Source organism: Delftia deserti (assembly GCF_042653485.1).
GTDB lineage: Bacteria > Pseudomonadota > Gammaproteobacteria > Burkholderiales > Burkholderiaceae_C > Comamonas > Comamonas acidovorans.
The window spans coordinates 4,045,014-4,099,662 of record NZ_JBHSIH010000001.1 but is presented as its reverse complement, the minus strand read 5'-3'; the positions used below and the strand labels follow the sequence as shown (position 1 = coordinate 4,099,662).

The 54,649-nt window shown below is 67.3% G+C and carries 51 protein-coding genes, 1 pseudogene and 1 riboswitch (2 of these 53 only partly in view); of the genes and pseudogenes, 30 read left to right on the top strand and 22 right to left on the bottom strand.

What is annotated here, in order from left to right:
- From ACFPFG_RS19640 to ACFPFG_RS19630, 3 genes are all read left to right on the top strand, one after another.
- On the top strand, positions 1-647 hold the 3' portion of the coding sequence (locus ACFPFG_RS19640) for a LysR family transcriptional regulator (protein WP_046984421.1). The gene continues 247 nt to the left of window position 1, outside the view; the window shows 647 of its 894 coding nt (coding positions 248-894); its start codon lies beyond the left edge, outside the window; the stop codon is at positions 645-647.
- A 94-nt stretch (positions 648-741) separates the two neighbouring features.
- Positions 742-1,464, top strand: a complete 723-nt coding sequence (locus ACFPFG_RS19635; RefSeq protein WP_183021219.1) for a DsbA family oxidoreductase — start codon at positions 742-744, stop codon at positions 1,462-1,464.
- Between the two features lie 93 nt (positions 1,465-1,557).
- On the top strand, positions 1,558-2,589 hold the full coding sequence (locus tag ACFPFG_RS19630) for a cyclase family protein (protein ID WP_220808847.1): 1,032 nt from the start codon (positions 1,558-1,560) through the stop codon (positions 2,587-2,589).
- A gap of 174 nt (positions 2,590-2,763) precedes the next feature.
- Here ACFPFG_RS19630 and argE read toward each other — a convergent pair whose 3' ends face one another.
- On the bottom strand, positions 2,764-3,927 hold the full coding sequence (argE, locus tag ACFPFG_RS19625; RefSeq protein WP_380107898.1) for an acetylornithine deacetylase: 1,164 nt from the start codon (positions 3,925-3,927) through the stop codon (positions 2,764-2,766).
- 165 nt (positions 3,928-4,092) lie between these two features.
- Here argE and ACFPFG_RS19620 point away from each other — a divergent pair, with 165 nt between their 5' ends.
- The 5 genes from ACFPFG_RS19620 (at position 4,093) to ACFPFG_RS19600 (ending at position 9,726) form a co-directional block, all read left to right on the top strand.
- Positions 4,093-5,406 (top strand): MFS transporter, encoded by a 1,314-nt coding sequence (locus tag ACFPFG_RS19620; protein WP_071953865.1) that lies wholly within the window; start codon positions 4,093-4,095, stop codon positions 5,404-5,406.
- A 309-nt stretch (positions 5,407-5,715) separates the two neighbouring features.
- Positions 5,716-7,059 carry a C4-dicarboxylate transporter DctA gene (locus tag ACFPFG_RS19615; RefSeq protein WP_312373771.1) on the top strand — a complete coding sequence of 448 codons (1,344 nt, stop codon included), beginning with the start codon at positions 5,716-5,718 and terminating at the stop codon, positions 7,057-7,059.
- On the top strand, positions 7,056-7,742 hold the full coding sequence (locus ACFPFG_RS19610) for a GntR family transcriptional regulator (RefSeq protein WP_183021217.1): 687 nt from the start codon (positions 7,056-7,058) through the stop codon (positions 7,740-7,742). Before ACFPFG_RS19615 ends, ACFPFG_RS19610 begins: the two co-directional genes overlap by 4 nt.
- Positions 7,743-7,913: 171 nt before the next feature.
- On the top strand, positions 7,914-9,257 hold the full coding sequence (locus tag ACFPFG_RS19605) for a glycerophosphodiester phosphodiesterase family protein (protein WP_197957488.1): 1,344 nt from the start codon (positions 7,914-7,916) through the stop codon (positions 9,255-9,257).
- Positions 9,258-9,354: 97 nt separating this feature from the next.
- Positions 9,355-9,726, top strand: a complete 372-nt coding sequence (locus ACFPFG_RS19600) for a DUF2195 family protein (protein WP_183021307.1) — start codon at positions 9,355-9,357, stop codon at positions 9,724-9,726.
- A gap of 30 nt (positions 9,727-9,756) precedes the next feature.
- Here ACFPFG_RS19600 and ACFPFG_RS19595 read toward each other — a convergent pair whose 3' ends face one another.
- Positions 9,757-10,452 carry a GntR family transcriptional regulator gene (locus tag ACFPFG_RS19595; protein WP_061287479.1) on the bottom strand — a complete coding sequence of 232 codons (696 nt, stop codon included), beginning with the start codon at positions 10,450-10,452 and terminating at the stop codon, positions 9,757-9,759.
- Between the two features lie 172 nt (positions 10,453-10,624).
- Between ACFPFG_RS19595 and ACFPFG_RS19590 the strand changes: the two genes are divergently transcribed.
- Genes ACFPFG_RS19590 through ACFPFG_RS19580 form a run of 3 tightly spaced genes read left to right on the top strand, consistent with a single transcriptional unit; the run spans position 10,625 to position 14,009 of the window.
- A complete protein-coding gene (locus tag ACFPFG_RS19590; protein ID WP_183021216.1) occupies positions 10,625-12,058 on the top strand; it encodes an aldehyde dehydrogenase in 1,434 nt (477 codons plus the stop codon).
- A 32-nt stretch (positions 12,059-12,090) separates the two neighbouring features.
- On the top strand, positions 12,091-12,990 hold the full coding sequence (locus ACFPFG_RS19585) for an NAD(P)-dependent oxidoreductase (protein ID WP_380107894.1): 900 nt from the start codon (positions 12,091-12,093) through the stop codon (positions 12,988-12,990).
- A 47-nt stretch (positions 12,991-13,037) separates the two neighbouring features.
- On the top strand, positions 13,038-14,009 hold the full coding sequence (locus ACFPFG_RS19580; RefSeq protein WP_183021214.1) for a tripartite tricarboxylate transporter substrate binding protein: 972 nt from the start codon (positions 13,038-13,040) through the stop codon (positions 14,007-14,009).
- A gap of 12 nt (positions 14,010-14,021) precedes the next feature.
- Here the strand turns inward: ACFPFG_RS19580 and ACFPFG_RS19575 are convergent, their stop codons facing one another.
- The 3 genes from ACFPFG_RS19575 to metH all read right to left on the bottom strand — a co-directional run bounded on the left by ACFPFG_RS19575 (position 14,022) and on the right by metH (position 18,472).
- Positions 14,022-15,284: a type II toxin-antitoxin system HipA family toxin gene (locus tag ACFPFG_RS19575; protein WP_183021213.1), complete on the bottom strand. Its 1,263-nt coding sequence runs from the start codon at positions 15,282-15,284 to the stop codon at positions 14,022-14,024.
- Entirely contained in the window at positions 15,281-15,634 is a 354-nt protein-coding gene (locus ACFPFG_RS19570) for a helix-turn-helix domain-containing protein (protein WP_183021306.1), read from the bottom strand. Before ACFPFG_RS19570 ends, ACFPFG_RS19575 begins: the two co-directional genes overlap by 4 nt.
- 81 nt (positions 15,635-15,715) lie before the next feature.
- Positions 15,716-18,472, bottom strand: coding sequence for a methionine synthase (metH, locus tag ACFPFG_RS19565; protein ID WP_232245691.1), 2,757 nt, complete (start codon positions 18,470-18,472; stop codon positions 15,716-15,718).
- A 27-nt stretch (positions 18,473-18,499) separates the two neighbouring features.
- A riboswitch (S-adenosyl-L-homocysteine riboswitch) is annotated at positions 18,500-18,626 on the bottom strand.
- Between the two features lie 277 nt (positions 18,627-18,903).
- On the opposite strand from metH, the gene ACFPFG_RS19560 reads away from it, so the two are divergent.
- Genes ACFPFG_RS19560 through ACFPFG_RS19540 form a run of 5 tightly spaced genes read left to right on the top strand, consistent with a single transcriptional unit; the run spans position 18,904 to position 22,656 of the window.
- Positions 18,904-19,710, top strand: a complete 807-nt coding sequence (locus ACFPFG_RS19560) for a FadR/GntR family transcriptional regulator (protein ID WP_380107890.1) — start codon at positions 18,904-18,906, stop codon at positions 19,708-19,710.
- A complete protein-coding gene (locus tag ACFPFG_RS19555; protein ID WP_197954438.1) occupies positions 19,707-20,513 on the top strand; it encodes a transporter substrate-binding domain-containing protein in 807 nt (268 codons plus the stop codon). The genes ACFPFG_RS19560 and ACFPFG_RS19555 overlap by 4 nt, the downstream gene beginning before the upstream one ends.
- Before the next feature lie 31 nt (positions 20,514-20,544).
- Positions 20,545-21,273: an amino acid ABC transporter permease gene (locus tag ACFPFG_RS19550; RefSeq protein WP_099732519.1), complete on the top strand. Its 729-nt coding sequence runs from the start codon at positions 20,545-20,547 to the stop codon at positions 21,271-21,273.
- Positions 21,270-21,923, top strand: coding sequence for an amino acid ABC transporter permease (locus tag ACFPFG_RS19545; protein WP_012202167.1), 654 nt, complete (start codon positions 21,270-21,272; stop codon positions 21,921-21,923). Before ACFPFG_RS19550 ends, ACFPFG_RS19545 begins: the two co-directional genes overlap by 4 nt.
- The gene (locus tag ACFPFG_RS19540) at positions 21,910-22,656 is read left to right on the top strand and encodes an amino acid ABC transporter ATP-binding protein (protein ID WP_012202166.1); all 747 of its coding nucleotides are present in this window, start codon (positions 21,910-21,912) and stop codon (positions 22,654-22,656) included. The genes ACFPFG_RS19545 and ACFPFG_RS19540 overlap by 14 nt, the downstream gene beginning before the upstream one ends.
- 71 nt (positions 22,657-22,727) lie before the next feature.
- Here ACFPFG_RS19540 and ACFPFG_RS19535 read toward each other — a convergent pair whose 3' ends face one another.
- The 7 genes from ACFPFG_RS19535 to urtA form a co-directional block, all read right to left on the bottom strand.
- Positions 22,728-23,087, bottom strand: a complete 360-nt coding sequence (locus ACFPFG_RS19535; protein ID WP_380107887.1) for an FmdB family zinc ribbon protein — start codon at positions 23,085-23,087, stop codon at positions 22,728-22,730.
- A 46-nt stretch (positions 23,088-23,133) separates the two neighbouring features.
- A complete protein-coding gene (gene fmdA / locus ACFPFG_RS19530; protein WP_097204649.1) occupies positions 23,134-24,363 on the bottom strand; it encodes a formamidase in 1,230 nt (409 codons plus the stop codon).
- A gap of 181 nt (positions 24,364-24,544) precedes the next feature.
- Positions 24,545-25,234, bottom strand: coding sequence for an urea ABC transporter ATP-binding subunit UrtE (urtE, locus tag ACFPFG_RS19525; RefSeq protein ID WP_197954434.1), 690 nt, complete (start codon positions 25,232-25,234; stop codon positions 24,545-24,547).
- 20 nt (positions 25,235-25,254) lie between these two features.
- Entirely contained in the window at positions 25,255-25,998 is a 744-nt protein-coding gene (urtD, locus tag ACFPFG_RS19520) for an urea ABC transporter ATP-binding protein UrtD (RefSeq protein WP_197954431.1), read from the bottom strand.
- A gap of 19 nt (positions 25,999-26,017) precedes the next feature.
- Positions 26,018-27,208, bottom strand: a complete 1,191-nt coding sequence (gene urtC, locus ACFPFG_RS19515; RefSeq protein ID WP_012202161.1) for an urea ABC transporter permease subunit UrtC — start codon at positions 27,206-27,208, stop codon at positions 26,018-26,020.
- Positions 27,209-27,280: 72 nt separating this feature from the next.
- Positions 27,281-28,195: an urea ABC transporter permease subunit UrtB gene (gene urtB, locus ACFPFG_RS19510; RefSeq protein ID WP_013800106.1), complete on the bottom strand. Its 915-nt coding sequence runs from the start codon at positions 28,193-28,195 to the stop codon at positions 27,281-27,283.
- A 179-nt stretch (positions 28,196-28,374) separates the two neighbouring features.
- Positions 28,375-29,640, bottom strand: a complete 1,266-nt coding sequence (urtA, locus tag ACFPFG_RS19505) for an urea ABC transporter substrate-binding protein (RefSeq protein ID WP_012202159.1) — start codon at positions 29,638-29,640, stop codon at positions 28,375-28,377.
- A 214-nt stretch (positions 29,641-29,854) separates the two neighbouring features.
- Here urtA and ACFPFG_RS19500 point away from each other — a divergent pair, with 214 nt between their 5' ends.
- The gene (locus ACFPFG_RS19500; protein WP_197954421.1) at positions 29,855-33,355 is read left to right on the top strand and encodes a hybrid sensor histidine kinase/response regulator; all 3,501 of its coding nucleotides are present in this window, start codon (positions 29,855-29,857) and stop codon (positions 33,353-33,355) included.
- Between the two features lie 19 nt (positions 33,356-33,374).
- The gene (locus tag ACFPFG_RS19495; RefSeq protein ID WP_380107883.1) at positions 33,375-34,349 is read left to right on the top strand and encodes a response regulator; all 975 of its coding nucleotides are present in this window, start codon (positions 33,375-33,377) and stop codon (positions 34,347-34,349) included.
- Here ACFPFG_RS19495 and ACFPFG_RS19490 read toward each other — a convergent pair.
- Positions 34,322-34,816, bottom strand: coding sequence for a PACE efflux transporter (locus tag ACFPFG_RS19490; RefSeq protein WP_180318523.1), 495 nt, complete (start codon positions 34,814-34,816; stop codon positions 34,322-34,324). The two genes, ACFPFG_RS19495 and ACFPFG_RS19490, sit on opposite strands and share 28 nt — an antisense overlap.
- A 74-nt stretch (positions 34,817-34,890) precedes the next feature.
- Between ACFPFG_RS19490 and ACFPFG_RS19485 the strand changes: the two genes are divergently transcribed.
- The 4 genes from ACFPFG_RS19485 to ACFPFG_RS19470 all read left to right on the top strand — a co-directional run bounded on the left by ACFPFG_RS19485 (position 34,891) and on the right by ACFPFG_RS19470 (position 38,851).
- Positions 34,891-35,823: a LysR family transcriptional regulator gene (locus ACFPFG_RS19485; RefSeq protein ID WP_183021204.1), complete on the top strand. Its 933-nt coding sequence runs from the start codon at positions 34,891-34,893 to the stop codon at positions 35,821-35,823.
- A gap of 67 nt (positions 35,824-35,890) precedes the next feature.
- Positions 35,891-37,537 carry a M30 family zinc metallopeptidase gene (locus ACFPFG_RS19480; RefSeq protein ID WP_183021203.1) on the top strand — a complete coding sequence of 549 codons (1,647 nt, stop codon included), beginning with the start codon at positions 35,891-35,893 and terminating at the stop codon, positions 37,535-37,537.
- 5 nt (positions 37,538-37,542) lie between these two features.
- Positions 37,543-37,944, top strand: a complete 402-nt coding sequence (locus ACFPFG_RS19475; RefSeq protein WP_183021202.1) for a hypothetical protein — start codon at positions 37,543-37,545, stop codon at positions 37,942-37,944.
- A gap of 28 nt (positions 37,945-37,972) precedes the next feature.
- A complete protein-coding gene (locus tag ACFPFG_RS19470) occupies positions 37,973-38,851 on the top strand; it encodes a PPK2 family polyphosphate kinase (protein WP_183021201.1) in 879 nt (292 codons plus the stop codon).
- Between the two features lie 24 nt (positions 38,852-38,875).
- On the opposite strand, the gene ACFPFG_RS19465 is transcribed toward ACFPFG_RS19470, so the two are convergent.
- The gene (locus ACFPFG_RS19465; protein ID WP_183021200.1) at positions 38,876-39,694 is read right to left on the bottom strand and encodes a fumarylacetoacetate hydrolase family protein; all 819 of its coding nucleotides are present in this window, start codon (positions 39,692-39,694) and stop codon (positions 38,876-38,878) included.
- A 176-nt stretch (positions 39,695-39,870) separates the two neighbouring features.
- Between ACFPFG_RS19465 and ACFPFG_RS19460 the strand changes: the two genes are divergently transcribed.
- The 5 genes from ACFPFG_RS19460 (at position 39,871) to ACFPFG_RS19440 (ending at position 45,701) form a co-directional block, all read left to right on the top strand.
- Positions 39,871-41,175: a Glu/Leu/Phe/Val family dehydrogenase gene (locus ACFPFG_RS19460; RefSeq protein ID WP_183021199.1), complete on the top strand. Its 1,305-nt coding sequence runs from the start codon at positions 39,871-39,873 to the stop codon at positions 41,173-41,175.
- A gap of 321 nt (positions 41,176-41,496) precedes the next feature.
- Positions 41,497-42,465: a Bug family tripartite tricarboxylate transporter substrate binding protein gene (locus tag ACFPFG_RS19455; protein WP_141832882.1), complete on the top strand. Its 969-nt coding sequence runs from the start codon at positions 41,497-41,499 to the stop codon at positions 42,463-42,465.
- A gap of 21 nt (positions 42,466-42,486) precedes the next feature.
- The gene (locus ACFPFG_RS19450) at positions 42,487-44,067 is read left to right on the top strand and encodes a class I adenylate-forming enzyme family protein (RefSeq protein ID WP_380107878.1); all 1,581 of its coding nucleotides are present in this window, start codon (positions 42,487-42,489) and stop codon (positions 44,065-44,067) included.
- Positions 44,068-44,093: 26 nt separating this feature from the next.
- The gene (locus tag ACFPFG_RS19445) at positions 44,094-45,083 is read left to right on the top strand and encodes a tripartite tricarboxylate transporter substrate binding protein (protein ID WP_312373583.1); all 990 of its coding nucleotides are present in this window, start codon (positions 44,094-44,096) and stop codon (positions 45,081-45,083) included.
- 165 nt (positions 45,084-45,248) lie between these two features.
- A complete protein-coding gene (locus ACFPFG_RS19440; protein ID WP_380107876.1) occupies positions 45,249-45,701 on the top strand; it encodes a PaaI family thioesterase in 453 nt (150 codons plus the stop codon).
- A gap of 373 nt (positions 45,702-46,074) precedes the next feature.
- Here the strand turns inward: ACFPFG_RS19440 and ACFPFG_RS19435 are convergent, their stop codons facing one another.
- Positions 46,075-46,338, bottom strand: coding sequence for a hypothetical protein (locus tag ACFPFG_RS19435; RefSeq protein ID WP_380107874.1), 264 nt, complete (start codon positions 46,336-46,338; stop codon positions 46,075-46,077).
- Positions 46,245-46,548 (bottom strand): annotated as a pseudogene (locus tag ACFPFG_RS19430) (hypothetical protein); the annotation flags it as partial. The gene ACFPFG_RS19435 and the pseudogene ACFPFG_RS19430, both read right to left, overlap by 94 nt.
- A 293-nt stretch (positions 46,549-46,841) precedes the next feature.
- Between ACFPFG_RS19430 and ACFPFG_RS19425 the strand changes: the two are divergent.
- The 3 genes from ACFPFG_RS19425 (at position 46,842) to ACFPFG_RS19415 (ending at position 48,552) form a co-directional block, all read left to right on the top strand.
- The gene (locus ACFPFG_RS19425) at positions 46,842-47,324 is read left to right on the top strand and encodes an Hcp family type VI secretion system effector (protein ID WP_183021195.1); all 483 of its coding nucleotides are present in this window, start codon (positions 46,842-46,844) and stop codon (positions 47,322-47,324) included.
- 111 nt (positions 47,325-47,435) lie between these two features.
- On the top strand, positions 47,436-47,978 hold the full coding sequence (locus tag ACFPFG_RS19420; protein WP_312373575.1) for a hypothetical protein: 543 nt from the start codon (positions 47,436-47,438) through the stop codon (positions 47,976-47,978).
- Complete coding sequence (locus ACFPFG_RS19415; protein ID WP_380107871.1) at positions 47,968-48,552, top strand: hypothetical protein; 585 nt, start codon at positions 47,968-47,970, stop codon at positions 48,550-48,552. Before ACFPFG_RS19420 ends, ACFPFG_RS19415 begins: the two co-directional genes overlap by 11 nt.
- Positions 48,553-48,629: 77 nt before the next feature.
- Here the strand turns inward: ACFPFG_RS19415 and ACFPFG_RS19410 are convergent, their stop codons facing one another.
- From ACFPFG_RS19410 to ACFPFG_RS19385, 6 genes are all read right to left on the bottom strand, one after another.
- Positions 48,630-49,175 (bottom strand): hypothetical protein, encoded by a 546-nt coding sequence (locus tag ACFPFG_RS19410; protein ID WP_380107868.1) that lies wholly within the window; start codon positions 49,173-49,175, stop codon positions 48,630-48,632.
- A gap of 138 nt (positions 49,176-49,313) precedes the next feature.
- Complete coding sequence (locus tag ACFPFG_RS19405; RefSeq protein WP_197954377.1) at positions 49,314-50,381, bottom strand: Bug family tripartite tricarboxylate transporter substrate binding protein; 1,068 nt, start codon at positions 50,379-50,381, stop codon at positions 49,314-49,316.
- 187 nt (positions 50,382-50,568) lie between these two features.
- Positions 50,569-51,441, bottom strand: a complete 873-nt coding sequence (locus tag ACFPFG_RS19400; protein WP_380107865.1) for an HpcH/HpaI aldolase/citrate lyase family protein — start codon at positions 51,439-51,441, stop codon at positions 50,569-50,571.
- 23 nt (positions 51,442-51,464) lie between these two features.
- Positions 51,465-52,472 carry a tripartite tricarboxylate transporter substrate-binding protein gene (locus ACFPFG_RS19395; RefSeq protein WP_312373567.1) on the bottom strand — a complete coding sequence of 336 codons (1,008 nt, stop codon included), beginning with the start codon at positions 52,470-52,472 and terminating at the stop codon, positions 51,465-51,467.
- A 103-nt stretch (positions 52,473-52,575) separates the two neighbouring features.
- Positions 52,576-53,940: an MmgE/PrpD family protein gene (locus ACFPFG_RS19390; RefSeq protein WP_012202139.1), complete on the bottom strand. Its 1,365-nt coding sequence runs from the start codon at positions 53,938-53,940 to the stop codon at positions 52,576-52,578.
- A gap of 41 nt (positions 53,941-53,981) precedes the next feature.
- On the bottom strand, positions 53,982-54,649 hold the 3' portion of the coding sequence (locus ACFPFG_RS19385; RefSeq protein ID WP_183021189.1) for a CaiB/BaiF CoA transferase family protein. Its footprint extends 547 nt past the window's final position; 668 of the gene's 1,215 nt are visible here — the last part of the coding sequence; its start codon lies off the right edge, out of view; it ends in the stop codon at positions 53,982-53,984.

Here is a 54,649-nt window from a genome sequence, read left to right as displayed (position 1 = left end):
TGCGCGCGCAGTCGCAGCAGGTGGCCGGTCGGCTGCGCGTGAATGCGCCGCTGTCGTTTGCGCTGAGCACGCTGTCGCCGCTGCTGGCGCGCTTCATGCAGCGCCATCCGCAGCTGCAGATCGACCTGTCCATGGAAGACCGGCTGGTGGATGCCGTAGGCCAGGGCTTCGATGTGTCCATCCGCCTGAGCGCGGAGCTGGCGGACTCCTCGCTGATCGCGCGGCGCCTGGCCTCGCTGTCACAGATGCTGTGCGCGGCCCCGTCCTATCTGCAGGCGCATGGCCGCCCGGCCAGTGCCGCCGGGCTGCGCGGCCATGCGCTGCTGAACTACAGCCTGGCGCATGCGCCCCGCGAAGCGGGCGAGAGCCCCCAGGCGCCGTCCGAGGCGCGCGCCAACGTCAACAACAGCCTGATGCTGCGCGACCTGCTGGTGGCGGGCCTGGGCATTGGCGCCCTGCCCTCGTTCCTGGCGCGGCCGGCGATTGCGGCAGGCCAGCTGGTCGCACTGGACCTTGCGGACCAGGCCGCGCAGGCCCGCCATGTCTACGCGGTCTATCCCACGCAGCGCCACCTGCTGCCCAAGGTGCGCGCCTTCGTGGACTTCCTGGCCGAGGAGCTGCCTGCCGCCATGGGCGAGGATTGTTGACGCCGCGTTAAGAGTTCCTCAAGCGCGCGCCCCTTACTGGCGCGAGGCCTGCGGCCTACGCTTGCCGTCCATCACAGCCATGAAGGACACAAGCATGACGCAATGCAATGATTTTTCCTGCGCCCTGCCCGCGCAGGATGCGGCGGCCCCCTCGCCGCAGCAGGCCCTGCAGGCGGCGCCTGCTGCGGCGCCCGCCGTCGCCCCCGCCATCGACTTCTTCCATGACGTGGTCTGCGGCTGGTGCTACGTCATGTCGCCACGCCTGCGCCAGGTGGCGCGCGAGCTGGGCCTGCGCGTGCGCCACCGCAGCTTCGTGCTGCAGGCCTCGCGCGCCGAGATGGTGGCGGCCTTCGGCTCCATGGAGCGCGCCAAGCAGGTCATCCTGGAGCACTGGCAGGCCTGCGCGGAGCATGACGACGAAGACCGCATCGACATCGAGGGCATGCGCCGCGAGGCCTTCGAGTACCCCAGCGGCATGGCCGGCGCACTGGCCTGCCAGGCGGCCCAGATCCTGGGCGGCGATGACGCGCACTGGGATCTGTTCGACGCCATCCAGCACGCCCACATGAGCGAGCACCGCAACATCGGCGACGCCGAAGTGCTGCTGGACATCGCCACGCGCACGGGCTTCGAGCGCAATGCCTTCGCGGGCTGCATGGAAGGCGCCCAGGCGCTGGAGCAGGTGCGCCAGGACCGCGCGCTGGCGCAGCGCATGGGCCTGCGCTCCATTCCCACGCTGATCGCGCCGGGCCTGCCGCCGCTGCAGACCCAGTCGCTGGCTGCGCTGCGCGAACGGCTGCACTTCCTGGCGGCCTGAGCGCCCCCGTCTTTGCTTTTTTCATCGGCGTTTTCCCGCCTTCCCTCGCGCGCGGCATGCGCGCCCTTTTTCAGCAGACCAAGGACTTTTCCCATGACTCTCCAACGCTTCGCTCGCCGCATGGCGCTGCACTCTCTCGTGATCGCCCTGGCCGCCGCCTTCGCAGGCACCGCGGCCCAGGCCCATGGCGGCCACGAGCCGCCGGCCGGCGCACGCCAGGACGTGGGGACCAGCGCCTGGGGGCCGGCCGACGAGATCGGCCGCCTGAACCTGATCACGCCGGCCTCGCGCGCGGCCATCCTGCAGCGCATCACGGGCGGGCAGGTCTATGACCTGGCCACCGAGTACTACGTGGGCATGCCCAGCTGGCAGGACGCGGGCGATCCGCACTACCAGTTCTGGATGACGCACACGCCGCGCGGCACCGTGGTGGACGACCCGATGAACGTGGGCAAGGACATGAACGCCACGCGCAGCTACACGGGCACGGCGTTTTCCATGTACAGCCATACGGGCACGCACATCGATGCGCTCAACCACTTCGGCATACGCGGCAGGATCTGGAACGGCTTCAGCGCCGACCAGCATCTGGGCGACCGGGGCTGGCAGCGCACGGGCATAGAGAAATTCCCGCCGCTGGTGGCGCGCGGCGTGCTGATCGACGTGGCGGCCGCCAAGGGCCTGGAGATGCTGCCCGACCAGTACCGCATCACGCGCCAGGACCTCAAGGATGCGCTGGCACGCCAGAAGGTGACGCTGCAGGAGGGCGACATCGTGCTGGTGCGCACGGGCCGCATGAAGCTCTACGGCCAGCCCCAGGCCTACATGGCCAAGCCGCCGGGCCTGGGCCTGGATGCCGCGCGCTTCCTGGTGGAGGAAGGCGGCGCCATGATCGTGGGCGCCGACAACCTGAGCCTGGAGACGTTCCCGTCCGAGGTGGACGACGACTACGTACCGCTGCACAGCTACCTGCTGGCGCAAAAGGGAGTGCCCATCATGGAGCTGGTGGCGCTGGACGATCTGTCGCGCGACAAGGTCTACGAGTTCGCCTTCATCGGCGGCCCGCTCAAGATCCGCGGCGGCGACGCCGCGCCGCTGCGGCCCATCGCCATCCCGGTGCGCTGAGCGGGGCAAGACGAGATTTCTTGAGTTTGACCTCGAAACTCCCGCGCCCCCAAGGCGAGGGACACCGAGCAAGGGCCTACGCCGGCCGCGCCGCCCCGCAGCAAGGGTGTCGCCGGCTGCCCGTACGCCCCCCTCCGAAGAGAGGGGGAAGGCGCGAAGCGACTCAGGGGGTGATCACAGACTCGTGCCCATTTTGCTGAGGAAGCGCTCGCAGGCGTCGAGCTGGGCCAGCTCGACGAACTCGTCGGGCTTGTGCGCCTGCTCGATGGAGCCGGGGCCGCAGACCACGGTGGGAATGCCGGCGTTGTGGAACAGGCCGGCCTCGGTGCCGTAGGCCACCTTGCGCTTTTCCTGGTCGGCGGTCAGCGCGCGCACCAGCTGGGTGATGGCGGCTTCCTCCGAGGCTTCCAGCGCAGGCGCGCTGGCACCGGTCTCGATCTCGATGCGCGCGTCGGCGAATTCGGCGCGCATGCGCGGCAGCAGTTCGTCGCGCACATAGGACTCGACCTGGGCATGGATGCCATCCACCGACATGCCGGGCAGGTTGCGGAATTCATAGGCGAATTCGCACAGCTCGGGGATGGTGTTGACCGCGATGCCACCCTGGATCTGGTTGGTGGTCATGGTGGTGAAGGGTACGTCGAAGAATTCGTCGTAGGGGCCGTGCGCCTTGAAGTGGTCGGCGATGTCCCGGATGCGACAGATCAGCCGCGCTGCGTATTCGATGGCATTGCTGCCGCGCGGCGTGAGCGACGAGTGCGCGGCCTTGCCGTGCACGCGGCAGCGGTAGAGGTTGATGCCCTTGTGCGCCACCACGACCTGCATGCTGGTGGGCTCGCCGACCACGCAGCCGTCGAAGCGCGCGCCCCCGGCCTTGAGCTGGTTGATCATCACGGGCGCGCCCGCGCAGCCGATTTCCTCGTCGTACGAGAAGGCCAGGTGCACGGGCCTGGCGCGCTGCGTGGCCAGGAATTCGGGCACCAGCGCCAGCGAGGCGGCGATGAAGCCCTTCATGTCGCAGCTGCCGCGCCCATAGAGGCGCCCGCCCTTTTCGGTGAGCGCAAAGGGGTTGGTGCTCCACTGCTGGCCATCGACCGGGACCACATCGGTATGGCCGGACAGCACGATGCCGCCCTGCGTTTCGCCATTGCTGGCCGGCAAAGTGGCGAAGAGATTGGCCTTGGCGCCGTCCGGAGAGTGGAACAATCGGGCACTCACGCCCAGCGTGGCCAACTCATCGCGTACACACTCGATCAGCGCCAGGTTGGAGTTGCGGCTGGTGGTGTCGAATGCGACCAGTGTTTCCAGCCAGTCGCGGGTGTTTTTCCAGGTAGTCATGTGGTTCCATCTGCGCCATGGCCTGCGCCGCCCCTTCGCGGACGACGCAGGCCATGGCATAGGCATTGCATATGGCGAAGCAGTGTACGCCCGGGTTGTGGCCCGGGCAGGCACGCCGCCCCATGCCCCGGGCGTGACTGCCGTCTTTTCAATCCCCTTTCGGAAATGGACCCTGCTTTGACCAAGCAAACCGTCTCGACCCGCAACATCGTGGCCGCCGTCATCGGCAACGCGCTGGAGTGGTATGACTTCCTGGTGTTCGCCTTCATGACACCCATCGTCGCCAAGCTGTTCTTTCCCAGCAATCCCGACAATCCGGACGACAACATCAACCGCATTCTGATGACCACGGCCGTGTTCGGCGTGGGCTTCTTCATGCGGCCCGTGGGCGGCATCCTGCTGGGCCTGTACGGGGACCGCAAGGGCCGCAAGGCGGCCATGGTGATGGTGACGGGCCTGATGGCGGTGGCGATCGCGCTGATCACGCTGGCGCCCACCTATGCGGCCGTGGGCATCCTGGCGCCGCTGTTCATCGTGCTGGCGCGGCTGCTGCAGGGCTTTGCGGCCGGCGGCGAGTTCGGCACGTCCACGGCACTGCTGATCGAGCTGGCACCGCCCGGCAAGCGCGGCTTCTATGGCTCCTGGCAGATGGCCGGCCAGATGCTGGCCCTGCTGATCGGCGCGGCCACGGGCACGCTGATCACCGAGATCTTCACCGAGGAGGAGCTGATGGCCTGGGCCTGGCGCGTGCCCTTCGCCGTGGGCCTGCTGATCGTTCCCGTGGCGCTGTACATCCGCCGCCATGTGGAGGAGCCCGAGGTCTTCAAGGAAATGCAGGCCGCTCAGGCCAGCGGCAAGGCGCGCCAGATCGGCATCATGGAGATGCTGCGCACGCATGCGCGCGAGACGCTGGTGGGCATGGGCCTGGTGGTCACGGCCACGGTGTCCATCTACATCACCTTCACCTACCTGGTGACCTATGCCACGGTGACGCTGAAGCTGCCCATGCGCGATGCCTTCATGGTGCAGATGGCCGGGGCCGCGCTGATGGTGGTGATCATGCCGTTCTTCGGCGCCCTGTCGGACCGCGTGGGCCGCCGCATGCTGACCATCGGCTCGCTGATCGGCTACCTGGTGGTGCTCTACCCGCTGTATGCCTGGCTGACCGACGGCCCCACGGTGCAGAAGCTGCTGATCACCCAGCTGGTGGTCTGCGTGTTCGTGGCCGTGTTCTTCGGCGTGTTCAGCACGGTGATGGCCGAGCTGTTCCCGCCCCAGGTGCGTTCGGCCGGCATGTCCATGGCCTACAACGTGGCGGTGATGATCTTCGGCGGCTTCGCGCAGTTCATCGTGACCTGGCTGATCCGCTCCACGGGCTCGCCCATGGCGCCGGCCTTCTATGTGATGTTCGGCGTGACGCTGGGCCTGTTCGCGGCCTTCTTCATCAAGGACCGCGCGCTGGAGCGCAACCTGCGCTGATCCCGGTGCGGTGCGCAAGGCACCGCGCCCGCGCATGCCCCGCATGCCCCGCCACGGGGCCTGCGCCCCGCCCGCGCACCCGCCTGTGCACCATGCGCGGGCATGCCGGCCACCCGCCCTGCACCACGGCGGGGAGGCCCGCCCGCATCGGCGGATTTCATGCAGAAAAAGTCAGGGCTGATGCTCTCTGGAGTGCCGCAAATCTGCAGGGAATACCCTCTGCTGGCACGCGTTTCGCTTGTCTACATTCTTGCATGCAAGTTGTAAATCCACTTGCATACAAGATTCCACAACTTGCGAAAGACGACTATGCGCCGCTTTGCCAGATCACTGTTCGGACAGGTGGTGATCGCACTCATCCTGGGTGTGCTCGCCGGAATATTGGCCCCTGAATGGGCCGTGAAGCTCAAGCCCCTGGGCGATGGCTTCATCAAGCTCATCAAGATGATCATCCCCGTGCTGGTGTTCTGCGTGGTGGTGCACGGCATCGCGGGCGCAGGCGACCTCAAGCGCGTGGGCCGGGTCGGCGTCAAGTCGCTGATCTACTTCGAGGTGCTGACCACCATCGCCCTGGTGCTGGGCCTGGTGCTGGCCTTCGTGTTCCAGCCCGGCGCGGGCATGAACGTGGACCCGAGCAAGCTCGACGCCTCGGCCATGAGCGCCTACGCCAGCAACGCCGACAAGCTGACCAGCGGCGGCACGGTGGACTTCCTGATGAAGCTCATCCCCACCACCGTGGTGCAGGCCTTTGCCACGGGCGACGTGCTGCAGGTGCTGCTGTTCGCCGTGCTGTTCGGCTGCGCGCTGACCATGCTGGGCGAGCGCGGCGCGCCCGTGCATGCGCTGATCGACACGCTGTCGAACGTGCTGTTCAAGATCATGGGCATCCTCATCAAGCTGGCCCCGCTGGGCGTGCTGGGTGCCATCGCCTTCACCGTGGGCCAGTACGGCATAGGCTCGCTCAAGCAGCTGGGCATGCTGGTGCTGCTGTTCTACGTGGCAGTGATCTTCTTCGTCTTCGTGGTGCTGGGGCTGGTGATGCGCTTTTCGGGCTTCAGCCTGATCAAGCTGCTGCGCTACCTGCGCGAGGAGTTGATGGTGGTCTTCGCCACCACCTCCTCGGACAGCGTGCTGCCCCAGATCATGGCCAAGCTGCGCAACATGGGCGTGCGCGACTCCACCGTGGGCCTGGTGATTCCCACGGGCTACTCGTTCAACCTGGACGCCTTCTCCATCTACATCACGCTGGCGGCCGTGTTCATCGCCCAGGCCACGAACACGCCCATCGGCATGGCCGACCTGCTGACCATCCTGGCGATTGCGCTGGTGACCTCCAAGGGCGCCCACGGCGTGCCGGGCTCGGCCATCGTGGTGCTGGCGGCCACGCTGCATGCGATTCCGGCCATCCCCGCCATCGGACTGGTGCTGGTGCTGTCGGTGGACTGGTTCATGGGCATTGCCCGCGCGCTGGGCAACCTGATCGGCAACTGCGTGGCCACCGTGGCCATCGCCGCCTGGGAAGGTGACATCGACCGCGAGCGCGCCCATGCCGTGCTCGACGGCCTAGCCGACAATCAGGGGCCCGACGCCGATCCCTCCGGCGCCACCGCCGTCCCCGCAACCGTGACTCCTGCCCACCCTGCAACGCAATGACACCTGTAAGCCCCCAGCACATCGCCGAACGCGTGGTCGAAGCCATCCTGGCCCAGAAACTGGCGCCCGGCGAGCGGCTGGGGGAGCAGGAGCTGGCCGACAACTTCGCGGTCAGCCGCACCATGGTGCGCGAGGCGCTGATGCAACTGCAGGCGCGCGGCTTCGTGCAGGTGCAGCCCCGGCGCGGCTGGTACGTGGTCCAGCCCTCGGCCGAGGAGGCGCAGGACGCCTTCGCGGCGCGCCGCATCATCGAGACCGGCATCCTGGGCGAAGCCGGCCGCCCGATGCAAAGCGTGATCGGCCAGCTGCGCCGCCACATCGCCCAGGAGCAGGACGCCATTGCCGGCGCCGACGCGGCCACGCGCGCCTTCCTGCTGGCCGACTTCCACGTCTGCCTGGCCGAGCAGATGGGCCACCGCCTGCTGGCGCTCACGCTGCGCGACCTCACGGCGCGCACCACGCTGGCGGCCACATTGTTCCAGTCCACGCACAGCGCCAGCCAGTCCTGCGCCGAGCACGAACGCATCGTCGAGGCGCTGGAGCGCGGCGACACCGAGGGCGCCAAGGCCCTGCTGCTGGAGCATATCGGCACGGTGGAACGCTCGCTGGAGATCCGCCCGCCCGAGGCGCAGGGCGCCAGCGACCGCCTGCGCGCCACGCTGGCGCCCCTGTTTGGGGGATAACCCTGTGTCGGAGGGTCGGCAAAATTCCACCGACCGTCGCTAAAACGCCAATCTGGGCCATGCGGGGCGCACTGTCATGGTGCCGACATGGCGGACTGAATACCCTGCTGGACTGGCGCATTGCGCGCCGTTCATCAACCCACCACTGCTTCGGATATGACCCAACGTCCTATGTCCTTTTCCCGCACTCCCCTGCTCGCGTCCCTGTGCGCGGCTGCAGTCCTCACGGCCTGCGGCGGTGACGGCGGCTCGTTCTACCTCACGCTCGACGGAAAGCAGCCCCAGGTGATCGCCCACCGCGGCTTCTCGGGCAAGTTCCCGGAGCAGACGCGCATGGCCTACGAGGCCGCCGCCGATGCAGGCGCGGACATGCTCGAACTCGACATGCACATGACGAAGGACTGCCAGCTGGTCGCCCGCCACAACGCCTGGCTCAGCGACAGCACCAACGTGGCCGACGTGGCCAAGACCAATGCCGAAGTGGCGCGCCGCCAGCGCACTGCGGCCGGCGTGCTGGTCAACGTGAAGTACCCCGCCGTGCCTGCCAACGGCCCCTCGCAATACCTGAGCGACCAGCTGGACGCCAACGATCCCAAGTCCGTGCTCAAGGCCCTGGTGGTCGATGGCGAGGACCACCGCAACGACTGGTCCATCAGCGACTTCACGCTGCAGGAGCTGCGCAGCTGGCTGGGCGGCACCATCCTGGACAACCGCAGCGAACGCCCCACCGAGTGGAACGGCAAGCTGCCCCTGATCAGCGCCCAGGACGTGCTGGACATCGCCGCCGCCAAGGGCAAGGCCCTGGGCCGCACCATCCCCGTCTACGCCGAGACCAAGAACCCGTACTGGAACAACCAGCAGGCGATCGCCAACGGCTGCGGCGCGCCCGGCTCGCGTCCCTTCGAGGACGCCGTGATCAAGCTGCTGGACCAGAACAAGCTCAATGCCAAGGACTCGGCCATCTACATCCAGAGCTTCGACCCGGCCAGCCTCAAGTACCTGCGCCAGGCCGGCATGAAGGCCAAGGGCGTGCAGCTGATCGACGGCAACGACTTCAGCCTGCGCGACGGCTCCATGGTCTACATCACCAACGATGAGTGGACCTTCATCAGCGGCCGCCCCTACAGCTGGACCCTGGCCGGCGATGCGCGCACCTTCGCCGCCATGCTCACGCCCGCGGGCCTTGCCGACATCAAGACCTATGCCGACGGCATCGGCCCCTGGAAGCCCCAGGTCCTGGCCCACTCCGTCGTGCCCTACAAGGACGGCGCCGGCCTCAAGGACGTGAACACCGTCAAGGACACGGGCCTGATCCGCGACGCCCACAAGGCCGGCCTGATCGTGCACAGCTTCACCTTCCGCAACGAGCCGGGCCGCCTGGCCGGCCTGTACAAGGGCGACCCCGTGCAGGAATACCTGGCCTACTACCGCCTGGGCATCGACGGCGTGTTCACCGACTTCACGGACACGGCCGTTGCGGCGCGCAAGGCGTACAACAAGGAAGTCGGGCTCTGAGGACCCATCCCGCCGACCCATGACAAGGCGCCTCGTGCGCCTTGTTTTTTGGGCACGGCATCGGGCATCCAACCGAACGGAGGCACACTTGTACGGCATGAACAGATACGCAATATCGGCCGCTCTCTTGGCTGGGTCCGCCTTTGCCGCCCATGCCGACCAGATAACGTTTCAGAACGATCTTTCAGCCTGCGTGTCGATCACGGCGACGAAGACTTCCACAGAGTCCAACGTGGTGTGGGCGAACACCCGTGTTCAACTGCGCAAATCGATTGGCGAGTGCGGATGCCTTTCGGCTCTGGCGACCTACACGAGCAGCGTGAACCGAGGGGGCGTCCGGCAGGAACTGCAGGAAGGCCTGATCGACCTGGGCAGCGGAGGGGAGAGAAAACTCGTCCTTGCGACCGACCCGGCCCTGGTCGCCAACAAGGAGGTGCGGGTTCGGCTGGCGTGCACCGGGCCCTTGTAGGGCGCCATTGCGCCACACAGTGGCATACCGCTAGCGCAGCAGATAGCGCTCCGCATAGATCTGCCGGGCGCGCCCCATATGGCGCAGGGCCAGGTCGCACAGCAAATTCCTGTCGCCAGCCTCCAGCGCCTCGACCATCAACGCATGCTCCTGCCGCGCCACGACCAGCGCCTCCTGGTCGGCAATCGCATAGGCGCGTGCGGGAAAGCTCAGCCAGTCGTGCAGGCGTATCGACTCTTCCAGATAAGGGTTGTCGCACAGGCCGTAGAACAATCGGTGGAAGGCCATGTTGGTGCGGTGGATGGCGATCAGGTCGCCGGACTCCACGGCCAGCGCATGTTCGTGCGCGGCATGGGCCACTGGCTCCAGGCGTTCTGGCGGCACCGGCAGTTGCATGGCCTGCACGGCCGCCGCGTGCAGCACGCTGCGCAGGTGGTAGAGGTCTTGCAGGCTTTGCGCGTCGAAGCGCCGTATGCGGGCTCCCAAATGGGGCGGCTTGACCACGACGCCCAGGCGCTGCAGCTCGGTCAGCGCGGCACGCACCACGTGGCGCTTGGCCTCGTAGTCTTCCATCAGGTGGTCTTCGATCAGCCGCGTGCGGGGCAGGATGCGGCCCCGGATGATGTCCGTCTCTATGGCGGCTATCACGGCCGCCACCTGCGCCGGCAGCGCCGCATGGGGAAAGGCGGCCTCTTTTTCCCGGCCTGATCGCTGTTGCTTGCTCATGTCTCTTGGTTCTTTCAGTCGGGGTGGCAAGTGCATGCAAGCCATGCTCCAGGCCTCGCCCGCCCTGCATCTTATTGATAGTTTCATCGCCTTTTTTGGCGACAACGTGCCCGTTGAGTTTCGCGCCGCGCACTCCTAGACTGCGCCCGAAAGTCAACCCAGGAACCCTCTCATGGCCTCCACGCACGCCGCCGAAATCATCAGCACCAATCCCGCCAACGGGCAGGAGATCGCCCGCATCGCCACCACCACGCCCGAGCAACTGGACGCTGCCGTCACGCGGGCCTGGCATGCCTTCCACCATTCTGGCTGGAAGTCGCTGCTGCCCCACAAGCGCGCCCTGGTGCTGCAGGCCATCGCCGACGGCCTGGCCGCCGAGAAGGAGTCTCTGGCACGGCTGCAGATGCAGGACAACGGCAAGCCGCTGGGCGAATGCCGGGGCATGGTGGAGTCGGCCATAGGCACCTTCCGCTACTACGCAGGCGTCTGCGAGACGCTGGAGACCGATGTGACGCCGGCTCGCGGCGACTATGTGTCCTTCACCGTGCTGGAGCCCTTTGGCGTGGTGGCAGCCATCACGCCGTGGAACTCGCCCATCATGAACGACGCCACCAAGGTCGCTCCCGCGCTGGCGGCCGGCAATGCGGTGATCCTCAAGCCCTCGGAAGATTCTCCGCTGCTGGCGCCCGAGCTGGCGCGCATCGCGCTGGCGGCCGGCCTGCCGCAGGACATGCTGCAGGTGGTGCAGGGCCGCGGGGCCGATGTGGGCGCCGCCCTGGTCGCGCATCCGGGCATCCGCATGATCTCGTTCACGGGCGGGACGACCTCAGGCAGGGCCATTGCCCGCGTGGCCGGCGACCGCCTGGTGCCCGCCGCGCTGGAGTTGGGCGGCAAGTCGCCGCACGTGGTGTTTGCCGACGCCAACCGCACGCATGCCGTGGCCGCCGTGGTGGCGGGCATCTTCGGCTCGGCAGGCCAGTCCTGCGTGGCGGGCTCGCGCCTGTTCATCGAGCAGGGCATCTATGACGAGGTGCTGGAGCAGGTGGTTGCGCGCGCCAAAGGCCTGCGCCTGGCACAGCCCGACGCCGAGGGTGTGGAGATGGGCCCGCTGGCCTCGTTCCACCACCGCGAGCGCGTGGCGGCCTTCGTGGAGCGTGCGCGCGCCGAGGGTGGCCGCGTGCTGTGCGGCGGCGCGGCGCCCACGGGCACGGACTTCGACGGCGGGGCCTTCTACCTGCCCACGGTGATCGACGGCCTGCCGGCCAGCGCCGCATCCTGCCAGGAAGAAGCCTTCGGCCCCGTGCTCGTGGCCCTGCCCTTCAAGGACGAGGCGGACCTCGTCGCCCAGGCCAACGGCACGGCCTTCGGCCTGGCCTGCGGCATCTGGACCGAGAACTTCCAGCGCGCCTGGCGCATGGGTCGTGCGCTGGAGGCCGGCTCGGTCTGGATCAACACCTACAAGCAGTCGGTGACCAGCACGCCCTTCGGCGGCTTCAAGAACAGCGGCATAGGCCGCGAAAAGGGCATAGACGGGCTGCGCCTGTACGCCCAGGTCAAGAGCATGTACTTCGGCCTGCACGCCCAGCCGTTGTCCGTGGCCAAGTGAAGCCCTTTCCCAACACAGCAGAGACAAGCACCATGAACCAGAACACTCGCGTCGCCATCTACGGCCTCGGCAATATGGGCTACCCGCTGGCCGAACGCATAGGCCGCCATTTCGCCACCCAGGTCTTCGACCTCGACGCCGCGCAACGGCAGCGCGCGCAGGACAGCTTCGGCGCCGCCGCCATCACCGGGCCCGAGGATGTATCCGCCACGCAGACCGTGGTGCTGTGCCTGCCCTCTCCCGCCATCTCGCTGTCCGTGCTCGCGCAGATCGCGCCCCGGCTGCCGCGCGGCGCCGTGGTGGTGGAGACCAGCACGGTCAATCCCGAGCACATCCATGCGCAGCACAAGCTGCTGGCGCCTTATGGAGTGGACCTGATCGACGCCTCCATCATGGCTGGCGTGGGCCAGATGGTGGCCGGCACGGCTGCGCTGGCCCTGGGCGGATCGCCCGAGGCGATTGCGCGCGTGCAGCCGGTGCTGGATGCCATTGCCAGCCGCCAGACCTGGTTCGGCGCGCTGGGCGCGGGCGCGGCGGCCAAGGTGATCAACAACGCCGTCGCCCATGCGGTGATGGTGGTCGTGGCCGAGGCCGGCGCCATGGCCACGGCCGCCGGCGTGCAGTGCGACAAGCTCATCGCCCTGCTGTCCGATGCGCAGATGGGCCTGCACCGGCCGCTGACCTACCGCTATGCCGAGCGCATCGTCCAGGGCGACTACGCGGGCGGCATGCCGCTGGATGCGGCGCGCAAGGATTCGGTGCTGGCCCTGCAATTGGCCCAGACGCTGGGCGTGCCGCTGTTCGCCATACAAGGCTCGCACAGCGTCTACGACATGGCCGCCGCCGCCGGCTACGGCCGCGAAGACTATGCCGCCGTGGCCAAGCTCTGGGCAGACTGGGGCTGCCCGGCCGTGCCATCCGACGCCGCCTGAAAGCCCTGCCAAGACCGCACCCGACACCCATTCCAACAAGGAGACATATGACCATCCGCAACCACCCCAACCGTCGCCACGCGCTGGGCCTGTGCCTCGCCACGCTGGCCCTGGCGGCCGCCCCTGCCCTGGCCGCCTGGCCCGAAAAACCCATCGAACTCGTCGTGGGCTTTGCAGCCGGCGGCGGCACGGACATCACGGCACGCACGCTGGCCGTGCACCTGGGCAAGCAGTTGGGCACCCAGGTCGTGGTGTCCAACAAGCTGGGCGCCTCGGGCGAGCTGGGCCTGGCCTATGTGGCCAAGGCCGCGCCCGACGGCCATGTGATCGGTATGACCAACATGCCGGGCCTCGTGACCCTGCCCATTGAGCGGCGCACGCAGTTCAGGCCGACGGACTTCACCTATATCGCCAACCTGGTGCGCGACCCCAGCGCCTTCAGCGTGCTGGCGGACAGCAAGTACAAAAACCTGGCCGACCTGATCGCGGACGCCAAGGCCCGGCCCGGCGAGATCAGCTACGGATCGACGGGCGTGGGCACCGACGACCACCTGGCCATGGTGCTGTTCGAGCGCCTGACGGGCACCCGGCTGAACCACGTGCCCTACAACGGCGCGGGCCCGCTGCGCACGGCCGTGCTGGGCGGCCATGTGACCATTGGCGGCATGAACCTGGGCGAGGTCATGCCCTTCGAGAGCAAGGTACGCATCCTGGCCCAGGCCAGCCCCGCGCGCTCCAGCCTGGCACCCAACGTGCCCAGCTTCAACGAGCAGAACGTGAAGCTGGTGTTCAATTCGGAGCGCGGCATCGTGGCACCGGCCGGCCTTCCCGCTGCGGTGCAGCAGCGACTGACCGAGGCCCTGCGCGCCATCGCGGCCGATCCCGAGTTCCACAAGCAGATGCGCCAGCAGTTCACCGAAATGGACTATGTGGAGGGCGCGGCCTGGAAGACCCGCCTGGACAAGGCCACGGCAGACTTCACCGCGCTGTGGAAGTCTGCGCCCTGGACTGACAAGTAGGCGTTCTTGCCGCTAACCGGCGGAAGCCCGGAACTCCGCATGGGCCGAAAAGGCGGATTCCGACAGCTGGATATCGGCACTGGTGATGCCGATCCTGCGCGCAGCTGCCTGCCATCCATCGACCACCGCCGCGACCTCGCCCAGTATCTGCCGGGCCTGGTTGCGGTCAAGTCCGTAGAACGACGCCGTGCCGAGAACCGTCTCCAGGCTGGGCCGGTTGTCGATGTCGTCGATGTTCAAGACATGCTCGGCCTTGTCGATGTTCGGATTGACATCGAACGCCGGGGCGAGGCACCACCCTGTCCTGCCCAGAACGAAGCCGTGATTGCGCAGGTGATCGTCGCGATTGCCAACGGCGACGTTGAACGCCACGCGCCGGAACAGCTGCGCCAGGTCGGAATCCGCATGCCCGGCATCGCCCTGGGACCGGATGAACTGGGCCAGTTCCAGATAGCTCGTACCTTCGCTGTGCGCCTTGCGCAGCAGCGTCATCGCCGAGGCATAGAACCGCCGCGCACCATGCGCACGGTCAAACCTTTGCACACAGAAGGTGTGCAAGCCATTGTTGAACTGGATCAGCTTCGCGGGCGGCACATCCACGCCGGCCTTTCGGGCCAGTTGGTGAACGACATACTCCCAGGCCCCGATGTCGCGGTCATCGTCGCGGGCGGGAAATTTGGCAATCCACAGCGAGCCATCGGCCTGCGTGAAGTTGGCCTTCGGCCTCGCCCCACCCAGAGAGGCGCCTGGCGCGACGAGCACGGCAAGCCACTTGCGCAGCGCGTCAAGGTCGTCAATACGCCGGCTGCTGAGCTGGTAGGCCACCGCCTCCAACTCGCGCAGGGTCGTCACCGGCGGCGCCGCCATCTTCTCGTCGCCAAGAAAGGTCTCCGTGCCCGGCCGACGAAAGCGCAGTGCGCCCTGACGCGTCTGGTCCTGTACGCCAATGAGGAAGTCCCAGGCATAGAGGGTGCGGGCAGGCCGCTGTTCGTCCTTGGCCTGCAGCGCCTCACGGCGCTTCATGAGCGTCTGGCCCCAGCGGTCGGGAGACGAGTCCAGGAAGATGCCGAAGTTGCCCAACTCGGGCTTTGGGAAAAAGGGATGCTCGTCCAGGGAAAGGTCCGGATCCAGAGCGAAGACACGAGGGTCCTTGAGCCAGTCGCGGTCGTAGTGAAAGCGGATCTGCCCACGGTCATGGGCCAGGGTGCCGACCTGGCAGGCAGGGCCGAGATCGTCGTCCAGCCAGACTTCCAGGGCGTTGTCCTGCTTGCTCATGCCGAATCTTCAGGCGTTGCGACCGATGCCGCTTTGGCCTTGCGGCGCTTTGCCACCGGCACGGGTTCCAGCGCCAGATCCTGCAGCTTGCGCCCCACCCGGTCGTCCGCCGCAAGCTGGCCGAGATCGCCTTCAAGTCCGAGCACGGCCAGTACCCGGACGTAGGACCCCAGCGTGGCACCGGGATCGCCGGACTCGACCTTGTACACCGTGGTCCTCGAAAGCCCCGCGCGCTGCGCCACCACCTCGTTGCTCAGCTTGCGCCTCTTGCGCGCAAGGCGCAGTCGCTCCCCGAGTTCGGAAAGCAGGCGCTGCTCCTGCGGAAAGACGACGGGCGGTTTGCGCGGCATTTCGCTATTAAAGCCGAAGACAAACGATTTTGTCCAAAATAGCGAAATATTAAACAACTGGTTGATGTCACCAGCCAGCGATCACCCCAGATTCGGCGCCAGCAGCCTGCGCAGCTCCTCGATGTCCATGCCCCGGCGCGCGGCCATGTCGGCGAGCTGGTCCTCGCCGATCTCGCCGACGTTGAAATAGACGGAGTCGGGGTGGCCGATGTAGAAGCCGCTGACGCTGGAGGCCGGGTTCATGGCCAGGCTCTCTGTCAGCGTCATGCCGATCTCGTCGGCCTTGAGCACGGCGAACAGGTCGGTCTTGGCGCTGTGGTCGGGGCAGGCCGGGTAGCCGGGCGCGGGGCGCACGCCCTTGTACTGTTCCTTGATCAGCGCTTCGTTGCTGAGGTCCTCGTCGGGCGCATAGCCCCACAGGTCCTTGCGCACGCGCTGGTGCAGGCATTCGGCGAAGGCCTCGGCCAGGCGATCGGCCAGGGCCTTGAACATGATGCCGGAGTAGTCGTCCAGCGCGTCCTGGAACTCCTTGTCCTTCTTCTCGGCGCCGATGCCGGCCGTGACGGCGAACAGGCCCGCATAGTCCTGGATGCCCGATTCCTTGGTGGCCACGAAGTCGGACAGGCAGCGGCTGGGGCGCATCACGGGCTGGCCATCCGGGCCTTCCACCATCTGCTTTTCGGTCTGCTGGCGCATGCCGTACCAGGTCATCAGGACCTGGCTGCGGGACTCGTCGGCATAGAACTCGATGTCGTCGCCCACGCGGTTGGCAGGGAACAGGCCGATGGCGCCGTTGGCCTGCAGCCAGCGGCCTTCGATGATTTTCTTGAGCATGGCCTGGCCGTCGGCCAGCACCTTGCGCGCCTCGACGCCGACGATCTCGTCGTCGAGGATGGCCGGATAGGGGCCGGCCAGGTCCCAGGTCTGGAAGAACGGGCCCCAGTCGATGTACTCGGCGATCTCGGCCAGGTCGAAGTTGCGGAACACGCGCCGGCCCAGGGCGCGCGGCGCCACGGGGGCCTGGGCGAAGTCCACGGGCGTGGCGTTGGCGCGGGCCTTTGCCAGCGGCCAAAGCGGTGTCTTCTTCTTGTTGGCGTGCTGGGTGCGCACCTTGTCGTAGTCGGCCTGGATCTCGGCCAGGTAGCTGCCCTTGTTCTCGCCCAGCAGGCTCTGGGCCACGCTGACGCTGCGCGAGGCATCGGGCACGTAGACCACGGGGCCTTCGTACTTGGGCGCGATCTTGACGGCGGTGTGCACGCGCGAGCAGGTGGCGCCGCCGATCAGCAGCGGAATCTTCTTGATGCGGAAGTAGTCGTCCTTGTGCATCTCGCCGGCGACGTACTGCATCTCTTCGAGGCTGGGCGTGATCAGGCCCGACAGGCCGATGATGTCCGCGCCCTCGGCCTTGGCCCGGGCCAGGATCTCATGGCAGGGCACCATCACGCCCATGTTGATGACCTCGAAGTTGTTGCACTGCAGGACCACGGTGACGATGTTCTTGCCGATGTCGTGCACGTCGCCCTTGACGGTGGCGATGACGATCTTGCCCTTGCTGGACACATCGAGGCCCGCCGCCTCCTGCTGGCGCTTTTCCTCTTCGATATAGGGCACGAGGTGGGCCACGGCCTGCTTCATCACGCGCGCCGACTTGACCACCTGGGGCAGGAACATCTTGCCGGCGCCGAACAGGTCGCCCACGATGTTCATGCCGTCCATGAGCGGGCCTTCGATCACGTGCAGCGGGCGGCCGCCGCCCTGCACCACGATCTGCTGGTAGGCCTCTTCGGTGTCGGCGACGATGAAGTCGGTGATGCCGTGCACCAGGGCGTGCGACAGGCGCTCGCCCACGGTCTTCGGGTTCTCGGGCGTGCCGCGCCATTCGAGCTTCTTGCTGTCGTCCTTGGCGGCGCCCTTGGCGGCGTCGGCAATCTCCAGCAGGCGTTCGGCGGCGTCAGGGCGGCGGTTGAGCACCACGTCTTCCACGCGCTCGCGCAGCTGGGGCTCCAGGTCGTCATAGACGCCGACCATGCCGGCGTTGACGATGCCCATGTCCATGCCTGCCGAGATGGCGTGGTACAGGAACACGGTGTGGATGGCCTCGCGCACGGGGTCGTTGCCGCGGAAGCTGAAGCTCACGTTGGAGACGCCGCCCGAGACCTTGGCGCCGGGCAGGTTGCGCTTGATCCAGCGCACGGCCTCGATGAAGTCCACGGCGTAGTTGTCGTGTTCCTCGATGCCGGTGGCCACGGCGAAGATGTTGGGGTCGAAGACGATGTCCTCGGGCGGGAAGCCCACCTCGTCCACCAGGATGCGGTAGGCGCGCTCGCAGATCTCGATCTTGCGCTGGTAGGTGTCGGCCTGGCCCTTCTCGTCGAAGGCCATGACCACGGCGGCCGCGCCGTAGCGCCTGATCAGCCGGGCCTGGCGCTTGAATTCATCCAGGCCTTCCTTCATGGAGATGGAGTTGACGATGCCCTTGCCCTGCAGGCAGCGCAGGCCGGCCTCGATGACTTCCCACTTGGAGCTGTCCACCATGACCGGCACCTTGGCGATGTCGGGCTCGGAGGCGATCAGGTTCAGGAAGCGCACCATGGCGGCCTTGCTGTCCAGCATGGCCTCGTCCATGTTCACGTCGATCACCTGGGCGCCGTTTTCCACCTGCTGGCGTGCCACGGACAGCGCTTCCTCGTACTGCTCGTTGAGGATCATGCGTGCAAAGGCCTTGGAGCCCGTGACGTTGGTGCGCTCGCCCACGTTGACGAACAGCGTGCCCTCGCCGATGGAGACAGGCTCCAGGCCCGACAGACGCATGGGAGGGGGAGTGAAAGAGGACGACATCAAGCTCACCTGCAAAAACGGCATGGCAACAGGTGAGCGTCGTTGGCACCGTGGGCGCGGTCCGGCCGGGAACCTGCACCTGGCCCAAGCCTGACGCGGCACGCGATCCGGTGTACGGATGGGCGGGTGCCGCGCTGCAACGCTCCTCGGGCCAAAGCCCGGGATTCTACGGCGGCTGGCGGCGGCCTGCAGTGCGGGTTTTACGCCCGCATTCGGGGCAGGCCTGCACAAAGCCATGCGGCACTGCACCAAAGCGCGGCAGCGCGGGCCGCCGGCGCCGCCTTCGAGGCGGATGGTCTATGCCCCATCGCCCCGGATTCTTTGCAGCGCCTGAGGACAACGCTCCTTTTTTTGCATCTGGCACGCAATTCGCTATCTGGTGGTTACGTGGTCTGACCAGTCAGGCCAAAACCCTCCACCCGCGCCCGCCCATGCAAAGCATTCCGATCTCGATGGCCCAGACGCTGCAGCAGCACATCCTGAGCGGCCACTACCCCGGCGGCAGCCAGCTGCCGCCGCAGCGCGAGCTGGCCCGGCAGCTGGGCATCAGCCGCGCTTCGCTGCGCGAGGCGCTGTCCATGCTGGAGGCCCTGGGCCTGGTCGAGATCCAGCCGGGCAAGGGCGTGCGCATCAACGGCCCGCACAGCGGCCGTGCACGCATGCACCGCGCCTATGCCACCCCGGCGCTAGGCACGCTGTCGCCGCGCCAGCTGATCGAGCTGCGCCTGGTGCTGGAGCCCGGCTGGGCCGCGCTGGCGGCCGTGCGCGCCGACGACAGCGGCCTGCGCCAGCTGCAATGGACCCAGTCCCAGCTGGCCCACGCCCTGGACCGCAGCGACCTGCTGGCCGCCGCCGACGCCGATCTGCAGTTCCACCTGCTGCTGGCCCAGCTGTCGGGCAACCCGGGCCTGGTGGCCATGGCGCGCCAGCTGGAGCTGGCCATCAGCCACAGCCTGCGCCTGCCCTTTGCCTGGAGCGGCGCCGACGACCAGCCCGTGCGCGAGCACGACGCCATCGTGCAGGCCGTCTGCGCAGGCGATGCGCCGGGTGCCGCGGGCGCCATGCGCGCCCACCTGCTGTCGGCCGCAAGGCGCAGCGGCATCGATCTCGACACACCGGACGACGCGACGGCGCCCGACGCAACGGCGCCCGACGCAACGGCGCCCGATACATCTGCGCCCGACCCTGACCCGCTTTCCTTTCGCCCCATCCCCCCTCCCGAAGGAGCTTTCGCATGACTTCCCCCCTGACACCCCGCCGCGCATTCATCCGCACCGCCCTGGCGGCCGCCACCCTGGCCGCAGCCGGCCTGGGCGGCGCAGCCCATGCCGACATGCTGGCCAACATCCAGAAGGCCGGCGTGCTGCGCGTGGCGATTCCGCAGGACTTCCCGCCCTTCGGCTCGCTGGGCACCGACCTGAAGCTGCAGGGCTATGACATCGACATGGCGGCCCTGGTGGCCCAGGAGCTGGGCGTGAAGGTGGAGCTGGTGCCCGTGACCAGCACCAACCGCATTCCCTTCCTGACCACGGGCAAGGCCGACATCGTCATCTCCAGCCTGGGCAAGAACGCCGAGCGCGCCAAGGTGATCGACTTCACCCAGGCCTATGCGCCCTTCCCCAAGAGCGTCTACGGCCCCAAGGACGTGAGCATCAAGGCCCCTGCCGACCTGGCCGGCAAGACCGTGGGCGTGACGCGCGGCTCCACCGAGGACCTGGCCCTCACGCAGGTGGCGCCGGCCTCGGCCACCATCAAGCGCTACGAGGACAACAACGCCACCGCGCAAAGCTATCTGACGGGCCAGGTGCAGCTGGTGACGCTGGGCAACATCGTGGCCAACGCCGTCAACGAGCGCACCAGGCTGCGCCAGCTGGACGCGAAGTTCGCGGTCGAGGACACGCCCTGCTACATCGGCGTGGCCAAGGGCGAGCCGGCGCTGCTGCAGAAGGTGGACGCCATCATCACCAAGCTCAAGGCCGACGGCCGCCTGACCAGCCTGTCCCAGCGCTGGATGAAGATGCCGCTGCCCGCCACCCTGTAACCGCTGCGCCCCTGCTCCCGGAAATCCTTCCATGGCCTATCAATTCGACTTCGGCGCCGTGTTCGACTACAGCGGCCTGCTGGCACAGGGCGCAGGCTTCACGCTGGCGCTGACGGCGGCCGGTGCCGTGCTGGGCGGCGCCATCGGCGTGGCCGGCGGCGTCAGCCGCGCCTGGCGCATTGCGCCGCTGCACTGGCTGTTCAAGGTGTACGTGGAGGGCATACGCAACACGCCCTTCCTGGTGCAGCTGATGTTCGTGTTCTTCGGCCTGCCTTCGCTGGGCGTGCAGATCAACGAATGGCAGGCCTGCCTGCTGACCACGGTGATCAACCTGGGCGCCTACATCACCGAGATCGTGCGCGCCGGCATCCAGGAGACGCCGCGCGGCCAGCTGGAAGCCGCTGGCGCGCTGGGCATGGGCCGCTGGGCGGTCTTCCGCCATGTGGTGCTGCGCCCTGCGCTGCAGCGGGTCTGGCCCTCGCTGAGCAGCCAGATCGTGATCGTGATGCTGGGCACCTCGGTGGTCTCGCAGATCGCCGCCCAGGACCTGACGTTTGCGGCCAACTTCATCCAGTCGCGCAACTTCCGCGCGTTCGAGACCTACCTGGTGGTGACGGCGGCGTACTTCTTGCTGGCCCTGGCACTGCGCCAGTTGCTGGCCTGGATAGGCCAGCGCTTCGTGGTGGGCCGCCGCACGCCGCGTGCAGCCCGGCCCGCTGCACCCGCTGCACCTGCGACCACTGCCGGAGACGCCGCATGATTGCCGACATTCCCCTGCTGCCCATCCTGGCCAAGCTGGCCGAGGGCCTGCTGGCCACGCTGGCGCTGTCGCTGCTGGCCTTCGTGCTGGGCGGCGCCACCGGATTGCTGGTGCTGTTCGCCCGCGTGGGCCGCAGCCAGAACCTGCGCCGCCTGGCCAAGGCCTATATCCAGGCCTTCCAGAACACGCCGCTGCTGATGCAGATGTTCATCGTGTTCTTCGGCTCGTCCATGGCCGGCCTGGACATCTCGCCCTGGACGGCGGCCGCCATCGGCCTGACGCTGTACACCAGCGCCTACCTGGCCGAGGTCTGGCGCGGCTGCGTGGAGTCCATCCCCAGCGGCCAGTGGGAAGCCTCGTCCAGCCTGGCCATGGGCTACCTGCAGCAGATGCGCCATGTGGTGCTGCCGCAGGCGCTGCGCCTGTCGATAGCGCCCACGGTCGGCTTCTCGGTGCAGATCATCAAGGGCACGGCCGTGGCCTCGATCATCGGCTTCAGCGAGCTGACCAAGCTCGGCTCCATGCTGGCCAACGCCACCTTCCAGCCCTTCCTCATCTACGGCCTGGTCGCCGCAGGCTACTTCCTGCTGTGCTGGCCCCTGTCCCTCTACGCATCCCATCTGGAGAAGAAACTCTATGCCGCTCGTTGATGTGCGCGCCGTTCACAAGCATTACGGCAACAACCATGTGCTCAAGGGCGTGGACCTGAGCGTGGACAGCGGCCAGGTGGTCGCCATCATCGGCCGCAGCGGCTCGGGCAAGAGCACGCTGCTGCGCTCCATCAACGGGCTGGAGGCCATCCAGTCCGGCCAGATCGTGGTGGACGACGCCGTGCTCAAGGGCTCTGAGGGCAGCGCGCCCTCGCCCGCCCAGCTGCGCGCGCTGCGCCTGAACGTGGGCATGGTGTTCCAGCAGTTCAACCTGTTCCCCCACCTGACGGCGGGCGAGAACGTGGCCCTGTCGCCCACCGTGGTCAAGGGCGTGAAAAAGCCCGAGGCGGCGGCGCTGGCGCGCCAGATGCTGGCCAAGGTCGGCCTGGGCGACAAGTACGACAGCTACCCCGACCAGCTCAGCGGCGGCCAGCAGCAGCGCGTGGCCATTGCACGCGCGCTGGCCATGCAGCCCAAGGTGCTGCTGTGCGACGAGATCACCTCGGCCCTGGACCCGGAGCTGGTCAACGAGGTGCTGGCCGTGGTCAAGCAGCTCGCCGCCGAGGGCATGACGCTGATCATGGTCACGCACGAGATGCGCTTTGCCCGCGACGTGGGCGACCAGCTGGTGTTCATGCACCAGGGCCTGATCCACGAAAGCGGCCCGGCCAAGCAGCTGTTCGCCAACCCGCAGACGCCGGAGCTGGCCGGCTTCATCGGCGCCGTGCACTGAGCGGTACGCCCAGGCAGGAAAAAGGCCCGCGTCGCGGGCCTTTTTGCATTGGTGCGGCGCAGGGGCCGCTGTCAGTGGCTGATCATCCAGGGCCGCTTGGTCGGGAAGGTCTTGGCGCCGTTGGGCGCCGTGACCGTGGAGCCGCGCTTGCTGGCGCCGCTGCAGCAGCCGCAGCCCGAAGGGTGGCGCATGCGCGCGTAGCTGCCCTCGGCCACATCGCGTGAGCGCCTGGGCTCGTGCCGGGCACGCTCGTTGGTGTCGTGGGCGCGGCGCTGCTCGGGGCTGGTGTAGGCCAGGCGCGGCGCGCTGACGAAGACGCGGGGCGATGCCGCCTCGCAGCTGGGGCAGGGCGCGGGCTCGTTGCGCTGCGAGAGGCTGCGCAGCGCGTCGAAGCCGCCGCATGCGGTGCAGTGGTAGTCATAGGTGGGCATGGGCGGCCTCTGGCGGATGGTGGATAGCGGGTGTCGTATGTCGGGCTTACTTGTCCTGGGCGATGGGCAGGTCCACCCCGCCCGTGATGATCTTCTGTGGACCCTCGGCCGTGGGATTGATGTCGAAGTCGAAGATCTCCGTGGGCAGCCACAGCGTGGCGCAGGCATTGGGCACGTCCACCACGCCGCTGATGTGGCCCTGCACGGGCGCCGTGCCCAGCAGCGAGTAGGCCTGGGCGCCGCTGTAGCCGAATTTCTTCAGGTACTCGATGGCGTTCAGGCAGGCCTGGCGGTAGGCCACGGTCACGTCCAGGTAGTGCTGCTTGCCCTTTTCGTCCACCGAGATGCCTTCGAAGATCAGGTAGTCCTTGTAGTTGGGCGTCATGGGGCTGGGCTTGAAGATGGGGTTCTTGATGCCGTACTTGGCCATGCCGCCCTTGATCAGCGAGACCTTCATGTGCACCCAGCCGGCCATCTCGATGGCGCCGCAGAAGGTGATCTCGCCATCGCCCTGGCTGAAGTGCAGGTCGCCCACGCTCAGGCCCGCGCCGTCCACGTAGACGGGGAAGAACACGCGCGAGCCGCGCGAGAGGTCCTTGATGTCGCAGTTGCCGCCGTGCTCGCGCGGCGGCACGGTGCGTGCGCCTTCGGCGGCGGCCTTGTCGCGCGCCTCGCCCTGCATCTGGCCCATGTGGGCGGTGCTGGCGTTGGGCGGGTTGGCCAGGCCGGGAATGCGGTCGGGGTCGGTGGCGATGAGGCCGGTCTCGCGCTCATTCCAGCTGGCCAGCATCTTGGGGTCGGGCAGGCAGCCGATCAGTCCCGGGTGGATGAGGCCGGCGAAGTTGACGCCGGGGATGTGGCGGCTCTTGGTGAACATGCCGTGGAAGTCCCAGATGGACTTCTGGGCCAGCGGGAAATGCTCGTCCAGGAAGCCGCCGCCATTCTGCTTGGAGAAAAAGCCGTTGAAGCCCCAGAGGCTGTCGTCGCGCGCGCCGATGTCCAGCAGGTCCACCACCAGCAGGTCGCCGGGCTGGGCACCCTTCACGCCCACGGGTCCGGACAGGAAGTGGACGGTGGACAGGTCCACGTCGCGCACGTCTTCGGCGCTGTCGTCGTTCTTGATGGCGCCGCCGGTCCAGTCATAGGTCTCCAGCTTGAACTCCGCGCCCGGCTCCACCCAGACCGCCATGGGGATGTCGGGATGCCAGCGGTTGTGCACCTGCGGGTTGTCGTAGGGGGACTGGTTGAGATCGACCTTGATCAGGGTTTCGGCCATGGTGTGCTCCTTGCGATGGCAGTGGAAAAAGAGAGGAACTCGGCGCCTGCATCGACCGCGGTGAATGAAACCGGCACGGCACAACCCAGGGACACCAAGGAAGGGCCGCCCCGCACCGAGGGTGTCGTCCCCCTCCCGCGTGCGAGAGAGGGGGAAGCGGCGCAGCCGCTCAGGGGGTGCTTCATACAGAGAGGTAGGACTTGATGCGCTGTTCATCCGTATCAGCACGGGCCGTCTCATGGACCAGGCGCCCGCCCTCGATGACGAACAGCCGGTCGGCCACATCCATGGCGAAGGAAAGCACCTGCTCGCTGACCACGATGGTGATGCGGCGCAGCTTGCGGATCTCGTTGAGCGCCTTGGCGATGTCCTTGATGATGGAAGGCTGTATGCCCTCGGTGGGCTCGTCCAGCAGCAGCACCTTGGGGTCGGTGACCAGGGCGCGCGCAATGGCCAGCTGCTGCTGCTGCCCGCCCGAGAGGTTGCCGCCCTTGCGCCGGCGCATGTCCCAGAGCACGGGGAACAGGGCGTAGATGTCGTCGGGCACCTGGCGCGTCTTCGCGTTCTCCAGGCCCGTCTGTATGTTCTCCTCCACGGTCAGCGTGGGGAAGATCATGCGGCCCTGGGGCACGTAGGCAATGCCCTTGGCCACGCGCCGGAAGCTCTCGTCCTTCGTGACGTCCTGGCCGGCCACGGTGATCTGGCCGCCCTTGGCGGGCATGACGCCCATCAGGCTTTTGAACAGCGTGGTCTTGCCCATGCCGTTGCGGCCCATGATGGCCACGGTTTCGTTCTCGCGGCCCTCGAAGCTGATGCCGTGCAGCGCCTCGCTCTGGCCATAGGCCACGTACAGATCCTTGACTTGCAGCATGTGAATTCCTTGTGCGTGCCTCAGTGGCCGAGGTAGACGTCGATGACCTTGGGGTCGGCCTGCACCTTGTCCATGGGACCCTCGGCGAGGATCTTTCCCTGGTGCATGACGGTGACCTTGTGCGCGATGCGCGCCACGAACTCCATGTCGTGCTCGATGACGATGACGGAGCGGTTCTTGCAGATGCGCTGCAGCAGCTCGGCCGTCAGTTCGCGCTCGCGGGCGCTCATGCCGGCGATGGGCTCGTCCAGCATCAGCAGCTCGGGCTCCTGCATGAGCAGCATGCCGATCTCCAGCCACTGCTTCTGGCCATGGCTGAGCAGGCCGGCCTCGGTGTCCAGGCGCTCGCCCAGGCCGATGTCGGCGGCCACGGCCTGCACGCGATCGCGCACCGCCTCCGTGCACTTGAAGGCCAGCGCGCCGAAGACCGAGCGGCCTTGCGGGTAGGAGACCTCCAGGTTCTGGAAGACCGACAGGTTCTCGTAGATGGACGGCGTCTGGAACTTGCGCCCGATCCCCAGGCGCACGCGCTTGTGCTCGGCCATGCGGGTGAGTTCCTCGTTCTTGAACTTGATGCTGCCGGCCGTGGCGCGGGTCTTGCCGCAGATCAGGTCCAGCAGCGTGGTCTTGCCCGCGCCGTTGGGGCCGATGATGACGCGCAGCTCGTTCCTGTCGATGTACAGGTTCAGCGCGTCGATGGCCTTGAAGCCGTCGAAGGAGACCGTCAGGTCTTCCACGGCCAGCGTGAAGTCGGTATTGCTCATGGTGTGCTCCCGCTGTGGTTCAGGCGCCCTGGCGGCCCATGCCTTCGGACAGGGCGGACGTGGGCTTGGTGGCGGCCGGGGCCGGGGCAGGTGCTGCCTGGGCTCCCTGCGCTGCGGCAGGTGCCGTGCCCTTGCGGCGGCTGTTCCACCACGGAACGATGCGGCTTTCCCACAGGCCGGCCAGCCCCATGGGGAAGGCCATGGTCACGCCGATGAACAGGCCTGCCATGAGGAACAGCCACAGGTCCGGGAAGCTCTCCGAGAAATAGGTCTTGCCCGCGTTGACCAGCAGCGTGCCGTACACGGCGCCCACCAGGCTCATGCGCCCGCCCACGGCGGCGTAGATGACCATCTCGATGGAGGGCACGATGCCCACGAAGCTGGGCGACATGAAGCCCACCTGCAGCGTGAACATGGCGCCGCCTATGCCCGACAGCGCAGCGGCCAGGCAGAACACGAAGACCTTGAAGTTGGCCACGTCGTAGCCGGAAAAGCGCACGCGGTCTTCCTTGTCGCGCATGGCCAGCAGCAGGGTGCCCACCTTGCCCGTCTGTATCCAGCGGCACAGCACGATGGCGCCGATCAGCAGGGCCACGCAGACGTAGTAGAGGATGTACTTGGCGCTGTCCGTGCGCGTGTCCCAGCCCCACAGCGTCTTGAGGTCGGTCATGCCGTTGACGCCGCCCGTGTAGCCCTGCTGGCCGATGATGAGCACGGTGACGATCAGCGCCACGGCCTGCGTGATGATGGCGAAGTACACCCCGCCCACGCGGCGCTTGAACATGGCGAAGCTGATGAGCCAGGCCAGCAGCGTGGGCACGGCGATGACGGCGGCCAGCGAGAACGGCAGGCTCTTGAAGGGCAGCCAGAACGAGGGCAGCTCGGTCAGCTGGTTCCAGTCCATGAAGTCGGGGATGCCGGGCGTGGACTGGATCTTGGTGCTGATGGGGTCGGACGCCTCCAGCTTCAGGAACATGGCCATGGCGTAGCCGCCCAGGCCGAAGAACACGCCCTGGCCCAGGCTGAGCACGCCGCCATAGCCCCAGACCATGACCAGGCCGATGGCGACGAAGGCATAGGTCAGGTACTTGCCGACCAGGTTGAGGCGGAAGATGTCCAGCGCCAGGGGCAGCACCACCGCCAGCAGGACGGTGAGCAGCACCAGGCTGGCGAGCTGGTAGCGCTGTATCCAGGCTTTGAGGGCTTGCATGGAATGACTCCGGTGAACTCAGGGGAAATCGGGGGAACGCGGGGGAATTCGTGGACAGGGCCGGCGCCGGGATCAGCGCCGCACCTTGGACGCGAACAGGCCCTGGGGACGCAGCATCAGGATGAAGACGATCAGCGACAGCGTGATCACCTTGGCCATGGAGCCGGCCAGGAAGAACTCGGTGATGGACTGCGTCTGCGCAATGCCGAAGGCCGAGACCACGGTGCCCAGCAGGCTGGCCGCGCCGCCGAAGGTGACCACCAGGAAGGCGTCCACGATGTACAGCGAGCCCGAGGTGGGGCCGGTGGAGCCGATGGTGGTGAAGGCCGCGCCCGCCACGCCTGCGATGCCGCAGCCGATGGCAAAGGTCAGGCGGTCGGTCTTCTTGGTGTCGATGCCGATGGCATTGGCCATCACGCGGTTGCTGACCGTGGCACGCACGCGCAGGCCCCAGCGGCTCTTGTGCAGCGCGATCAGCACGCCGGCCGTGACCACCGCGGTCAGCGCCAGCACGAACAGGCCGTTGATGGGAATGTCCAGCCCCTCGGCCGGCGCCCACGAGCCCATCAGCCAGTCAGGCAGGGTGGGGCTGACTTCCTTGGGGCCGATGAAGGTGCGAAAGCACTGCTGCAGCGCCAGGCTCACGCCCCAGGTGGCCAGCAGCGTGTCCAGCGGGCGCTTGTAGAGGTGGCGGATCAGCCCCCACTCCACCAGCCAGCCGGCCGCGAAGGCGAACAGGAAGGCGGCCACGATGGCCAGCGGGAAGTAGTAGGGCATGAACTCGGGCGCGTGCTGCGCCGTGAGCGTGGAGCCCAGGTAGATGGTGTAGGCGCCGATGGTCATGAACTCGCCATGCGCCATGTTGATCACGCCCATCTGGCCAAAGATGATGGCCAGGCCCAGGCCCATCAGCAGCAGCACGGCGAACAGGCTCAGCCCCGCGAAGCCCTGCATCAGGCCGATGTTCATCATGTCGGAAAAACTCATGGTGCTGCTCCTGCGCGCAAGCCAATCGGGAAACGCAATCAATGCGACGAGCCGCCCCTGCCTGAAACTGGCAGAGCCCGACGCGGGAGACACCGAGGAAGGGCCGTCCCGCACCGAGGGTGTCGTCCCCCTCCCGCGTAGCGAGAGAGGGGGAAGCCGCGCAGCGGCTCAGGGGGTGCTTATTGATATCCCTTGGGGAAGGGATCGGGTTTGATGAGTTCAGGCGACTCCGAGACCACCTTGAACGTGCCGTCCGGCTGCCCCACGGCAATGCGCGACTTGCTCCACAGGTGGTGGTTGGCGTCCACCTTCACGTAGCCTTCGGGCGCGGTCTTGAGCTCCAGCCCCGGCGATGCGGCCACCACCTTGTCCACGTCGAAGCTCTTGGCCTTTTCCACGGCGGCCTTCCACAGCCAGGGGCCCAGGTAGCCGGCCTGGGTGACGTCGCCGATGACGGCATTGGGGCCGTACTTGGCCTTGAAGGCGGCCACGAACTTCTTGTTGTTCTCGTTGTCCAGCGTCTGGAAGTACTTCATCGAGGAGTAAAAACCCGTGAAGTTTTCGCCGCCCACGCCGGTCATCTCGTCCTCGGTCACCGACAGCGTGACCAGCAATTGCTTGTCACCCGTGATGCCTGCGGCCTTGAGCGCCTTGTAGAAGGCCACGTTGGAGCCGCCCACCACGGCCACGAAGATGCAGTCCGGCTTTTGCAGCTTGATCTTGTTGACCAGCGAGCCGAAGTTGGTGCTGCCCAGCGGGTAGTACTCCTCGCCAACGACCTTGCCCTTCTGGAAGTTCTCGATGTGCTTGCGCGCGATCTTCATCGAGGTGCGCGGCCAGATGTAGTCCGAGCCGATGAGGAAGAAGGTCTTGGCCTTCTTCTCGGCCTTGGCCCAGTCCAGGCTGTACAGGATCTGCTGCGTGGCTTCCTGGCCCGTGTAGATCACGTTCTTGGACTGCTCCAGGCCTTCGTAGAAGGTGGGGTAGTACAGCAGGCCGTTTTCCTTCTCGAACACGGGCAGCACGGCCTTGCGCGAGGCGCTGGTCCAGCAGCCGAAGACGGCGGCGCAGCGGTCGTTGATGAGCAGTTTCTTGGACTTCTCGGCGAAGGTGGGCCAGTCGGAGGCGCCGTCTTCCTTGATCACGCGGATCTTGCGGCCCAGGATGCCGCCCATGGCGTTGATCTGGTCGATGGCCAGTTGCTCGGCCTGGATGGAGCCGGTCTCGGAGATCGCCATGGTGCCCGTGGCCGAGTGCAGCTGGCCCACGACGACTTCGGTATCGGTCACGGCCAGCTTGGTGGTGTTGACCTGGGCCGTGGGCTGGGCGAAGGACCAGGCCGGCAGCCCGGCCACCGAGGCGGCGCCAAGCGCCTGCAGGACGCGGCGGCGGCCCATTTCCGTGCCGGGGGAACCAGGTGTGCGGGGGTCGGAGGGGTGGCTCATGGTGACTCTCCTGTAAGGATCGGTTGGGTGATCTGCAAGTGGCTGAAAACTGGCGTTGCGGTTACGGCTTGTTTCCGCGCTGGGTCCAAGATTAGGAAGAACCCTTGAAACCGCCCATACGTCAATTGACGTAGCCATCTGCGTACGCACCCCACGCACCCCTCTTGAAAGCCGCGCCAGCATTGGCCCCGCACGTTTCTTGCTAGACCTGGGAATGCACTCCGCACCCCCGCCCGACAGCCCCGCCAGCACCTCGCCCGCGCCGCAGACCATCTTCCGGTTCCGGCGCGAATACAACGCCTGGGTGGCCGACGAGACCATGGAGGACTACGCGCTGCGCTACACGCCGCGCAGCTTCCGGCGCTGGAGCGAGTTCCGCGTGGCCAACACGGCCTTCGGCTCGCTGTCCTTCCTGGCGCTGGAGGCCATCGGCGGCGCCATTGCGCTGAACTACGGCTTCGCCAACGCCATGTGGGCCATCGTCACCGTGGGGCTGGTGATCTTCCTGACGGGGCTGCCCATCGCCGTCTGCGCCGCGCGCTACGGGCTGGACATGGACCTGCTGACGCGGGGCGCGGGCTTCGGCTACCTGGGCTCGACCATCACCTCGCTGATCTACGCCGTCTTCACCTTCATCTTCTTCGCGCTGGAGGCGGCCATCATGGCGCTGGCCCTGCAGCTGGTGGTGGACTGGCCGCTGCAGTGGTGCTATGCGCTGTCGGCCCTGGTGGTGCTGCCGCTGGCCATGCGCGGCATCACGCTGATCTCGCGCCTGCAGGCCTGGACGCAGCCGCTGTGGCTGTTCCTGCTGGTGCTGCCCTTCGTGTGGATGGCGCTGTCCCAGCCCCGGCTGTACCGCGACTTCGCCAGCCTCACCGGCCTGCGCTCGGGCAGCAGCCAGTTCGATCCGCTGATGTTCGGCGCGGCGGCGGCCGTGATATTCGCGCTGGTGGTGCAGATCGGCGAGCAGGTGGACTTCCTGCGCTTTCTGCCGCCGCGCACCCGGGCCAACCGCCTGCGCTGGTGGGGCGCGGTGCTGGTGGCCGGTCCGGGCTGGGCCGTGATGGGCATGCTCAAGATGGCGGGCGGCGCGTTTCTCGCCTTCGCGGCCATGCAGCTGGAAGGGGTGGACGCCTCGCGCGCGGCCGAGCCAACGCAGATGTTCCTGGTGGGCTTCCAGCAGGTGCTGCAGGCCCTGGGCCTGCCGGGGCTGGCCGTGGCGGTGACCGTGGTCTTCGTGGTCATCTCGCAGGTCAAGATCAACGTGACCAATGCCTACGCGGGGTCGCTTGCCTGGTCCAACTTCTTCGCGCGCATCACGCGCAGCCATCCGGGGCGCGTGGTCTGGATGGTGTTCAACGTGGTCATCGCCACCTTGCTGATGACGCTGGGCGTGTTCGGCGCGCTGGAGAAGGTGCTGACCATCTACAGCAACGTGGCCATCGCCTGGGTGGGCGCGCTGGTGGCCGACCTGGTCATCAACAAGCCGCTGGGACTGAGCCCGCCGGGCATCGAGTTCCGCCGCGCCCATCTGTACGACTTCAATCCCGTGGGCCCGGGCGCCATGCTGCTGGCCGCCGCCGTGGCCTGCTGCGCCTATGCGGGCCTGCTGGGCGAGACGGCGGCCGCGTTCTCGCCCTTCATCGCGCTGGCGCTGTCCATGCTGCTGTCGCCGCTGCTGGCCTGGCTGACGGGCGGGCGCTACTACCTGGCGCGGCCCGCAGGCAACCTGTGGAAGCCCGGCGAGACCGTGCGCTGCGCCGTCTGCCAGAAGCATTTCGAGTCCGAGGACATGGCGCACTGCCCCGCCTACGGCGCGCCCATCTGCTCGCTGTGCTGCTCGCTGGAGTCGCGCTGCCATGACCGCTGCAAGACCGGCTCGCGCGCGGGCGAGCAGTTGCATGCGCTGGCCTCGGCCCTGCTGCCGCCGCGCTGGGCGACCAAGGTGAACTTCCGCGCGGGCCAGTACCTGGTGGTGATGCTGTCGCTGTGCGCGGTGACGGCCTTCATGGTGGGCGTGGTCTACATGCAGGAAAGCCTGCAGGCAGGCAGCGTCGATGGCGGCGCGCTGCGCATCCCCTTCCTCAAGGTCTTCGCGCTGCTGGCCCTGCTGTGCGCCGTGGCCGCCTGGTGGGTGGTGCTGAGCACGGGCAGCCGGCGCATGGCGCAGGACGAGTCCGAGCGCCAGAACCAGCTGCTGCTGCAGGAGATCGCCGCCCACAAGCGCACCGATGCCGAGCTGCAGGCCGCCAAGGACCATGCCGAGCAGGCCAGCCAGGCCAAGACCCGCTACGTGGCCGGCATGACGCACGAGCTGCGCTCGCCGCTCAACAGCCTGCTGGGCTATACGCAGATCCTGCTCAAGAGCCCGCAGGTCGATGGCTGGGTGCGCGAGACCCTGTCCACCATGCAGCACAGCGGCCAGCACCTGCGCGCGCTGATCGACGAATCGCTGGAGCTGGCCAGCATCGAGGCCGGCCGCCTGCGCCTGGACCTCGCCCCCCTGCCCCTGCCCGCGCTGATCGACGGCATCGAGGCCATGATGCGGCCCCAGGCCCAGGCCAGGGGGCTGCAGTTCTCGGTCGAGACGCTGGGCACCATGCCGCGCTGGGTGCGGGCCGATGCCAAGCGGCTGCGCCAGATCCTGATCAACCTGCTGTCCAACGCCGTGCGCTTCACCCAGCGCGGCGAGGTGCGGCTGCGCATGGATTTCCGGCCCCATGTCTCGCGCATCGAGGTCATCGATACCGGCATCGGGATCGAGCCGCAGGACATGGAGCGCATCTTCGTGCCCTTCGAGCGCGGCAGCGCGGGGCGGCGCGTCAGCGAGGCGGGCACGGGCCTGGGGCTGACCATCACCCATCTGCTGACCGAGCTGATGGGCGGGCAGCTCACCCTGAGCAGCACGCCCGGCGAGGGCAGCTGCTTCACCGTGCGCCTGTACCTGCCCGAGATGGCGCCCGACGCGTCCTGGGTCCCTCCGGGCGCCGCCGCCACGCTGCACACCGTCATCGGCTATCTGCCGCCCCGGCGCACCCTGCTGGTGGTGGACGACCAGCCGCTGCAGCGCCAGCTGCTGGCCGGCCTGCTGCTGCCGCTGGGCTTCGAGATCCGCGAGGCCGCCAGCGGCCGCGAGTGCCTGGAGATCGTGGAGCAAAGCCCGCCCGACCTGGTACTGCTGGACATCAGCATGGACGACCTGGACGGCTGGCAGACCGCCGCCCTGCTGCGCGCGCGCCGGGATGCGCAGCAGCTGCCCGTGGTCTTCGTCTCGGCCAACCTGTTCGACAACGACCCGCCGCGCCTGGCCGATGCGCGCTGCCAGGGCTTTGTCGCCAAGCCCGTGACCGAGTCCGAGCTGCTGCAGGTGCTCGAGCGCGTGCTGCGGCTGGAATGGGTGCATGACAACCGCCCGCTGCTGCTGCCGGCGCCGTGTGCAGAGCAGGCAGAGGCCAAGGCAGAGGAGGCGCCGGCAGCCGCCCCCTTCCCGCCCGATCTGCGTGAAGACCTGGCCCGGCTGGCGCGCTCGGGCCAGGCCACGGCCCTGCGCGAGCGCCTGCGCCAGGCTCGCCAGCAGGCGCCCGCGCATGCCGCGCTGCTCGATGCGCTGCAGGCCTGCGCGAACCGCTTCGACTTCGATGCGCTGGCGCGCATGCTGCCGCGGCCCGAGCCAGAGGATGAAGAAGACGAAGAAAGAGAGGAGACCGATGAATGAGAACCCGCAAAGGCCACAGATGACGACCGCCGACAGCAGCAGCCACCCCAGCCACCCCCCTCACAACGCCCACGTCATCCTTGTGGTGGACGACGCGCTGGACAGCCTGCGCATGCTGTGCGACGCGCTGGCCGCCGAAGGCTACGTGGTGCTCGCCGCCCGCGACGCCGACGAGGCCCTGCAGCGCTTCGCCCTCACCGTGCCCGACGGCGTGCTGCTGGACGCCGTCATGCCCGGCATGGACGGCTTCACGCTGTGCCGCACGCTCAAGGCCACGCCGGCCTGGGCCCATGTGCCCGTGGTGTTCATGACCGGCCTGTCGGACACGGACCAGATCATCCGCGGCTTTGCCAGCGGTGGCGTGGACTACGTGGTCAAGCCGCTGCGCATCCCTGAGGTGCTGGTGCGCCTGGCCACCCATGTGCGCAATGCCCGCGCCACGCGCCAGGCGCAGGAGGCCGTGGACGTGGCGGGGCTGGGCGTGGTGGTGCTCGACGGCCAGGGCCGCGTGGCCTGGCGCTCGCCCCAGGCATCGCGCTGGCTGGAGGAGGCCTTTGCGGACCAGCCCTTCCCGCTGGAGGCGGCCGGGGACTGGCTGGCCGGCGCCCGCCAGCCGGATCCGTCCGGCCAGGCGGATCAGGAGGGCCGGTCCGCTCCCCAGGATCTGGCGCTGGCCCTGGCCGATGGCCGCCAGCTGCTGGCGCGCCACATGGGCGCCAGCGGCCTGGGGGAGTCGATGGTGCTGCTCAGCCACGAGGCGCCGCAGACGCCTGCCGCGCGCCGGCTGCAGCAGGTGGCGCTCACCCCGCGCGAGACCGAGGTGCTGTCATGGCTGAGCAAGGGCAAGACCAACCGCGACATCGCCGACATCCTGGGCATGAGCCCGCGCACGGTGAACAAGCACCTGGAGCACATCTTCGAGAAACTCGGCGTGGAGACCCGCACGGCCGCCGCCGCCGTGGCCGGTCAGTTGCTGCAGGCCGGCTCGCCCTGAGCACGCGGTGCCACCGCAGCGGGCGCCGAGGCCGAGGCGGGCAGGCCGAACACATGGTCGAAGCACCAGTTGAAGACATAGGTGTAGACCAGGAAGAAGACCAGCAGGCCGGCCTCCATCACCGTGGCCTCCCACAGCGTGACGCCGAACCACCAGGCCATCAGCGGGATCAGCACCATGGCCAGACCGCCCTCGAAGCCCAGGGCGTGCACCACGCGGCGCATCACCGAGCGGCCCTTGACGCTCTGGCGCGCCTCCCACTGCTCGAACAGGTGGTTGAAGGTCAGGTTCCAGACGATGGCCAGCGTGGAGGCGGCAATCGCCATGCCGCCCGAATGCCCGGCGCTCTGGCCGATGGCCATGAACAGCAGGCTGGAGGCCGCGATGGCGATCAGTTCATACAGGGTCACGAAGACCACTTTGCGCTTGGGCCCCTGGAGGCCCTTTTTGTGTGTCTGCAAGGTCATAGGGGGCGCAGTTTATTTGTCCGCAATTGAACGTTAAAGTCAGATTCTTTCAATAAAACTGACAGATTCCCACCATGTCCTTCCCCGCCGACCAGGTGCCGCTGTTCCTTGCCGTGCTGGACCACGGCTCGTTTTCTGCCGCCGCACGCCGGCTGGGGCGCGTGCCCTCGGCCGTGAGCATGGCCATCGCCCAGCTGGAGGCCGAGCTGGACCTGCAGCTGTTCGACCGCAGCGGCCGCGAGCCCCGGCCCACGGCGGCGGCGCGCGCCCTCGAGCCCCAGGCCCGGCTGCTGGCCGCCCAGCTGCAGCAGCTCAACCACCAGGCGCTGGCCCTGCACCAGGGGCTGGAGGAGCGGCTGACCCTGGTGATCGCGCCCGAGCTGCTGTCCACGGCCTGGGCCGCGCCGCTGCAGCCGCTGGTCGAGGAATTCCCGGGGCTGGAGGTGGAAGTGCTGGTGGCCGCCCAGGTCGATGCGCTCAAGGAACTGCACTCGGGCCGCGCACATCTGGCCCTGGTCTTCGAGCGCCCGGCCATCGACGGACGCGAGGATTTCCAGGAGATGGGCCAGGAAACCATGGTCGCCGTGATGGCGGCCAGGCACCCGCTGGCCCGGCAACTGGGCGTGGACGGGCAGCAGCGCCTGGATGTGGGCCAGCTGGCCGGCGCGCGCCAGATCCTGCTGGCCAGCCGCGACCTGGCCCATACCGATCCGCGCTTCGTGTTCTCGCACCAGCTGTGGCGCACCGACAGCCATCTGGCGGCCCTGTCGCTGATCTCGGCAGGCCTGGGCTGGGGGTGGCTGCCCTTCAGCGTCGCCGAGCCGCTGCTGCAAACGGGCGCGCTGCTGCGCATTCCGCTGTGCAACATCAGCAACGGCACCCAGCTGTTCGTCGATTGGGTTTGGTCCAAGGAGCGTCCGCTGGGGCTGGCGGCGCGACGGTTCGTGGAGCAGCTGCAGATGCCGGTGCATCCGCTGCCAGACAGCGCCGCGGATCGCATCGGGTAGCATCTCACGCCATATCGGATCAAGAATCCACATCTCCAGCATCAGGTACACAAGAGGAAGGGAAAACATGTTCTTTGATCATCAGTACAGCAAGACCGCCATCGCACTGGCTCTGGGCGCCGTTCTGGCCGGTTGCGGCGGAGGAGGAGGCGGCGGCCCGTCCGGCCCGTCTACCCAGTTGACGGCCGCCTGCTCGGGCTCGGCCTGCGGCGCCGCCGATGCCACCACCTACTCGGGCCAGGGCGTGGGGGTCTGGAGCTACACCAACACCACGCAGGCCGAGCAGCAGATCCCCGTGGGCCTGACCAATCTGGGGAGCAAGCAGGTCACGCTGATCTACACCAACAACGGCGACGCCAGCGTGCCCATGCCCGCACTGACGCTGACACCGCCCGCGGCGACCACCGCCACGGCACAGAAAAGCCTCAGCGCCGCATCCGCAACGGGCAACCAGATTCCCGAGCGCATCCGCAACTTCAAGCCCCGCCTGACGGCAGCGGACACGCAGGCGCGGCCATCCATCAAGCAGCAGGCAGCGGCCATCCTGCCCGTGGGCAGCCAGCGCAGCTGGTTCGTGGAAACCGGCAGCTCGAAAATCGAAACCCGCCAGGCCACGCTCAGGCGCCAGGCCAGCGTGCCCACGCCCACCGGCACCCGCACCATCAACGTCTGGCTGGAAAACAGCGAGTACGACGCGGCCAAGGTCAGCGATGCCATGCTCGACACGCTGGTCCAGCGATTCACCAGCGGCTCCGACGCGGTCTATCCCCTGATCACGGGGCTGTCTGGCGAGCCCTGGGGAACGCACTCCTACAGCGACCTCATCGACCCCGACCAGCCCCTGGACATCGTGTTCGTGAATTTCGTGCCGGACCGCACCCCGTACGGGCTGCTGGGCTATTTCTGGTCGCTGAACAACTTCAAGGCAGACCCTGCAGATCCAGATGTCAAGTACAGCAACCAATCGCTGTCCTTCTACATGGACACGGAGACGCTGTACCTGGACCCTGCCGCCGGCATGACCAACCAGATCAGCACGCTGTCCCATGAGTTCGTCCACATGACGAACTTCTACCGCCGCAGCGTCCAGCTGCCCAAGCCGGGAACCGACTACGCGTTCGACACCTTCCTGGAGGAAATGAGCGCCATGATGGGCGAAGACATCGTGGCCCAGCGCGTCACACCGGGCTTCAACTCCATCGCCAGCGGACGCGTCCCCTCCTGGCTGTCCCGCTCGGGTTTCAACTGCGATCCCGCCGCCTGGAGCGCCGACACCGTCGCGCCCTGCTTCGGCTACGACGTCAACGGCAGCCTGGGCGCCTACCTGGTGCGCCAGTACGGCGTGGGCTTCTACAAGCAGCTGCTGAGCAACACCACGTCCACCGACTCGCTGCAGGTGCTGGGCAATGCCATACAGCAAGCCGGCGGTCCCACGCTGCCGGTCGCCATCCAGCGCTGGGGCGCCAACATCGCACTGCTGCCCGGCGATGTGCCCAGCGGCTATGGCTGGCCCGCGCGCACGGAGCAGGGCTTCACCCTGGCGGCGATCAACGGCAGCAGCCTGGCGTCTTCCCGGGTCCTGCCCACCACGGTGCCGGTGAACCTCAATGCGCGCGGCCATTTCCCCTTCCTGCGTCAGCCTGATGCGCAAGGCACCTACCAGGAACAGCTGCGTGTTCCGGCAGGCAGCACGCTGACAGCCGTCGTACGCTGAACGCCATGAACCACGCACACCCGACTGCCTCCGCCCGCGGCCTGCGCCGCAGTCTGCCGCTGCTGCTGGCCAGCGGCCTGGCCCTGCTGAGCGCCTGCTCGGCGCCGGCTTCGCCCGCCGCCAGCGCGGCTGCGCCAGCCTCGGGCGCGGCGTCCGAACCGGGCCAGCCCCTGACCCTGCAAGGCCGCCTGGTTCTGCGTGGCAATGCGCCCCATGAGCAGCCCGTGCTGCAGACCGCCTCCGGCGAGACCTGGCAGCTCAAGGGCCTGAGCGCCGAGCAGGTTGCGCAGTGGCAGCGGCAGAACGTGGAGGTCCGGGGCCAGCCCGGCCCCAGGCCCGCCGCTGGCGCCGCGCCTTCGATGGCGCCGCCGCAACTGCAGGTGCAATCCATTCGCGCCCAGCCCTGACCTTCCCCGCTCACCCACCGCTCAAGCCATGGACGCCTTCAACCCTTTCTCCAGCCGCGATGCGGCCGTGCAAAAGCTCTGGGAGCAATGGCAGCCGCGCTCGGCCAGGTCCGACAAGGACAAGGACAGGCCCATTGCCCTGGCCGACTTCGACCCTGGCGCCAAGCCCTTTTCCAATGGCAACGGCAAGGCCGAGGACAAGGTCGCCGTCGAGGCCCTGGCCGAGGAACTGGATGCGCTGCAGAACCTGCTGTACGCCGACCGCCGCTACAAGCTGCTCGTCGTGCTGCAGGGCACGGACACGGCGGGCAAGGACGGCACCATCCGTGGCGTCTTCGGCCGCATGAGTGCGCTGGGCGTGCACGCCGTGGGCTGGAAGGCCCCCACCGAGGCCGAGCGTGCCCATGACTATCTGTGGCGCATCCACCAGCAGGTGCCTGCCGCTGGCGAAATCACGGTCTTCAACCGCAGCCACTACGAGGACGTGCTGGTGCCCGTGGTCAACGGCTGGATCACGCCCGAGCAGCAGCGCCAGCGCTTTGCCCACATCAACGACTTCGAGCGCATGCTCAGCGAGACGGGCACCGTGGTCGTCAAGTTCCTGCTGCACATCGGCGCCGACGAGCAGCGCGCGCGCCTGCAGGAGCGCCTGGACGACCCGGCCAAGCACTGGAAGTTCGACGAGAACGACATGAAGGTGCGCACGCAGTGGAAGGACTACCAGCAGGCCTACGGCCAGCTGCTGGGCGCCACGCACACGCCCTGGGCGCCCTGGACCATCGTGCCCGCCGACTCCAAGACGCACCGCAACCTCATGATCGCCACCTTGCTGCGCGAGGTGATGCGCAACCTGGACCTGCGCTTTCCCGAGGGCGATCCGGCCCTCAAGGACTACAAGATCACCTGATCACTCGATGGCCTGCCTGAAGCCTCACAGCTGCAGGCGGGCCTCGGCGAGGCCGTCCAGCTCGGCCACCACCAGGTCACCGGCCTGGGCAAACGCCAGGCCATTCCACGTGCCCGTGGTCACCACCGTGCCTGCGGGCACGCTGCCATAGCGGCGCACCAGTTCCTGCAGCCAGCCGGCCAGCAGCCACAGCGGATCGCCCAGCGGATGCGTGCCGGTGAACGCCTGCAGCGGCGCCGCGCCCACGCGCAGCCGGCAGACCTGGGCAGACCAGTCCCGCGGCGACTCGCGTGGCAGCAGCCGCGAAGCGTCCTGCCACGGCCCCAGCACCAGGGCGCCATGGCACAGGCCGTCGGCGGCCAGCAGCAGCGGCGGCGCCTTCAGGTGCTGGCGCCAGCGCGTATCCACCACCTCGATGGCGGCCGTGATGCCGTCGATCAACTCCAGCCCCTCGCCGGGCTGCAGCGCGGCAGCCATCTCGGCCGTCACCTCGCGGCCCAGGCGCAGGGCGATCTCGGCCTCGATGCCGCGCAGGTGCAGCGGCGCGCCGCCAGCGACCGAGGGGCTGGCCCAGACGCCTTCTTCGGGCAGCGGCGCATGGGTCAGCGGGGCATCGCGGCGCGGCGCGCCAGACTTCCAATAGCCCGGAACGCGGCCCGGTCCCTGCTGGCTGCCGGCCACGCGCCAGCCCAGGGCGGGCGCCATGGCGGCCTGCACGGCCTGTGCATCTGCGGGCGTGCGCACCACATCGGCCCAATCGTCGGCGTCCAGCAATTCGCCGTTGTGGCGGGCCTGGAGCAGCGCATGGGCCAAGGCTGTGGGAGTGCGGGGCGTGTTCGTCATGGAGCGGCTTTCCTGGAGTGCATCGGTGGGTCTCAAGCGGCCTCGATTGTCCGCCGGACAAGGCGCTCCCAGGGTTATGCATTAAATGCATAAGGCTCTCGCTCATAAGGCGTTGGACAGCGCATAGCCCCGGGAATAAGCTCAAAACCCTCAGACAACTCTTGTGTGGAACCACCATGCAGCAACCCGCTTCGGCCGGCGTTACCAACCACGCCATCCCTTCCTACCTGCAGGCCGACCACCTCGGCCCCTGGGGCAACTACCTGCAGCAGGTCGATCGCGTCACGCCATACCTGGGCCACCTCGCCCGCTGGGTCGAAACCCTCAAGCGCCCCAAGCGCATCCTGATCGTCGATGTGCCGATCGAGCTGGACAACGGCACTATCGCCCACTACGAAGGCTACCGCGTTCAGCACAACCTGAGCCGCGGTCCCGGCAAGGGCGGCGTGCGCTTCCACCAGGATGTGACCCTGTCCGAAGTCATGGCCCTGTCGGCCTGGATGTCGGTCAAGAACGCGGCCGTCAACGTGCCCTACGGCGGCGCCAAGGGCGGCATCCGTGTCGATCCCAAGACGCTGTCGCGCGGTGAGCTGGAGCGCCTGACGCGCCGCTACACCAGCGAGATCGGCCTGCTGATCGGCCCCTCCAAGGACATCCCCGCGCCCGACGTCAACACCAATGGCCAGATCATGGCCTGGATGATGGACACGTACTCCATGAACACCGGCGCCACCGCCACCGGCGTGGTCACGGGCAAGCCCGTGGACCTGGGCGGCTCGCTGGGCCGCGTCGAGGCCACCGGCCGCGGCGTGTTCACCGTGGGCGTGGAAGCGGCCAAGCTGACCGGCCTGTCGGTCCAGGGCGCGCGCATCGCCGTGCAGGGCTTCGGCAACGTGGGCGGCACGGCAGGCAAGCTGTTCGCCGACGTGGGCGCCAAGGTCGTGGCCGTGCAGGACCACACCGGCACCATCCACAACGCCAATGGCCTGGATGTACCGGCCCTGCTGGCCCACGTGGCCGCCAAGGGCGGCGTGGGCGGCTTTGCCGGCGCCGAGGCCATGGACGCTGCCGACTTCTGGAGCGTGGACTGCGACATCCTGATCCCCGCCGCACTGGAAGGCCAGATCACCAAGGACAACGCCGGCAAGATCAAGGCCAAGATGGTGATCGAGGGCGCCAACGGCCCCACCACCACCGAGGCCGACGACATCCTGACCGAAAAGGGCGTGCTGGTGCTGCCCGACGTGCTGGCCAATGCCGGCGGCGTGACGGTGAGCTACTTCGAATGGGTGCAGGACTTCTCCAGCTTCTTCTGGAGCGAGGACGAGATCAACGCCCGCCTGGTGCGCATCATGCAGGACGCCTTCGCGGCCATCTGGCAGGTGGCCCAGCAGCACGGCGTGACGCTGCGCACCGCCACCTTCATCGTGGCCTGCCAGCGCATCCTGCATGCGCGCGAGATGCGGGGACTGTATCCTTGATCACCCCCTGAGGCGCTGACGCGCCTTCCCCCTCTCTACCCGCTCCGCGGGGGAGGGGGACGATGCCCTCGCCGCGAGGCGGCTCTTGCTCGGCATCTCCCGCTTGGGGCCGCGCCAGTTTTTGGCGCTGTGCACCACACGGTCAATGAAAGGCGCTTCGGCGCCTTTTTTCTTGTGGCCGCCTTTTCGGCAAGGGGTTAGCACGCGTTCCAGTGGGCCTAAGCGCGGGTTTCCGAATGGCGAAGCGGATCTCCAGTCAAACCCTGGTGCCCTGGGGCCCAGGGTTTTCTATCGTTGCGGGCAGTGAACTGGAGACTGCCCATGACCGTCCGCCGCAGCCTGCTGGCCTTGCTGGCCGCTTTGCCTTTTTTCTCCCTGGCTCCTGCCGCCGCGCTGGCGGCGGCCTGGCCTGAACGCCCCATCACCATCGTGGTGCCGGCCGCCGCTGGCGGCACCACGGACATTGCCGCGCGCGTGCTGGCCGAGAAGATGGGCAAGGACCTGGGCACCTCGGTGGTGGTGGAGAACAAGGGCGGGGGCGGCGGCAGCATCGGCACGGCCCAGGTGGCGCGCGCCAGGCCCGATGGCTACACGCTGCTCATGGGCAACATCGGCCCGGTGGCCATCAATTTCAGCCTGTACAAGCAGCTCAGCTACAAGGAAAGCGATCTGCGCGGCATCACCAATGTGATCTCGGTGCCCAACATCCTCGTGGTCCATGCGGATTCGCCCGTGCGCAGCGTGCGCGAGCTGGTGGAGCTGGCCAGGACCCGGCGCCTGAACGTGTCCACGTCGGGCGTGGGCCAGTCGCCGCACATGTCCTCGGAGATGTTCCGCCAGAAGGCCGGCATCGAGGTCACGCTCGTGCCCTTTCCCGGCGCCGCGCCTGCGGTCACGGCGCTGCTGGGCCAGCAGGTGGACTACATGATCGACAACCTGCCCAGCTCCATGCCGCACATCAGGAGCGGCAAGTTCCGCGCGCTGGCCATCACCAGCGCCACGCGCTCGGCCCAGTTGCCCGAGGTGCCCACCATGACCGAGGCCGGCGTGCCCATGCAGGTCACGGCCTGGTTCGGCCTGCTGGCACCGGCCGGCACGCCCGATGCCGTGGTCGGCCGCATCCAGGAATCTGCCCGGCGTGCCATGCAGACGGCCGAGGTGCGCCAGCGCTTTGCCGACCTGGGCGGCGTGCCCGGTGGCGAGACACCGGCGGAGTACGACGCCTTCATCGCCCAGGAACGCAAGAGCTGGGCCCAGATCGTCAAGGCCGCAGGCCTGTCGCTGGAATAGTTCTCCCCACTCGCCCCTCCCATGCAAGAAGACATCGCCTCCCTGCTGCGCCAGCCCTTTGGCTCGCTGCCCGAACTCGTCGCGCTGCAGGCCAGCCAGCGCCCCCGCCACACCGCACTTGCCATGGATGGCCGCAGCCTCGACTACGCCGCGCTGCGCCTGGGCATGGACCGCGTGGCCCTGCGCCTGCAACGCCAGGGCCTGGGCCCCGGCGACGTGCTGGCCATCTGCGCGGGCAGCTCGCCCGAGTACGTGCTGGCCTTCCTGGGTGCGTTGCGCGCGGGCGTGGCCGTGGCGCCGCTGGCCCCATCGGCCACGGCCGGCCACCTGAGCGCCATGCTGGACAACTGCGGCGCCCGGCTGGTGCTGCGCGACGCGGACACCGCCGCGCAATGGCCGCTGCAGGCCGGACAGGATCTGCAATGCGTGGCCCTGGACGGCGCTGTCGAAGCCGGCATGCCGTGGTCGCAATGGCTGGCTGCGGACGAAGCGGACCATGGCACGGCACCCACGCCCATCCATCCCCAGCCCGACTGGCCCTTCAACGTCATCTACTCCTCGGGCACCACGGGCGTGCCCAAGGGCATCGTCCAGTCCTGGGCCATGCGCTGGGCCCACGTGCAGCGCGCCATCCACAACGGCTACGGGCCCGATGCCGTCTCGCTGTGCGCCACGCCGCTGTACTCCAACACCACCCTGGTCGCGGCCCTGCCCACGCTGGGCCTGGGCGGCACCCTGGTGCTGATGCGCAAGTTCGACGCGGCGCATTACGTGGAACTGGCCGAGCGCCACCGCGCCACCCACACCATGCTCGTGCCCGTGCAGTACCAGCGGCTGATGCAGTGCCCGGGGTTCGACGGCGCCGACCTGAGCCGCCTGCAGCACAAGTTCTGCACCAGCGCACCGTTCCATCCCGCGCTCAAGGCCGAGGTGCTGCGCCGCTGGCCCGGCGCGCTGATCGAGTACTACGGCATGACCGAAGGCGGCGTGCGCTGCGAGCTGCACTGCCATGACTTCCCCGACAAGCTGCACACCGTGGGGAGGCCGGGGCCGGGCGCCGACATCCGCTTCATCGATGAGCAGGGCCGCGAACTGCCGCCCGGCGAGCAGGGCGAGATCGTGGGCCGCTCGGCCGGGATGATGAGCGGCTACCACCGCCTGCCCGACAAGACGCAGGAGGCCGAATGGTTCGATGCCCAGGGCCTGCGCTTCATCCGCAGCGGCGACGTGGGCCGCCTGGACGAGGACGGCTTCATCGTGCTGGGCGACCGCAAGAAGGACATGATCATCACGGGCGGCTTCAACGTCTACCCGAGCGACATCGAGTCCGTGCTGCTGCAGCACCCGCAGGTGGCCGAATGCGCAGTGATCGGCGTGCCCTCCGATGCATGGGGCGAGACCCCCGTGGCCTACGCCGTGGCGCGCCCGGATGCCACGCCCTCGGCCGCCGAGCTGCGCGAATGGCTCAACGCCCGCGTGGGCAAGACCCAGCGCGTGGCCGAGCTGCGGCTGGCCGCCAGCCTGCCGCGCAGCGAGATCGGCAAGGTGCTCAAGCGCGCGCTGCGCGAGCAGTACCAGGCCGGCGCCCTGTCCACTTCATGAAACGGAGTCCCCCCATGCCCATGTCCATGCCCATGCACCCACTCCCGCGCCGCCGCCTGCTGTCCTGCCTGGCCCTGGCGACCTGCGCCCTGCTGGCCCCGGCCGCCCATGCTGCCGAGGCCTGGCCTGCCAAGCCCATCCAGCTGGTCATTCCCTATCCACCCGGCGGCAGTGCCGACCTCCTGGGCCGCCCGCTGGCCGTGCAGCTGCAGCAGCAGCTGGGCCAGCCCGTGGTGCTGGAGTACAAGCCCGGCGCGGGCGGCACGCTGGCCTCGCAATACGTGGCGCGCGCCAGGCCCGATGGCTACACCGTGCTCATGGTGCTGGCCGCCCATGCCATCAACGACAGCCTCTATCCCAAGCTGCCCTACGACACCCGCCGCGACTTCGCGCCCGTGTCCCTGGTGGCCAACCTGCCCATGGTGGTCGCGGCCAGCAGCAAGCTGCCGGCAAAGAACATCCAGGATCTCATCCAGGCCGCCAAGGCCAACCCCGGCAAGCTCACCTTCGGCTCGGCGGGCAACGGCAACACGGGGCATCTTGCGGCCGAGTACTTCGGCTCCATGGCAGGCGTGCGCATGACCCATGTGCCCTACAAGGGCAGCGCGGGCGTGGTCAACGCCATGCTGGCCGGCGACATCGACCTGACCTTCGACAGCATCTCCACCTCCATGCCCCACATCCGCAGCGGGCGCATGCACGCGCTGGCCGTCACCAGCCCGCAGCGCTCGGCGCTGGCGCCCGAGGTGGCCACCATCCAGGAGCAGGGCATCGCAGGCTTCGACGTGACCGGCTGGTACGCCGTCATCGCGCCGGCCGGCACGCCCGCCGAAGCCACCCAGCGCCTGAGCCGCGAGATCGCCTCCGCCCTGCGCCAGCCCGCGCTGCAGGCCCAGCTGGCCGCCGGCGGCTACGAGCCCGTGGGCTCCACGCCCGAGGCGCTGCAAGCGCATATCGACAAGGAAATCACGCGCTGGGCCACTGTCGTCAAATCGACAGGTGCACGTGTGGATTGAAAGTCACCCCCCTGAGCGGCTGCGCCGCTTCCCCCGTGTGCACGGCGCCCTCTCTCGCTTCGCGGGAGGGGGACGGCACCCTCGGTGCGGGACGGCCCTTCCTCGGTGCCCCGGAGTCGGTACACGCCAGTCTCGAGCGCCGCGCCCAATGCGATGATCATGTCCATGAATACACCCATCAAAGACTACCCGGCCAACCCCTTCGAAGGCGAGGCGCCCGGCATCCTCTTCGGCCTGCCCATGCCCATGGCCCGCGCCATGAAGCTCAGCGGCGAACGCATCGGCGAGGACCACGCCCAGGTCCGCATGGGCTTTCAACCGGACCAGGCCAACAGCCGCGGCGACGTGCACGGCGGCGCCATCGCCTCGCTGCTGGACTGCGCACTGGCCTCGGCCTGCCGCTCGCACGACCCCACGGCCTTCGGCGTGGCCACCATCGATCTCACGCTGCACTATGTCTCGGCCGGCAGCGGCGACCTCATCGCCACCGCCCACTGCGAGCGGCGCGGCCGCTCCATCAGCTTCGCGCGCGGCGAAGTTCGCTCCGAGGACGGCACCCTGGTGGCCCTGGCCACCGGCACCTTCAAGCTGATGGCGCGTGGCGGGGCTCAGGCCTGAGTGATCACCTCTATCGCTGGCGCACGGCACGCCCCCAGGAAATACCGCCTCATCTGAAGCGGTATTTTTTGAAGACACTTATTGTTACCTCCCTGACAAGGACGAGAAAGATTCCACTATTCCCCCAAGAGCAATCTTGCCGTATGACTGCATTCCGGCAGGCTTGTACATACCCAAATGACTGGCAATTCACTCAAACAGGAATGATGGCTATTTCCCAGACATGCCTGGCCAGTCAATAATTGCCCTTCGACCCGGGGCTTACAGCCAGAATTCAACTGCCAGTGCATGTTGATTGAGCCAAGAACTCTCGCACTCAAGTCATCGCTTCATCATGAAAGGCAGAGATGGCAATGTACGGATTCTTGAGGGTTCACACAGACAGCAGAAAATCACCAGCCTTTGGCAATCCGGTGCCGTTCTGTTTTTGGAAATATCTTTCCAGCCCTATTTTCATTGTTTTTACTTTGATACTGGGCGTCTTTCCCCATGCCAACGCTGATACCCGGCTTGCCCGACCAGTTCCAGAATCCCAGCGGCTGATCATCGAGAACGATAATTTATCGGCGGACACGTTTTCATCCGCATGCCGGGGCGTGCCACCAGCGTTGATGCGCACCAGCAGGCGCGCCACCACATCGGTGGATCGGTGGGGTCGTCCTGCAGGGCACCTCCATAGGCGATCAGGCGCAACGTCCTGGCCGTGATCTCCTCGCGCGACAGCGGACAGCGTATTGCCCGGATCGCCCTTGGGCTCTTCCACGCGGCCGTGCAGCGTGGGGCCATCGGTGGTGAGCCCGGTGACCTTGCCGATCCAGCGCTGCGGGTAGGCGGCGTCGACCTCAGGTCAATCACACCATCATTCACAAGCATTGTTTCTATATGAAATATATGAAACAAATTATTCAATTCATGCGCTACATTCCGGGCGCCTTGCTTAGGAAGATAGGCCAAAGTCAGCGATGAATTGATTGCAATGCTAATCAAATAACCAGCTACAACCATTGCACGAATGCATTCAGCAGAGTCATAATCTTCATCCATCCAAAATAATCGCACCTCAAAAGAATCGATCAATGGAATCTTCTGGAGGTCGACACTATCGCGCTCCGCTCAAACTCGTATCATGAAAGATAGAAGATGGCAATAGATATGTTCTTGAAGGTATCTGGGGCTACAGGCGAATCACAGGACGCCCAGCACAAGGGATGGACGCATGCCACCTCATTCACCTGGGGTGCAGCCCAATCAAACAAGATGGCCTCCGGCGGAGGAGCAGGCGCAGGAAAAGTCTCATTCCACGATCTCAATATCGTAGCCATGATTGACAAATGCTACCCTGCGGTCCTCAAGCACTGCTCGACCGGCAAGCACATTGACCAAGTTGAAATCGACATGTGCAAAGCGGGTGGAGATCAAATGATCTTCGGCAAAATCACGTTATCCGACGTATTAGTGACATCCGTTTATGTCGATGGTATTGGAGCCAATGACATGGCAACTGTTCACTACACATTTCAGGCCGCGAAAATTAAAAATCAGTATTGGGAACAAAATAGCCATGGTGGCAAAGGTTCGGAAAGCCAAATGAGCTTCAACATCAAGGAAAATCGAGAGATCTAATAAATAAAATAATCAACAGCATATGATATCAAGCTACATAGGTATATGAGCACCATTCTCGTTTCATAGTAAAAATCGTTATCAGACCTACTAGATAATGCGGAGTAACCAATGCCAGAATTAAGCGGACCTGCTTGGGTCGGTCGGTTTCCAACAAGCACAAGCACAAACGATCTTTCAGGAAATTTCAGAAATAACGTCGATCGCTTCATTTCTGCGCTTGAAGCCGGTGGTGCTCGCGTTAGCATATCCGCCACTTTACGCCCTCCGGAAAGAGCATATCTGATGCATTACTCTTGGCGAGTTGCTCGAGAGAATCTGGCCCCTGATTCAGTACCAGCCTTGGCAGGAGTTGATATAGATTGGGTGCATACAAATGGCGCAGGAGAAACCGACATAAGTGTTTCACGCGTTGCCGCTCGACAAATGGTGGCTGGCTACGAAATCGTCTACAAACCGGCTCTCTCCTCGAATCACACTCTTGGTAGAGCAATTGACATGACGATCACCAACTACGTCGGCAAAACATTCAACGATGCGTCCAACAAAGCTACCAAGGTGAATTCAGCAGTTGATCTTCATACATTGGGTGCAACTTTCGGCGTGAAGAAGCTAGCTTCCGATCCACCACACTGGTCCGACAATGGCCACTAATTCCAATGCCCGCATCGCCTCTGTGCGAGTCCTCTCGTTCATCATCTATCTCACCTACACGGCCGCAGCACAAGCCAGTGCCTCCTTTCCCCCCATCAGCCTTCTCGACGCCCGCAAACCACAAGCCGCCATCGCAGTATCGGGCGGCTCCATAGCAGCCACGGGCCAGCAGCACTACTTTCGTCTGGCGCCTGAATCCAGCCAGACACCCGAATGCTGCGTCACCACAGGTCAACCGGCGGAAAGCAGCATCCTGCGCTACCAGGGCAAAACGGGCACGGAGGCTGTTGCAGCGGATGCACGTGCGGCGTTGTTCATGCCACCCGTCGCCGAGGGATTCATTGGCCTGCAACTGGCCGAGGGTGCGAGAGTCCGGGTGCTGGGTCCGCAGCGCCTGCTTGTCTGGTGGCCGGATCGGCCGGGGCTGACGCGGGTGGATCACTGCCTGTCCCGCGAAGGTCTGCATGTGCAGTGGCGTGAGCAGGTGGCAAGCGGAAGATGGGCAGGCGCGCAGCACTACTACCTGCCGCTGGGCATGGACGTGGAGCCCGACTGCGCCCCACCTGCCCGATAGCGCGCGCCGTGCCTTGCCCCCAGATCGCGGCGCGCACAAGGAAAGCGCATGCCGCGCTTTCCTTTTCACTCAAGCGGTCAGAGCCGCTTTTCCTTGGCCTCGATCAGCTTCTGCATCAGTTCGCAGACCTGCCTGGCCTGCTCCTGCGTGATGTCGATGTTCTCGATCACCGAGCGCTTGAACTTGATGCCGTTGACTGCGCCGCTGTTCTCGATGAAGCCCAGCGTCAGGGTGCGGTTCAGGAAGTAGATGACGGCGGCGATGCCCCAGCCGATCAGCATGACCACCAGGCCTGCAAAAAAGCTCTGGGCCATCATGGACCCGCCCATGAACAGCGACAGGGCACCGATGGCCAGCGCCGTCTTCCAGGGCTTGTGATAGCCGTAGTAGGTGGAGCAGATGCCCTGCAGGGGGATCAGGCGCGACTGGGTGCCCGACAGCGAGGCGCTGCTGAACTCCAGGCGCTCGCTGCCCACGCGGATGGTGGTGGTGGGATCGATGTTGACCTTGGACAGGATCCAGGCGACCAGACCGCCTTCGCGGCCTGTGATGGCAATGTGGTTGCCCTTGTCGTCCATGGGTTGCTCGCTGGCCTTCCAGGCCTTGATGACCAATGCACTCACGGTAATACCCCCTCTTGAATGTTTGAGAAACCACGGGCTGTCCCGTCATGGCATTGCACCACCGGGGCCGCCTGAGGAGGGGCGATTACAGCACAGGGCGTGGGTGCAGCCTCGGGCAGCCAGGGCCGCTGTGCGCCATCAACCGGGCTGCACCCCCGCCGCCTGCAGCAGCCGCCCCCAGACTGGCGCCTCCTGCGCCCAGGCCTTGCCGAAGCGCTGGGGCGTGTCGTCATCCACGGGCACGAAGCCGGCCGCGATGATGCGGGCCGTGCCTTCGCGGCTGGCCACGGCGCGGTTGGAGATCTCGCCCCATTGCCGCGTGAGGTCGGCCGGCAGGCCCCTGGGGCCGGCGATGGCCAGCCAGCCCGACAGTTCCATGGCCTCGTGGCGGTAGCCGGCCTCGGCAAAGGTGGGCACCTCGGGCAGCAGGGGCACGCGGCGCGTGCCGGTGACGGCCAGGGCGCGCAGCTTGCCTGCATCGATATGGGGCTTGAGCGTGAGCAGGCTGCCCATGCCGATGGGGATGCGTCCGCCCAGCATGTCCTGCACCATCAGCGCCTCGCCCCGGTAGGCCGCATGCGCCATGCCGGCACCGGCCATGTCGCTGAGCACGGCGCAGGCCAGGTGGCCGTGCGAGCCTATGCCGTAGGAGCCATACGAGAGCTTGCCCGCGTTGGCCTGGGCCCAGGCCATGAATTCGCGCAGGTGGGTGGCGGGCACGTCGGCCGTGACCACCAGGGCGATGGGCGCCATGCACACGCGCGACAGGGGCGTGAGGTCGGTCAGCGGGTCGTAGGCGGTCTTCTTGTAGAGGTATTTGTTGGTGAGCATGGTGGAGGTGGTGCCCAGCAGCAGGGTGAGCCCGTCGGGCGCGGAGCGGACCACCATCTCGCCGCCGATCAGTCCGGCCGCACCGGGCTTGTTGTCCACCACCACGGTCTGGCCCAGCTGCTGGGCCATGCGCTCGCCCAGGATGCGCGCAATCACGTCGGTGGCGCCGCCCGCCGCAAAGGGCACGACGATGCGCACGGGCCGCGTGGCAAAGCCGGCCTGCGCCAGCACGCTGGCGGGCCCTGCCGCCACGGCGCCGGCCGCCAGGGCCAGCGCCTGGCGCCGATTCAATCGGTCATCCAGTCGGTCATCAAATCGGTCCTTCAATTGGCCGTTGAATCCGCTGTTCGATGCCGTCCCCGAGATCACTGCCATCACACGCTCCTTTGCCTGGGTGCCACCATGGGCGGAGACACCGGATCAAGAAACCGCCGTCTCGAAATCAATCGAGTTGGCCAAGCGTATTCGAGGCAGATGGATTCACCATCAGGGAAATCATTGGACTGCTTGCACCAGAATCAGAAAACTCTTGATGAAAACCGGCCTTTCAGTCTCATTTTCATCAAGATCGTGCTGCAGGTCTCTGTTGCGCCCAGGCATGGCGCAGCAGCACCTGTTCGGCCTGCTTGAGCACGGGCGCATCGACCATGCGGCCGTCCAGCACGCAGACGCCGCCTCCGGCCTCGGCCAGGGCCTGGCGCAGGCGCTGCGCGTGGGCCACGGCCGCTGCATCGGGGTCGAAGACGGCGTGCAGGGGCTGGACCTGGGCCGGGTGGATGCACAGCTTGCCGCCAAAGCCCATGCGCCGCGCGCGTGCCGCGTCCTGGGCCAGCCGCTCGGGGTTGCGCGTGTCCACCGTCACGCCGTCCACGGCCGCGCCGATGCCGGCGCGGCGCGAGGCCAGGACCAGGGCCATGCGCATGGGCAGCAGTTCTTCCTCGCCCTGCTCGCAGGCCATGCCCGCATCGACCTGGAAGTCCAGGTGGCCGAAGGCCAGGCGCACCACCTGGGGGGCGGCGGCCAGGGCGTCGGCCGCGTCCAGGCCGGCCACGCTTTCGATGAGGGGCAGCACGGCTGCCCGTGCACCGGCAGCCTGGGCCACCGCATGCAGGGTCCGGGCGCGCTCGGCCTTGGAGACCATGGCGCCGGCCACGCCCTGCTCCACCAGCTGCGCCAGCGCGCGCAGGTCATCCGCATGCCAGGGCGTGCCTTCGGCGTTGATGCGCACCAGCAGGCGGGCACGGGCCGGGCCTTCGAGCGCACCCACGGCCTGGGCCAGCGCCTGGCGGGCGCCGTCCTTGTCGGCCGGGGCCACGGCGTCCTCCCAGTCGGCGATGACCATGTCGGCGCCGCTGTCCAGGGCCTTGCCCAGGCGCTCGGGCCGCGTGGCGGGGACGAAGAGAAAGGAAGTGGCCTGTCGCGCCAGATCGTGCATGCGGATGTCCTTGGGAGAGCGGTTTATTCGGCCGAGACGCCTGCGGCCTTGATGACCTTGTCCCAGCGCGCCACCTCGGCCTGCAGGTGGGTGCGCAGGCCTTCCGGCGTGGCCTTGTCGGGCGTGACCAGGTCGGAGCTGAGTTCGGCGATGCGCTTTTTGACGTTCTCGTCCTTGATGGCCACGTTCAGCGCCTTGTTGATGGCCATGACCACGTCCTTGGGCGTGCCCTTGGGCGCGTACATGCCGTGCCAGACCTTGACGTCGAAGCCCTTGAGGCCCTGCTCGTCCAGCGTGGGGATGTCGGGCAGCGAGGACAGGCGCCTGGGCGTGGTCACGCCGAAGACCTTGGCGCGCTGGCCGTCCTTGATCACGGGCACGGTCTGCGTGGTCTGGTCGCACAGCAGGTCCACCTGGCCGCCCATGAGGTCGTTCATGGCCGGGCCTGCGCCCTTGTAGGGCACGGTGGTGAGCTTGACGCCCGCCTGGTGCATGAACAGCATGCCGCACAGCTGGGAGACGGCGCCGATGCCGGCATTGGCCAGCGAGACCTTCTCCTGGTTCTTCTTCACGTAGTCCAGCAGCTCGGCAAAGTTGTTGGCCGGGAAGTCCTTGCGCGACAGCAGGGTCATGGGCACGTCCAGCACCTGGCCGATGTACTCGAAGTCCTTGAGCGGGTCATAGGGCAGCTTCTTGTACAGCGCAGGCGCCGTGGCCATGCCCATGTGGTGGATGAGGATGGTGTAGCCGTCGGCCTTGGCCTTGGCCACGCGGTTGGGCGCAATGGTGCCGCCCGCTCCCACGGTGTTCTCGACCAGCACGCTCTGGCCCAGCACCTGTCCCATGGGCACGGCCAGCAGGCGCGCCACCACATCGGTGGGGCCGCCAGCGCTGTAGGGCACGACGAGGACGACGGGCTTCTCGGGCCAGGCCGCGGCCAGGGCGCCGGTGGTCGTCCCGCCGGCGGCTAGGGCGCAGGCGGCGGCCGCTGCGTAAACGAGGCGGCGGCGGAAAGAAGTGGTGCGTTGCATGGTTTGTCTCCTGTGCACTTGGGTGGAAGCGGGAGGCGCTCTGTGGCGGCGCCTTTCCCATGGATTCGCCGGCCGGGGCCGGCGCGAAAACTCAGTCAAAAACTCAGTCAAGCAGGCGCTGCACGCGCGGCCAGTGCGCGATCTGCCACAGCCGCGCTACGGCGGCCTGTGCGGGGTCGTCCTGCAGGGCACCGCCATAGGCGATCAGGCGCAGCGCCTTGGCCGTGATCTCCTCGCGCGACAGCGTGTTGCCCGGATCGCCCTTGGGCTCCTCGACACGGCCGTGCAGCGTGCGGCCATCGGTGGTGAGCACGGTGACCTTGCCGATCCAGCGCTGCGGGTAGGCGGCATCGACCTCGGGGTCCAGCACCATGCCCACCTTCTCGCGCAGGGCCACGGTGGTGGCGGCCAGGTATTCGTTGTCGAACTCGTCCAGGCCCGCATGGCCGTGGCGTGCGGCCAGCGCCAGCACCGTGCCCATGGAGAACTTGCTCTGGTGCACCGTGCCGGGATCGACCACGGGGCCCAGCACGTCGATGGCGCCCTGGTGCACGTGGCAGGTGACCTGCGCCAGGTCGGCGGGGGCCAGGCCGTGGTCCTGCATGACCTGCAGCAGCGCGTCGGCGGCCGGGTGCGTGTGGCGGCAGGAGGCATGCCATTTGAACGAGGTCTCGGCCGTGGCCCAGCGCGTGCCGATGCCGTCCGTGAGGCGCGTGGGATCGGCGTCCGTGGACATGCCTGCCGCCAGGCCCTGCGGCCCGGTGAAGATGTCCTGCGCACCGGTGAATCCGTCCCGGGCCAGATAGGCCGACATCAGGCCCGCAGCGGCCGCATGCGCCGTGTGCAGCTGCTTGCTGTCGGCGCCCGTGCGCAGGAACTCCCACAGCCCTGCCGACTGCGTGCCGGCCGAGCCGAAGGCATGCTGCATCTGCGCGGGCGTGAGGCCCAGCAGCCGGCCCACGGCGGCCGCGGCGGCCAGGGTGCCGGCCGTGGCCGTGGTGTGGAAGATGCGGTAGTGGCTGCGGCCCAGGAACTCGCCCACACGGATGCCGACCTCGTAGCCGGCCACGCAGGCGGCCATGAGTTCGGCGCCGCTGGCGCCGATGCTCTGCGCCACGGCCAGCGCGGGCGGGAAGACCACGGCCGCGGGGTGGAAGACCGAGCCGTTGTGCACATCGTCCTGCTCGGCCACATGCGAGGCCGCGGCATTGGCCAGGGCCGCCATCATGGGCGAGGTGGTGTCGGCACTGCCCAGGATCTCGCTAGGCCCCTGCGCCGGCCCCTGGGACAGCGCAAAGCGCGTGATGCTCTGCACGGGACGCGCGCCCTGGCCTGCGAGCACGGAGCCGAACCAGTCCACCCAGAGGTCTTCGGCGCGCTGCTGCACGGCGGCGGGAACGTCGTCCCAGCGCAGCGAGGCAGCGAATTGGGCCAGCGGATGGATGCTCACTTGGGTGTCGTTTTTCATGGGTTGGATCTCCGGCGCATTCTTGGGCATGCGCCCTGGTTTCAGGGGGCGGTTTTTCCCGGGGGCGGGCACAGGGCGGCGATGCGCTCGGCGCTCCAGCCCAGCTCGGCCAGGATGGCGGCGCTGTGCTCGCCCACGGCGGGCACGGCCTCCATGCGGTAGTCGAAGGCGCTGTTGGCGCCGGGCGGCAGCAGGGCCTGCACGGGCCCGGCCGGCGTGTCCACGCTGCGCCAGCGCTGGCGTGCGGCCAGCTGCGGGTGGCTCCAGAGTCCGGCCATGTCGTTGACGCGCGCATTGGCAATGCCGGCCGCATCCAGCCGCTGCACCACCTGGGCGGCATCCAGCGCGTTGAACACGCCCAGGATCAGCGCGCGCAGCTCCTCGCGGTTGGCGTTGCGGCGCGCATTGCTGTCGAAGCGCGCATCCGCGGCCAGCGCGGGCTGCAGCAGCACCTGTTCGCAAAAGAGCTTCCACTCGCGTTCGTTTTGCAGGCCCAGCATCACCGTGCCACCATCACCCAGGTCCTTGCCGGCCTCGAACGGCCCATAGGGATAGATGCTGGCGTGCGAGGCGCCGGTGCGCGGCGGCGGCGGCGCGCCGTCGAAGGCGTAGTACATGGGGTAGCCCATCCACTCGCCCAGCGCCTCCAGCATGGACACGTCGATGTGGCTGCCCTCGCCCGTGCGCCCGCGCAGCAGCAGGGCCGACA

What these genes read in the sequence shown, in the direction of transcription:
- ACFPFG_RS19550 (WP_099732519.1), top strand. Translation starts at nt 20,545, where the DNA reads ATGGCCTATCAATTCGACTTCGGCGCCGTGTTCGACTACAGCGGCCTG.
- urtD (WP_197954431.1), bottom strand. Translation starts at nt 25,998, where the DNA reads ATGAGCAATACCGACTTCACGCTGGCCGTGGAAGACCTGACGGTCTCC.
- ACFPFG_RS19445 (WP_312373583.1), top strand. Translation starts at nt 44,094, where the DNA reads ATGCCCATGCACCCACTCCCGCGCCGCCGCCTGCTGTCCTGCCTGGCC.
- ACFPFG_RS19630 (WP_220808847.1), top strand. Translation starts at nt 1,558, where the DNA reads ATGACTCTCCAACGCTTCGCTCGCCGCATGGCGCTGCACTCTCTCGTG.
- ACFPFG_RS19560 (WP_380107890.1), top strand. Translation starts at nt 18,904, where the DNA reads ATGCAAAGCATTCCGATCTCGATGGCCCAGACGCTGCAGCAGCACATC.
- urtC (WP_012202161.1), bottom strand. Translation starts at nt 27,208, where the DNA reads ATGCAAGCCCTCAAAGCCTGGATACAGCGCTACCAGCTCGCCAGCCTG.
- ACFPFG_RS19475 (WP_183021202.1), top strand. Translation starts at nt 37,543, where the DNA reads ATGAACCACGCACACCCGACTGCCTCCGCCCGCGGCCTGCGCCGCAGT.
- ACFPFG_RS19460 (WP_183021199.1), top strand. Translation starts at nt 39,871, where the DNA reads ATGCAGCAACCCGCTTCGGCCGGCGTTACCAACCACGCCATCCCTTCC.
- ACFPFG_RS19395 (WP_312373567.1), bottom strand. Translation starts at nt 52,472, where the DNA reads ATGCAACGCACCACTTCTTTCCGCCGCCGCCTCGTTTACGCAGCGGCC.
- urtE (WP_197954434.1), bottom strand. Translation starts at nt 25,234, where the DNA reads ATGCTGCAAGTCAAGGATCTGTACGTGGCCTATGGCCAGAGCGAGGCG.
- ACFPFG_RS19585 (WP_380107894.1), top strand. Translation starts at nt 12,091, where the DNA reads ATGAACCAGAACACTCGCGTCGCCATCTACGGCCTCGGCAATATGGGC.
- argE (WP_380107898.1), bottom strand. Translation starts at nt 3,927, where the DNA reads ATGACTACCTGGAAAAACACCCGCGACTGGCTGGAAACACTGGTCGCA.
- ACFPFG_RS19470 (WP_183021201.1), top strand. Translation starts at nt 37,973, where the DNA reads ATGGACGCCTTCAACCCTTTCTCCAGCCGCGATGCGGCCGTGCAAAAG.
- ACFPFG_RS19570 (WP_183021306.1), bottom strand. Translation starts at nt 15,634, where the DNA reads ATGCCGCGCAAACCGCCCGTCGTCTTTCCGCAGGAGCAGCGCCTGCTT.
- ACFPFG_RS19405 (WP_197954377.1), bottom strand. Translation starts at nt 50,381, where the DNA reads ATGGCAGTGATCTCGGGGACGGCATCGAACAGCGGATTCAACGGCCAA.
- ACFPFG_RS19555 (WP_197954438.1), top strand. Translation starts at nt 19,707, where the DNA reads ATGACTTCCCCCCTGACACCCCGCCGCGCATTCATCCGCACCGCCCTG.
- ACFPFG_RS19600 (WP_183021307.1), top strand. Translation starts at nt 9,355, where the DNA reads ATGAACAGATACGCAATATCGGCCGCTCTCTTGGCTGGGTCCGCCTTT.
- ACFPFG_RS19390 (WP_012202139.1), bottom strand. Translation starts at nt 53,940, where the DNA reads ATGAAAAACGACACCCAAGTGAGCATCCATCCGCTGGCCCAATTCGCT.
- ACFPFG_RS19465 (WP_183021200.1), bottom strand. Translation starts at nt 39,694, where the DNA reads ATGACGAACACGCCCCGCACTCCCACAGCCTTGGCCCATGCGCTGCTC.
- metH (WP_232245691.1), bottom strand. Translation starts at nt 18,472, where the DNA reads ATGTCGTCCTCTTTCACTCCCCCTCCCATGCGTCTGTCGGGCCTGGAG.
- ACFPFG_RS19545 (WP_012202167.1), top strand. Translation starts at nt 21,270, where the DNA reads ATGATTGCCGACATTCCCCTGCTGCCCATCCTGGCCAAGCTGGCCGAG.
- ACFPFG_RS19450 (WP_380107878.1), top strand. Translation starts at nt 42,487, where the DNA reads ATGCAAGAAGACATCGCCTCCCTGCTGCGCCAGCCCTTTGGCTCGCTG.
- ACFPFG_RS19440 (WP_380107876.1), top strand. Translation starts at nt 45,249, where the DNA reads ATGAATACACCCATCAAAGACTACCCGGCCAACCCCTTCGAAGGCGAG.
- ACFPFG_RS19400 (WP_380107865.1), bottom strand. Translation starts at nt 51,441, where the DNA reads ATGCACGATCTGGCGCGACAGGCCACTTCCTTTCTCTTCGTCCCCGCC.
- ACFPFG_RS19485 (WP_183021204.1), top strand. Translation starts at nt 34,891, where the DNA reads ATGTCCTTCCCCGCCGACCAGGTGCCGCTGTTCCTTGCCGTGCTGGAC.
- ACFPFG_RS19605 (WP_197957488.1), top strand. Translation starts at nt 7,914, where the DNA reads ATGTCCTTTTCCCGCACTCCCCTGCTCGCGTCCCTGTGCGCGGCTGCA.
- ACFPFG_RS19420 (WP_312373575.1), top strand. Translation starts at nt 47,436, where the DNA reads ATGCCAGAATTAAGCGGACCTGCTTGGGTCGGTCGGTTTCCAACAAGC.
- ACFPFG_RS19495 (WP_380107883.1), top strand. Translation starts at nt 33,375, where the DNA reads ATGACGACCGCCGACAGCAGCAGCCACCCCAGCCACCCCCCTCACAAC.
- fmdA (WP_097204649.1), bottom strand. Translation starts at nt 24,363, where the DNA reads ATGGCCGAAACCCTGATCAAGGTCGATCTCAACCAGTCCCCCTACGAC.
- urtB (WP_013800106.1), bottom strand. Translation starts at nt 28,195, where the DNA reads ATGAGTTTTTCCGACATGATGAACATCGGCCTGATGCAGGGCTTCGCG.
- ACFPFG_RS19575 (WP_183021213.1), bottom strand. Translation starts at nt 15,284, where the DNA reads ATGAGCAAGCAGGACAACGCCCTGGAAGTCTGGCTGGACGACGATCTC.
- ACFPFG_RS19480 (WP_183021203.1), top strand. Translation starts at nt 35,891, where the DNA reads ATGTTCTTTGATCATCAGTACAGCAAGACCGCCATCGCACTGGCTCTG.
- ACFPFG_RS19635 (WP_183021219.1), top strand. Translation starts at nt 742, where the DNA reads ATGACGCAATGCAATGATTTTTCCTGCGCCCTGCCCGCGCAGGATGCG.
- ACFPFG_RS19615 (WP_312373771.1), top strand. Translation starts at nt 5,716, where the DNA reads ATGCGCCGCTTTGCCAGATCACTGTTCGGACAGGTGGTGATCGCACTC.
- ACFPFG_RS19580 (WP_183021214.1), top strand. Translation starts at nt 13,038, where the DNA reads ATGACCATCCGCAACCACCCCAACCGTCGCCACGCGCTGGGCCTGTGC.
- ACFPFG_RS19500 (WP_197954421.1), top strand. Translation starts at nt 29,855, where the DNA reads ATGCACTCCGCACCCCCGCCCGACAGCCCCGCCAGCACCTCGCCCGCG.
- ACFPFG_RS19620 (WP_071953865.1), top strand. Translation starts at nt 4,093, where the DNA reads ATGGACCCTGCTTTGACCAAGCAAACCGTCTCGACCCGCAACATCGTG.
- ACFPFG_RS19535 (WP_380107887.1), bottom strand. Translation starts at nt 23,087, where the DNA reads ATGCCCACCTATGACTACCACTGCACCGCATGCGGCGGCTTCGACGCG.
- ACFPFG_RS19415 (WP_380107871.1), top strand. Translation starts at nt 47,968, where the DNA reads ATGGCCACTAATTCCAATGCCCGCATCGCCTCTGTGCGAGTCCTCTCG.
- ACFPFG_RS19425 (WP_183021195.1), top strand. Translation starts at nt 46,842, where the DNA reads ATGGCAATAGATATGTTCTTGAAGGTATCTGGGGCTACAGGCGAATCA.
- ACFPFG_RS19455 (WP_141832882.1), top strand. Translation starts at nt 41,497, where the DNA reads ATGACCGTCCGCCGCAGCCTGCTGGCCTTGCTGGCCGCTTTGCCTTTT.
- ACFPFG_RS19540 (WP_012202166.1), top strand. Translation starts at nt 21,910, where the DNA reads ATGCCGCTCGTTGATGTGCGCGCCGTTCACAAGCATTACGGCAACAAC.
- ACFPFG_RS19595 (WP_061287479.1), bottom strand. Translation starts at nt 10,452, where the DNA reads ATGAGCAAGCAACAGCGATCAGGCCGGGAAAAAGAGGCCGCCTTTCCC.
- ACFPFG_RS19590 (WP_183021216.1), top strand. Translation starts at nt 10,625, where the DNA reads ATGGCCTCCACGCACGCCGCCGAAATCATCAGCACCAATCCCGCCAAC.
- urtA (WP_012202159.1), bottom strand. Translation starts at nt 29,640, where the DNA reads ATGAGCCACCCCTCCGACCCCCGCACACCTGGTTCCCCCGGCACGGAA.
- ACFPFG_RS19490 (WP_180318523.1), bottom strand. Translation starts at nt 34,816, where the DNA reads ATGACCTTGCAGACACACAAAAAGGGCCTCCAGGGGCCCAAGCGCAAA.
- ACFPFG_RS19610 (WP_183021217.1), top strand. Translation starts at nt 7,056, where the DNA reads ATGACACCTGTAAGCCCCCAGCACATCGCCGAACGCGTGGTCGAAGCC.